The 57671-nt window shown below is 39.7% G+C and carries 48 protein-coding genes (2 of these 48 cut by a window edge); 18 read left to right on the top strand and 30 right to left on the bottom strand.

What is annotated here, in order from left to right:
- From KI363_RS06890 to KI363_RS06915, 6 genes are all read right to left on the bottom strand, one after another.
- Positions 1-1068: the 5' portion of a GH32 C-terminal domain-containing protein gene (locus KI363_RS06890; RefSeq protein WP_246516795.1), read on the bottom strand. 1590 nt of this gene lie to the left of the window's left edge; only the first 1068 of its 2658 coding nucleotides appear in the window; its start codon is at positions 1066-1068; its stop codon lies beyond the left edge, outside the window.
- Positions 1069-1238: 170 nt separating this feature from the next.
- The gene (locus tag KI363_RS06895; protein WP_212965922.1) at positions 1239-2696 is read right to left on the bottom strand and encodes a glycoside hydrolase family 32 protein; all 1458 of its coding nucleotides are present in this window, start codon (positions 2694-2696) and stop codon (positions 1239-1241) included.
- A gap of 11 nt (positions 2697-2707) precedes the next feature.
- Positions 2708-4315: an ABC transporter substrate-binding protein gene (locus tag KI363_RS06900; protein WP_191967356.1), complete on the bottom strand. Its 1608-nt coding sequence runs from the start codon at positions 4313-4315 to the stop codon at positions 2708-2710.
- A 113-nt stretch (positions 4316-4428) separates the two neighbouring features.
- Complete coding sequence (locus tag KI363_RS06905; protein ID WP_158320996.1) at positions 4429-5307, bottom strand: carbohydrate ABC transporter permease; 879 nt, start codon at positions 5305-5307, stop codon at positions 4429-4431.
- Between the two features lie 14 nt (positions 5308-5321).
- Positions 5322-6251 (bottom strand): ABC transporter permease, encoded by a 930-nt coding sequence (locus KI363_RS06910; protein ID WP_212965959.1) that lies wholly within the window; start codon positions 6249-6251, stop codon positions 5322-5324.
- A gap of 232 nt (positions 6252-6483) precedes the next feature.
- Positions 6484-7455 carry a LacI family DNA-binding transcriptional regulator gene (locus KI363_RS06915; protein WP_212965923.1) on the bottom strand — a complete coding sequence of 324 codons (972 nt, stop codon included), beginning with the start codon at positions 7453-7455 and terminating at the stop codon, positions 6484-6486.
- Between the two features lie 229 nt (positions 7456-7684).
- Here KI363_RS06915 and chvE point away from each other — a divergent pair, with 229 nt between their 5' ends.
- From chvE to KI363_RS06935, 4 genes are all read left to right on the top strand, one after another.
- Entirely contained in the window at positions 7685-8743 is a 1059-nt protein-coding gene (chvE, locus tag KI363_RS06920) for a multiple monosaccharide ABC transporter substrate-binding protein (protein ID WP_281414089.1), read from the top strand.
- Between the two features lie 731 nt (positions 8744-9474).
- Positions 9475-10986: a multiple monosaccharide ABC transporter ATP-binding protein gene (gene mmsA / locus KI363_RS06925; protein ID WP_373306746.1), complete on the top strand. Its 1512-nt coding sequence runs from the start codon at positions 9475-9477 to the stop codon at positions 10984-10986.
- On the top strand, positions 10983-12140 hold the full coding sequence (mmsB, locus tag KI363_RS06930; protein WP_212965925.1) for a multiple monosaccharide ABC transporter permease: 1158 nt from the start codon (positions 10983-10985) through the stop codon (positions 12138-12140). The genes mmsA and mmsB overlap by 4 nt, the downstream gene beginning before the upstream one ends.
- 332 nt (positions 12141-12472) lie before the next feature.
- Complete coding sequence (locus KI363_RS06935; RefSeq protein WP_158321001.1) at positions 12473-13264, top strand: TerC family protein; 792 nt, start codon at positions 12473-12475, stop codon at positions 13262-13264.
- 386 nt (positions 13265-13650) lie between these two features.
- Here KI363_RS06935 and KI363_RS06940 read toward each other — a convergent pair whose 3' ends face one another.
- The 5 genes from KI363_RS06940 to KI363_RS06960 all read right to left on the bottom strand — a co-directional run bounded on the left by KI363_RS06940 (position 13651) and on the right by KI363_RS06960 (position 19896).
- Positions 13651-14976 (bottom strand): MFS transporter, encoded by a 1326-nt coding sequence (locus KI363_RS06940; RefSeq protein ID WP_212965926.1) that lies wholly within the window; start codon positions 14974-14976, stop codon positions 13651-13653.
- 48 nt (positions 14977-15024) lie between these two features.
- Positions 15025-15339: an L-rhamnose mutarotase gene (gene rhaM, locus KI363_RS06945; protein ID WP_212965927.1), complete on the bottom strand. Its 315-nt coding sequence runs from the start codon at positions 15337-15339 to the stop codon at positions 15025-15027.
- Positions 15340-15885: 546 nt separating this feature from the next.
- Positions 15886-16977, bottom strand: coding sequence for a glycerol dehydrogenase (locus KI363_RS06950; protein WP_158321004.1), 1092 nt, complete (start codon positions 16975-16977; stop codon positions 15886-15888).
- A 694-nt stretch (positions 16978-17671) separates the two neighbouring features.
- Positions 17672-18022, bottom strand: a complete 351-nt coding sequence (locus KI363_RS06955) for a YolD-like family protein (protein WP_158321005.1) — start codon at positions 18020-18022, stop codon at positions 17672-17674.
- Positions 18023-18495: 473 nt separating this feature from the next.
- Positions 18496-19896: a PTS transporter subunit IIC gene (locus tag KI363_RS06960; RefSeq protein ID WP_158321007.1), complete on the bottom strand. Its 1401-nt coding sequence runs from the start codon at positions 19894-19896 to the stop codon at positions 18496-18498.
- Positions 19897-20085: 189 nt separating this feature from the next.
- On the opposite strand from KI363_RS06960, the gene KI363_RS06965 reads away from it, so the two are divergent.
- Genes KI363_RS06965 through rbsK form a run of 3 tightly spaced genes read left to right on the top strand, consistent with a single transcriptional unit; the run spans position 20086 to position 22710 of the window.
- On the top strand, positions 20086-21093 hold the full coding sequence (locus KI363_RS06965; protein ID WP_212965928.1) for a LacI family DNA-binding transcriptional regulator: 1008 nt from the start codon (positions 20086-20088) through the stop codon (positions 21091-21093).
- Positions 21086-21757, top strand: coding sequence for a ribulose-phosphate 3-epimerase (gene rpe, locus KI363_RS06970; RefSeq protein WP_212965929.1), 672 nt, complete (start codon positions 21086-21088; stop codon positions 21755-21757). The genes KI363_RS06965 and rpe overlap by 8 nt, the downstream gene beginning before the upstream one ends.
- 38 nt (positions 21758-21795) lie before the next feature.
- Positions 21796-22710, top strand: a complete 915-nt coding sequence (gene rbsK / locus KI363_RS06975; protein ID WP_212965930.1) for a ribokinase — start codon at positions 21796-21798, stop codon at positions 22708-22710.
- Positions 22711-23092: 382 nt separating this feature from the next.
- Here the strand turns inward: rbsK and KI363_RS06980 are convergent, their stop codons facing one another.
- Complete coding sequence (locus tag KI363_RS06980; RefSeq protein WP_444543503.1) at positions 23093-23941, bottom strand: spr1629 family repressor/antitoxin; 849 nt, start codon at positions 23939-23941, stop codon at positions 23093-23095.
- A 76-nt stretch (positions 23942-24017) separates the two neighbouring features.
- On the opposite strand from KI363_RS06980, the gene pepF reads away from it, so the two are divergent.
- The gene (pepF, locus tag KI363_RS06985) at positions 24018-25823 is read left to right on the top strand and encodes an oligoendopeptidase F (protein ID WP_246516796.1); all 1806 of its coding nucleotides are present in this window, start codon (positions 24018-24020) and stop codon (positions 25821-25823) included.
- A gap of 142 nt (positions 25824-25965) precedes the next feature.
- On the opposite strand, the gene KI363_RS06990 is transcribed toward pepF, so the two are convergent.
- The 10 genes from KI363_RS06990 to KI363_RS07035 form a co-directional block, all read right to left on the bottom strand.
- Positions 25966-27363, bottom strand: coding sequence for a right-handed parallel beta-helix repeat-containing protein (locus KI363_RS06990; protein WP_212965933.1), 1398 nt, complete (start codon positions 27361-27363; stop codon positions 25966-25968).
- A 224-nt stretch (positions 27364-27587) separates the two neighbouring features.
- Positions 27588-29048 carry a protein adenylyltransferase SelO gene (locus KI363_RS06995; RefSeq protein ID WP_212965934.1) on the bottom strand — a complete coding sequence of 487 codons (1461 nt, stop codon included), beginning with the start codon at positions 29046-29048 and terminating at the stop codon, positions 27588-27590.
- Positions 29049-29255: 207 nt separating this feature from the next.
- Complete coding sequence (locus KI363_RS07000) at positions 29256-29468, bottom strand: gamma-type small acid-soluble spore protein (RefSeq protein ID WP_158321013.1); 213 nt, start codon at positions 29466-29468, stop codon at positions 29256-29258.
- 369 nt (positions 29469-29837) lie between these two features.
- On the bottom strand, positions 29838-30188 hold the full coding sequence (locus KI363_RS07005) for a VOC family protein (RefSeq protein ID WP_212965935.1): 351 nt from the start codon (positions 30186-30188) through the stop codon (positions 29838-29840).
- Positions 30185-31222, bottom strand: coding sequence for an S-adenosylmethionine:tRNA ribosyltransferase-isomerase (locus KI363_RS07010; protein ID WP_212965936.1), 1038 nt, complete (start codon positions 31220-31222; stop codon positions 30185-30187). The genes KI363_RS07005 and KI363_RS07010 overlap by 4 nt, the downstream gene beginning before the upstream one ends.
- Positions 31219-31944 carry an SDR family NAD(P)-dependent oxidoreductase gene (locus tag KI363_RS07015; RefSeq protein ID WP_212965937.1) on the bottom strand — a complete coding sequence of 242 codons (726 nt, stop codon included), beginning with the start codon at positions 31942-31944 and terminating at the stop codon, positions 31219-31221. Before KI363_RS07015 ends, KI363_RS07010 begins: the two co-directional genes overlap by 4 nt.
- Before the next feature lie 261 nt (positions 31945-32205).
- Entirely contained in the window at positions 32206-32484 is a 279-nt protein-coding gene (locus KI363_RS07020; protein WP_212965938.1) for a hypothetical protein, read from the bottom strand.
- A gap of 172 nt (positions 32485-32656) precedes the next feature.
- A complete protein-coding gene (locus tag KI363_RS07025; RefSeq protein WP_158321017.1) occupies positions 32657-33136 on the bottom strand; it encodes a (2Fe-2S)-binding protein in 480 nt (159 codons plus the stop codon).
- Positions 33123-33971 (bottom strand): FAD binding domain-containing protein, encoded by an 849-nt coding sequence (locus KI363_RS07030; RefSeq protein ID WP_212965939.1) that lies wholly within the window; start codon positions 33969-33971, stop codon positions 33123-33125. Before KI363_RS07030 ends, KI363_RS07025 begins: the two co-directional genes overlap by 14 nt.
- Positions 33968-36289, bottom strand: a complete 2322-nt coding sequence (locus KI363_RS07035; RefSeq protein WP_212965940.1) for a xanthine dehydrogenase family protein molybdopterin-binding subunit — start codon at positions 36287-36289, stop codon at positions 33968-33970. The genes KI363_RS07030 and KI363_RS07035 overlap by 4 nt, the downstream gene beginning before the upstream one ends.
- A 298-nt stretch (positions 36290-36587) precedes the next feature.
- Between KI363_RS07035 and KI363_RS07040 the strand changes: the two genes are divergently transcribed.
- The 4 genes from KI363_RS07040 (at position 36588) to KI363_RS07055 (ending at position 40056) form a co-directional block, all read left to right on the top strand.
- Positions 36588-36983, top strand: coding sequence for a DUF6944 family repetitive protein (locus tag KI363_RS07040; RefSeq protein WP_158321020.1), 396 nt, complete (start codon positions 36588-36590; stop codon positions 36981-36983).
- A 342-nt stretch (positions 36984-37325) separates the two neighbouring features.
- A complete protein-coding gene (locus KI363_RS07045) occupies positions 37326-38972 on the top strand; it encodes an SWIM zinc finger family protein (protein WP_212965941.1) in 1647 nt (548 codons plus the stop codon).
- Between the two features lie 79 nt (positions 38973-39051).
- Entirely contained in the window at positions 39052-39372 is a 321-nt protein-coding gene (locus KI363_RS07050) for a hypothetical protein (protein ID WP_212965942.1), read from the top strand.
- 45 nt (positions 39373-39417) lie between these two features.
- Entirely contained in the window at positions 39418-40056 is a 639-nt protein-coding gene (locus KI363_RS07055) for a DUF7986 domain-containing protein (RefSeq protein WP_158321022.1), read from the top strand.
- A gap of 230 nt (positions 40057-40286) precedes the next feature.
- On the opposite strand, the gene KI363_RS07060 is transcribed toward KI363_RS07055, so the two are convergent.
- From KI363_RS07060 to dhaK, 4 genes are all read right to left on the bottom strand, one after another.
- Complete coding sequence (locus KI363_RS07060) at positions 40287-40907, bottom strand: histidine phosphatase family protein (protein WP_212965943.1); 621 nt, start codon at positions 40905-40907, stop codon at positions 40287-40289.
- A 496-nt stretch (positions 40908-41403) separates the two neighbouring features.
- Complete coding sequence (gene dhaM / locus KI363_RS07065; protein WP_158321024.1) at positions 41404-41775, bottom strand: dihydroxyacetone kinase phosphoryl donor subunit DhaM; 372 nt, start codon at positions 41773-41775, stop codon at positions 41404-41406.
- Positions 41776-41779: 4 nt separating this feature from the next.
- Positions 41780-42394, bottom strand: coding sequence for a dihydroxyacetone kinase subunit DhaL (gene dhaL, locus KI363_RS07070; protein WP_212965944.1), 615 nt, complete (start codon positions 42392-42394; stop codon positions 41780-41782).
- A 45-nt stretch (positions 42395-42439) separates the two neighbouring features.
- Positions 42440-43429 carry a dihydroxyacetone kinase subunit DhaK gene (gene dhaK / locus KI363_RS07075; RefSeq protein WP_212965945.1) on the bottom strand — a complete coding sequence of 330 codons (990 nt, stop codon included), beginning with the start codon at positions 43427-43429 and terminating at the stop codon, positions 42440-42442.
- 184 nt (positions 43430-43613) lie between these two features.
- Between dhaK and KI363_RS07080 the strand changes: the two genes are divergently transcribed.
- Positions 43614-45749: a type IA DNA topoisomerase gene (locus KI363_RS07080; protein WP_158321027.1), complete on the top strand. Its 2136-nt coding sequence runs from the start codon at positions 43614-43616 to the stop codon at positions 45747-45749.
- 148 nt (positions 45750-45897) lie between these two features.
- Here KI363_RS07080 and KI363_RS07085 read toward each other — a convergent pair whose 3' ends face one another.
- The 4 genes from KI363_RS07085 to KI363_RS07100 all read right to left on the bottom strand — a co-directional run bounded on the left by KI363_RS07085 (position 45898) and on the right by KI363_RS07100 (position 52816).
- The gene (locus KI363_RS07085; RefSeq protein ID WP_212965946.1) at positions 45898-47043 is read right to left on the bottom strand and encodes a mannitol-1-phosphate 5-dehydrogenase; all 1146 of its coding nucleotides are present in this window, start codon (positions 47041-47043) and stop codon (positions 45898-45900) included.
- A 14-nt stretch (positions 47044-47057) separates the two neighbouring features.
- On the bottom strand, positions 47058-49151 hold the full coding sequence (locus KI363_RS07090) for a BglG family transcription antiterminator (protein ID WP_212965947.1): 2094 nt from the start codon (positions 49149-49151) through the stop codon (positions 47058-47060).
- Positions 49152-49239: 88 nt separating this feature from the next.
- Complete coding sequence (locus KI363_RS07095) at positions 49240-51153, bottom strand: PTS mannitol transporter subunit IICBA (RefSeq protein WP_158321030.1); 1914 nt, start codon at positions 51151-51153, stop codon at positions 49240-49242.
- Positions 51154-51742: 589 nt separating this feature from the next.
- Positions 51743-52816, bottom strand: a complete 1074-nt coding sequence (locus KI363_RS07100) for an N-acetylmuramoyl-L-alanine amidase family protein (RefSeq protein WP_212965948.1) — start codon at positions 52814-52816, stop codon at positions 51743-51745.
- 392 nt (positions 52817-53208) lie between these two features.
- On the opposite strand from KI363_RS07100, the gene KI363_RS07105 reads away from it, so the two are divergent.
- The 5 genes in view from KI363_RS07105 to KI363_RS07125 are tightly spaced (at most 16 nt apart) and all read left to right on the top strand, a layout consistent with a single transcriptional unit that may run on beyond the window.
- The gene (locus KI363_RS07105) at positions 53209-54312 is read left to right on the top strand and encodes an amidohydrolase/deacetylase family metallohydrolase (protein WP_158321032.1); all 1104 of its coding nucleotides are present in this window, start codon (positions 53209-53211) and stop codon (positions 54310-54312) included.
- Positions 54290-55396, top strand: a complete 1107-nt coding sequence (locus tag KI363_RS07110; protein ID WP_158321033.1) for a DgaE family pyridoxal phosphate-dependent ammonia lyase — start codon at positions 54290-54292, stop codon at positions 55394-55396. The genes KI363_RS07105 and KI363_RS07110 overlap by 23 nt, the downstream gene beginning before the upstream one ends.
- On the top strand, positions 55393-56148 hold the full coding sequence (gene dagF, locus KI363_RS07115; RefSeq protein WP_212965961.1) for a 2-dehydro-3-deoxy-phosphogluconate aldolase: 756 nt from the start codon (positions 55393-55395) through the stop codon (positions 56146-56148). Before KI363_RS07110 ends, dagF begins: the two co-directional genes overlap by 4 nt.
- Positions 56141-57154, top strand: a complete 1014-nt coding sequence (locus KI363_RS07120) for a sugar kinase (protein ID WP_212965949.1) — start codon at positions 56141-56143, stop codon at positions 57152-57154. The genes dagF and KI363_RS07120 overlap by 8 nt, the downstream gene beginning before the upstream one ends.
- Positions 57155-57170: 16 nt before the next feature.
- On the top strand, positions 57171-57671 hold the 5' portion of the coding sequence (locus KI363_RS07125; RefSeq protein WP_212965950.1) for a GntR family transcriptional regulator. 210 nt of this gene lie beyond the right edge of the window; 501 of the gene's 711 nt are visible here — the first part of the coding sequence; it begins with the start codon at positions 57171-57173; its stop codon lies beyond the right edge, outside the window.

The raw sequence follows: 57671 nt of genomic DNA on the forward strand, positions 1-57671 counted from the left end.
CTCTTGGAATAACCGGATACCATCCTTCGTAAATTTTAATGATAATTCTCGCGGGATTGACATGGAGCCCATCCAAGGCTCTGTAGGGGATTGATATGGGTATCTCCAATTGGCCATCCATCCTAACCACAACCTCCGCCCATCCTCTTCAGGAATATTCGCAAAAGACTGGGCTGCATAATAATCTTGTCCAAAGTCTGTTATCAAAATGCTTTCAGCCGGGTTATCATTTACAAATTTCTTTCCATCAAACTCACCGATAAAATATTGCGCAGTGGAACCATCTGTTATATGATTATCCCCTACACTTACATGAAGCACCCATTTTTGTTTATCTTTATTTCCATCAACAGGTAATGGAAATAAATCGGGGCATTCCCATACTGCTACATGCGATCCTTCCTCATCACCAAAACGACTTTGGTACTCCCAATCAATCAAGTTATCTGAATTATAAAAGGTTACACTTTGGTTCGTCGAAACAACCATCACCCATTTTTTAGACTCTTCATGCCAAAACACTTTCGGATCCCGGAAATCTTTTATACCAGGATTTTCAATGACAGGGTTTCCCTTATAACGTTCCCATGTCCGCCCGTTATCTTTACTATAAGCAATACTTTGTGCTTCTCCTCCTTCTGTGTTTGTGTAGAACGCCACTAAACCGGCTTTTCCATTAAAAAACCCCGTTGTATCATGCCAATCTACTACAGCACTTCCGGACAGGGCTTGTCCTAATTCATCATGCCCTAGGGCAACGGGAAGATGCTCCCAATGAACTAGGTCTTTACTAACCGCATGTGCCCAGGTTCCCATTTTTTGGTGAAACAAATGATACTCACCTTCGAAATAAACGAGTCCATTTGGGTCGGCGAGTCTTCCCGTTTCCGTAGAAAAATGATATTGAGGGCGGTATTTTTCCGTGTAATAATCGTTCGTATCCATGCGTTTCAATTTCTCTTCCTCTTTCGTTCTATCGGTATCTTTTGCATTCACACAATCATTTCTTAATAATATCACCATCACTATAACAAAAATGGGAACAAAGGTCTTTTTTATCACATACATGTGCTCGTCTCCTCCACACAGACATTTGAAATCATGTCTTTATTTAAAGATGGCGCATACAAACTTGTATCGCCGTAATCATTCGTAAATTCATATTTGGCCTATGGAAATTTCAGAAAAACAGCCAGAGGCATGTATGAAACAGTTCCTCTGGCTGCAGTCTTAATTCTTTAATCAATGGAAGGAATAGAGAATTTTCCATGTACGACATTTGCCATTCCTTCCGATGCGAAAAGGGAGATGCTCTCGCATGCCTTATCGGGATAGACTAAACTCGTTAATGCTTGTTCTCCATCATTAATAAATAACTCTAATGATGACGAATCCATAATGATTTGAAGTTGTATTTGGTTTGTATCCTCAAGTTTCACCTTTTGAGTTCTTGAAAAGTTATCAGAAAAATCCACTTTCCCTGAGTTTTTTCGATCCAATAATAATACATTATCTTTTGTGTCAATTGTAATAGATGTGTATTGTGTTTTCGTATGATGTATCGCCAATCCATACTGACTAGCGTCTTCACTTTCCAATATAAGTTCGATTTTCGCATACTCTGAATCAAGCTCATAAATGTTGGTATCCTCTGTACCAATGATGACATTATTTATATCTTCTTTTGAGGTTAGGTACGTGTCCAATTCTCTTACCACTTTTTGAACAATATGGAAATCCCCGCCGGTTTCTCTGAGAATCAGTTCTCGAGGTAAAGTCATCTGACTCCGCCAGCCTTCCGTTGGAACCTCATTTGCATAACGCCAGTTACTCATCCAGCCGAGGTAAATTCTTCTTCCATCTTCCTTTGGAATATCAGAAAAACTAACACCTGCATAGTTATCTTTTCCATGGTCCAGCCATTTGATCTCGTCGTGTTCAGGTACAAACTTGTTCCCGTCAAACGAACCGACAAAATATTGAGTCCGTGAACCTGAATCTAGTTGAGGGTTATCTCCAATACTGACAATAAGAACCCATTTTTTTTCATTAGAGTTTTCGATTGATAATTCAAATAGGTCTGGACATTCCCATACACCATCATGGGAACCGACATCCTCTCCAAATTCACTTTCAAACTTCCAATCTTTTAGATTAGGAGAGGAATAAATCGAGATCGTTTGCCCTGTCGCTAAAACCATCACCCACTTATGACTTGGTTGATGCCAAAATACCTTAGGGTCCCTAAAGTCAATTTTAGTTGGATGTGTTAACACTGGATTCCCTTTATACTTTACCCATGTCCTTCCGTCGTCGTGACTGTAGGCCAAGCTTTGTGTTTGTACAGATGGTGTGTGATCTTCATCCTCTAAATGATGAGTGAAAATCGCCACCAACCCTGGTTCTTCTGGAAAAAATCCAGACGTATTATGCCAATCAACGACAGCACTCCCCGAAAAGATCGTCCCTAGTTCATCTGGATATAAAGCTATGTCTAGTTCTTCCCACTTAATCAAATCTTTACTAACGGCATGGCCCCAGTGCATGGGACCCCATATACTGTCATTTGGATTATGTTGAAAAAATAAATGATATTCACCTTTGAAAAATACTAAACCATTTGGGTCATTCATCCAATTTTGTTTTGGAGAGAAATGCAATGCTGGTCTATATCTTTCTAGTTTAGCAATCTCCAATTCCTTACCTCCTATTGATTAACCGTTCTGTCATATCCGTCTTGTTTAATTTGTAGCCATGTATCAAGATTAAATCGTTCAAGTTCTTTTAGATAATCGTCCCACTCTTCATCAATCTTTCCATTTCGAATCCATTCAGCTCGTTTTCTGTTCACATATTCAAAGAGATCTGTTTCAATCTTTGATAATTCATCAATTTCTTCTAACGAAAGATACACATGTGGATAATATTTTTCATTTTTAATAAATGGAACAATATGTTCTTGCAATAAATCCAATCTCCAAGCTGCATCGTCCGGTTTTGTTGTGACCGTCCCATAATATTCATCTAATATAGCTAATGGACCTGCAATACTCGTCTTCTCTCTTAGCTCTACTGGTGCAGTTCCTTCAAGAGGAAGGTGTTTCAACATATTGGTTTCTTCATCAAATTCAAAAATATTTTGCTGTTCTGTATCCCCATAAGTCCCCCAGTTATTTTGAACGGATTGAAGAGGTTCATACAGTTGATCAATCCATTTCGCTGTAAGCTCTAGATTTTTATTAGCACTTGTAATAACCATTCTTCCACGGTCAAAACCCACTCCACCATTTTGTTGAACAATCACTCTCTCTCCTGATGGTCCTTCTAGTGGTGGTAATACGTCAAATTTATCATTCATACCACTGACATTCGCTTTATCCCATGTAAAATATAAGCCATATTTATCTCCTTTTGAAATAAATGTATTCCAATCCTGCTCAAACGCTTCTTCATCTATTAAACCTTGGCTATATAAGTCATGAAGATATTTTATCTGTTCTTTATAGCCTTCTTGTGACTTTGTAAACACGACTTCGCCATCTTCTGTCACAACGGTGTGATCCCCAGTATCTCCTAAACCAAAGGAACCTAATAGTATTGCGGGGTCTTGGTCACCATCATTGATGATCGCTCCCATGGGAATCTCATCCTCTTCTCCATTGCCATTCGGATCTTGTGTTTTAAATGCTATTAATACCTCTTTCAATTCTTCCGTGGTGGTCGGCATATCTAATCCTAGATTATCTAACCATTCTACGTTGATCCAAGGTAAACCTCCGACGACTTGTATCCGATCAATCCCATTCCCTAATTCCTCAATCCACGGAAAACTATAGATATGCCCGTCAGGCGCTGTAATGAATTCCCTATACTCTGGTCTTTGTTCTAAGACCTTTTTCAGATTAGGCATATATTGATCAATGAGATCTTCGACTGGTACAATTGTTCCATCTTTGGCATACTTTAGTAAATCATAGTTGCTGAATGCTGCATCTAAGATCGCATCAGGTAAATCTCCACTTGATAGTGCTAAATTTCGCTTTTCAATAAAGGAATCCTTTGTATAGTTTTTCCAATCAATATGCACCCCTGACTTTTCCTCCAACCGCTTATAAATGAGCTTTTCATTGGGATCATCAGGTGCTAATGGCGAACTTTGAGTCATAAACTTAAGTGATACTGTTTCTTCCAAAGGAAATTTAATATCTTTTAACTCATAATCCTCAGATGAAGCACTTTTCTCGCTTTTTCCACAGCCAGCTAGAGCAAGTCCTACTATAACCAATAACGATATAATTCCTGATAACTTTTTCAAGGTAAACCCTCCTTTTTTCTATTCACATCATTTTTCAAATCTATTTGTATACAATTAATTGCCCACTATGTTCTATGTATTCGCTTCACCTCCTTTAATTGAATTTCCGATAATTACTTTAGAGATCCAACCATGACACCTTTCTCGAAATATTTTTGGAAGAAGGGATACATGATGAGTAATGGAAGGCTTGATATGACAATGGAAGAATATTTGATTTTCTCCGCTATTTTGCTCATTTCGGCAGCAGCTTGCATATCATTTATCATCCCTGGTTGAACTTCGTTTTGAATAAGAATGGATCGTAAAATAAGTTGTAATGGGTGAAGATTACGATCTTCTAAGTAGATCATCGCATCGAAATAGGAATTCCATTGCCCCACAAAAGCATATAAGGCGATGACGAAAATAACCGGTTTAGACAAAGGCAAAATGATTTTAAAGAAGACTTGTAGTTCAGAGGCACCATCCATTTTCGCCGCTTCCTTCAGTTCTTTCGGTAATCCCTTAAAGAACGTTCTGACTAGAATGATATTCCAGACACCCACTGCGCCAGGTAAAATAATCGCCCACACTGTATTAATCAATCCTAAGTTTTTCACCAATAGATACGTAGGAATGAGACCTCCATTAAAAAACATCGTAATCAAGAAAAAAATCATGAAGAAATTTTTCCCTCTGAAGCCATCAACGGATAAAGGATAGGCCGCAAACACTGTAAAGACAATGGTACAGATCGTAAAACCTACCGCATAAATAATCGAATTCCAAAATCCCTTGAGAATGGAACCATCTTGAAACACCCTTCTATAACCATCAATCGTCCAATCTGCCAGATTAAAAGAAATCCCTTTACTTAGCAACACATTAGGATCTAGAAAAGACCCAATTAATACATATAACAGAGGAATAATAATCATTAAAATGATCATTCCTAGTAAAATTTTATTGATCAAAAGTAATATCCGATCATTCCTTGACATATTATGCATTTCGTATCCCTCCCTTAATAAAGACTTTCGCCATCAGATAATTTTTTTACAACCTTATTTGCCACAACCAACAAAACGACATTAATCACCGTGTTAAACAATCCTACAGCAGTGGAATAGGCGTAATCTCCAGCTTGCAGTCCTCTTTTATAGACATAGGTAGGAATAATCTCTGAAGTTGGTAAGTTCATACTAGTCTGCAATAAATAAGCCTTTTCAAATCCGATGGACATAATTCCGCCAATAGCCAGGATAAGCAAAACCGCAATCACCGGTTTTAAAGTAGGCAAATCAATATGAAGGATTCTTTGAATCAGTGATGCGCCATCTATTGTGGCTGCATCATGTAGTTGTGGATCAACATTCGCAAGTGCCGCCACATAGATGATGGAAGCCCAGCCCGCACCTTGCCATATACCAGAAGAGATATAGATGGTTCGAAATGTATCTGGACTTGTCATAAATGGAATCGGTTTATCTGTAAAAATGGATAATAGTGTATTTACAGGACCTGTTGGTGAGAATAAAATAAAAATCATTCCCGTTATAATCACAACTGAAATAAAATTTGGTGCATATAAGATCAGTTGGATATTTTTCTTGATTTTCGCTCTCCTAACTTGGTTAAGCATTAATGCTAGAATAATAGGAATCGGAAACCCAATAATTAAATCAAAAAAACTTAATTTAATCGTATTCATAAAAATATTTAAGAAATTCGGAGAAGTTAGAAAGTCTTTAAAATGCTTGAATCCCACCCAATCGCTACCCAAAATTCCTCTCATTGGACTAAAATCTTTAAACGCAATCACAGCTCCATACATCGGTACATAGTTAAAAATGATGGTCAATATTACGGCAGGAACCAAAAACAAATACAAGGCGTAATTATGTTTAAAATACTGAATAAAGCTCTCTTTCTTTTCAGGTTTTATTATGGACATTTCACTATGTAGACTCCTTGACGTTTCTTTTGTTCTCACTATTAAACCCCCTACGAGTACTCCAAATTAATTTTAAAATTAGGTCAACCGCTTCCATATGTCAACCGCTTGCACATCGGAATAATAGGTTTATTCCCTAATTAACATTATATTATATATACACTATCATCTCACTTTATGTCAACCGCTTGACCGAAAATAATTAAAAAAGACAACATTTTTATTTGCTTAACTATGTTGTCTCATTAATAACCAATTCAATTGGTAAAAAAGTTTCTAATGCTTCATCACAGTCTGGGTTTTCAATCAGATTCATCAGCTTTGATACCGACGTTTTCGCAATTTCCTGGATGGGTTGTTTGATTGTTGTTAGTTGGGGCAATAGCCTCAATACCGTTTCCGTACCATCGTAACCGACAATTTTTAATTGGTCGGGAACTTGGATATTCAATTCATTAGCAACCTTCAAACATGTCGCCGCTATGAGATCATCACTAGCAAAGATCCCGTCCGTTTCAGGATGCTTCTTTAAAATCTGTCTAATCGAGACAGCTGTATATTCTTCATCAAATAAATTAATAAGCTCATACGTAATGGGATTATCAATTAGGTCTTCGTATGCTTTTCTTCTCATTTGCGTAGGGGTCTCTAATTCAATTGGTCCATTAATATGGATAATAGAACGACATCCCTGGTCGATTAAATGTTGGACAGCCATTCTCCCGCCCGCATAATTATCGGAACCAACTACTGGAATAGTAGGGGACAAATAATGATCGATTGCGACAATCGGTAGTTTAGGATTTTTGTAAGCTTCTACTCCCCTGTTATAAGTACAGACAATAATTCCATCTACCTGATGACCAATTAACATACGTGCGTATGCTTTTTCCTTATCGATTTGCATTAAACTATTACAAAGTATCACTTTATACCCCAAATCCGAGCATATATTTTCAATATATAAAGCTAATTCACTAAAAAAAGGGTTGTTTATCGTGGGTAAAACCAACCCAATAAAGTTGGTCCTTTTTTTGAATAGAGACCTCGCAATATCATTAGGATAATAATTAAGTTCCTCTATCGCCTTTTCCACTTTTTTCCTTGTTTGTTCGCTGATATATCCCCTATTATTCAACACACGGGATACAGTAGTAGGAGATACCTCAGCTCTTTTCGCAACGTCTTCCAACTTAACTTTCATAATGGATCTCCTTTGTGTTTTTTCATTTCAAACAGAGATGATACAAAATTCAATGTCATCCGGTTTCATATATATTATCATATGTTTCGTGAAAAAGCATCCGTTAACAAAATAATGGTTGCGAAAAGGGAATAGCCTTCACTCCAAATTTGTTATAGAAACATCTTGTATTACATCTCATCCAAGCCTCATATACTGAATGAGAGTCTAATAAACAGGGGGAGAAAAAGTGAAAAGGTACCTATTGGTCATCGTTTCTTTATTACTCATTGTGGCTTTAGCGGCATGCGGTGGAAAGACTGGGAAAAGTGAAAAGGGCTTTGTAGGGATTGCGATGCCAACGAAATCTTCTGAACGTTGGGTACATGATGGAGAAAATATGGTCAAAGAATTTGAGAATTTAGGATATAAAACGGTGCTTCAGTATGCGGAAGATGTTGTGGAAAACCAAATATCGCAGATTGAAAACATGATTACACAAGGGGTGGATATTTTAGTCATTGCTTCAATCGATGGAGAAGCATTAACGAATGTTTTGGAACAAGCCGATGCGGAAGGGATTCAAGTTGTCGCATACGATCGCTTAATTAAGGGAACCGAGCATGTCACCTATTATGCGACATTTGATAACTTTCAAGTGGGTGTATTACAAGGACAATATATTGAAGATGCATTGGATTTAAAGAACGAGGAAGGTCCTTTTAATATTGAATTATTTGGCGGTTCACCCGATGACAACAACGCCTACTTTTTCTATGATGGCGCAATGTCGATCCTTCAACCTTATATCGATGATGGAAAACTGATTGTAAAAAGTGGGCAAATGGGAATGGATAAAGTTTCCACGTTAAGATGGGATGCCGCGCAGGCGCAATCTAGAATGGAAAACTTATTAAGTACTCATTACACAGATGAAGAAGTCGATGCGATTTTATCACCATACGATGGTATTAGTATTGGCGTGATTTCTGCCTTGAAAAATATTGGCTACAAAGAGTTGCCTGTTGTAACCGGACAAGACGCAGAGCTTGCGTCCATCAAATCGATCGTAGCCGGTGAACAAACCTCTACAGTCTTTAAAGATACTCGAGAGCTTGCAAAGAAAGCCGTGGAAATGGTTAGTGCTGTGTTAGAAGGAAAAGAAGCAGAAGTGAATGACACGGAAACATATGATAACGGGAAAAAAGTTGTCCCCTCCTATTTACTTGAGCCTGTACTCGTAGACATTGACAACTATAAAGAAGTAATTATCGAGAGCGGCTACTATACAGAAGAAGAAGTGCAATAATTAAGAAAAGCGCAAGCGCCTGTTCAGCGACGTACAAATTTAAAGACTTCTGACGAGATAAAGGAAACACGGCGACGAAGGAGTCGATGTTGACTTATCGTAGGAAGAAGGCGTAAATTTGCTAGTCGCTAGGCGCTGGAGCTAGATGTCAACCGCAACATAAGCAACTTATCTACAAGCTAGGATTTTATAATTTCCTTAGCAATAAGAAAAGCGCAAGCGCCTTGCTCAGCCCCGACAAGCAAATGTTCCTGAACCTATGAAGGGCGATCTTTCCCTTCATAGGTTCAGGGTTATTTGACCTCGAGGGGCTAGGCGCTGGAGCTAGATCCGAACATTAGCCAATTTTTATACTTTCCTATCCTGTAAGAAAAGCGCAAGCGCCCGTTTAGCGACGTACAAATTTGGATCATAAGGTTCAAAGGCTAAATACGCGCCGTCCTGGCGGCAGACTCAATCGCGACGTCCTGTCGCTTCGTCTGCACTAGTACATCCTTGTACGTCGCAACGCCTTTGTGACCAACGTCCTGTGACCTGAGATAAACATGCTTTCTTGAAGGAGGAAGAAACCGAAAGTTTGCTAGTCGCTGGGCGCTGGAGCTGGACAAAAAACACGAAGACACCACTCTAAGAATGGTGTCTTTCAGCCCTTTTATTCTATTCAACTAAAAATTCATTGCCCGAAAAACATCTGAAAAGGTGGGACCAAATTGAAACCCATTTTATTAGAAATGAAAGATATTACGAAAGAATTTCCAGGTGTGAAGGCACTTGATCGCGTGAATTTACAAGTACATGAAGGCGATATCCATGCATTATGCGGAGAAAACGGTGCTGGAAAATCAACCTTAATGAAAGTATTAAGTGGCGTTTACCCATATGGTTCATACGAAGGAAATATTCTTTATCAAAATACGGAATGCCAATTTAAAGATATTCGACAAAGCGAAGAATTAGGGATCGTCATTATTCACCAAGAGCTTGCTTTAATTCCCGAGCTTTCCATTGCGGAAAATATCTTCCTTGGCAATGAGCAAGCCGTCAACGGTGTCATTAACTGGAATGAAACGAAAAAGAAAACAAAAGAACTTTTACATGTAGTTGGATTAAAAGAATCCCCTGACACATCCATTAAAAATATTGGCGTGGGAAAACAGCAACTCGTTGAAATTGCCAAAGCTTTGTCAAAGGATGTGCAGTTACTCATCCTAGATGAACCAACTGCGGCTTTAAATGAAAAGGATAGTATCAATTTGTTGAACCTATTAAAAGAGCTCCAAACAAAAGGGATTACGTCTATTATCATTTCCCATAAATTAAACGAAATTAAGCAAGTAGCGGATAAAGCCACTATTATTCGCGATGGAAGGACGATCGAAACAATTAATGCCACCGAGATCACAGAGGATCGGATCATTCGCGGGATGGTGGGCAGAAGTTTATCGAACCGTTATCCGGAACGATCACCAAACATCGGCAAGATCTTTTTTGAAGTGAAAAATTGGACGGTCAACCATCCATTACAAAAAGAACGCCAAGTAGTAAGAAATGTTCATTTTCATATCAAGCGTGGAGAAATTGTCGGGATTGCGGGATTAATGGGGGCGGGGCGTACCGAACTTGCCATGAGTTTATTTGGTCAATCATATGGAAAAAAGACGTCTGGTGAGGTTTTAAAAAACGGTCATTTGCTCGATGTATCTACGGTTCATAAAGCGATTGAAGCAGGGTTGGCTTATGTAAGTGAGGATCGAAAGGCATATGGACTGATTCTAATGAATGATATTAAAGAAAATATTTCCCTTTCCAAGCTTGAGAAAATTTCTAAGAGAAAAGTGGTGGATCACTACGAAGAATATAAACAAGCAGAGTCATTTCGGAAGTCCATGAACATAAAAACTCCTTCTGTCACCCAAAAAACAGGAAACTTAAGTGGTGGGAACCAGCAGAAAGTAGTCTTAAGTAAATGGATTTTTTCAGAGCCTGAATTACTGATTTTAGATGAACCGACCCGAGGCATCGACGTTGGCGCGAAGTATGAAATTTACACGATTATCCAACAGCTCGCAAATGAAGGGAAAGGCATCTTAATGATTTCCTCTGAACTCCCAGAAATCCTTGGCATCTGTGATCGAATCTATGTAATGAGCGAAGGAGAATTTACCGGCGAAGTGTTGCAGGAAGAAGCAACACAGGAATTATTAATGAAATATATGACAAATAGTAAGGGGGATGCAGAATGAAGGCATTATTCAAATTAAATATGCGCCAATACAGTATGATCATTGCCCTCATCTTCATTGTCGTCTTATTTCAATTTCTAACAGGTGGAACACTGCTAAAACCATTAAATATTACCAACTTAATTTTGCAAAATAGTTATATATTAGTTTTAGCGATTGGGATGGTGCTTGTTATTATCACGGGTCATATTGATTTATCCGTTGGTTCTGTCGCCGCTTTTGTCGGTGCAATCGCCGCAATATTAATGGTCCATCTAGAATGGAATCCCTTTCTGGTCATCATCATTTGCTTATTACTTGGGGCAGTGATTGGTGCTTGGCAAGGCTTTTGGATCGCCTATGTGGGAATTCCGGCTTTTATCGTAACATTGGCGGGAATGTTATTATTCCGTGGTTTGACATTAGTAGTATTAAAAGGACAATCCATCGCCCCTTTTCCAATGTCCTTTCAAAAAATTAGTACCGGTTTTTTACCTAATCCCATTAATGATGGCGGATTTCATACATTATCGATGATCATTGGATTGGCTCTCTCGTTAATATTCATCGGAATCGAATGGAGAAACCATCAGGCTCAAGTAAAATATCAGTTTGATGTTCTGCCAACCAAATTATTTTACGGTAAACTACTGGCCATCTTTCTCATTGTCAATGGATTTACGTATGTGTTGGCGATGTATCGTGGTATTCCCAATATTCTCGTTATCCTGTTGGCGTTGATTGCCCTTTACACTTTTATGATGAGGAAAACCATTGTCGGTCGCCATATTTATGCAGTCGGCGGAAATTTAAAAGCAGCCGAGCTCTCTGGTGTGAAAACAAAACGAATCACATTTGGGGTATTCATTAATATGGGTGTGCTTGCCGCTTTATCTGGTCTGATCTTTGCGGCGCGTTTAAATGCGGCTACCCCGAAAGCTGGGAATCTATTTGAATTAGATGCGATTGCGGCAGTCTTTATCGGTGGAGCTTCAGCCTATGGTGGAGTTGGAACAGTTATAGGAGCCATTGTCGGAGGCTTAGTCATGGGCGTGATGAATAACGGCATGTCCATCCTCGGCTTAGGAATTGACTGGCAACAAGCGATCAAGGGACTTGTCCTATTAATAGCGGTCGCCTTTGATATTATTAGTAAGAAGAAAGCGGCGTCATAAGAGTGTTTCCCTTGATAAAAAGACGAATTGAATTGAATCCTATTCAAAAAGTTCTAAGCAGTTAGTAATCTGGGATGTTCAAACGAGGGTCAAGCAAGACCTTATTGACAAAGAGCACATTTCATGATATGTTTTTAATAGTTTCAAAGGGGAGTAGCTTTAACGGTAAAGTCGTCATTACAGAGTATGGATCATACTCTCGGCTTTACGGGCAACTTTTAACGTTGTTAGCAAGACCTTTGCCAATGTGGTAAAGGTCTTTTATTTTTTAGAGGCTTTTACCATTCATTGGTAGAAGCCTCTATTTTTTTATCATGAAGGGAGATTACTACTTGGACTCACTATGGATTCAATACGGTTGGACATTAATCATTCTTATTGGATTAGAGGGAATCTTATCTGCTGACAACGCACTGGTTATGGCTGTTATCGCCAAACACTTGCCAGAAGGTCAAAAAAAGAAAGCCATCAATTACGGGATTTTGGGCGCTTTTCTTTTCCGTTTCTTAGCCTTATTCGCTATTTCTTTTATTGCTAATGTATGGCAAGTGCAAGCGATTGGTGCAGCTTATTTAATTTATTTAGGTTTAAAACATGTCATTCAAGATTTGTTCGGTTCATCAAAGGATAAAAAAGATGACTTAAAAAAGGACTCTAATGGTAAAGGCTTCTGGTCAACTGTGGTCAAAATTGGTTTAGCGGACCTTGCCTTTGCGATTGATTCCATCCTTGCCGCTGTTGCACTTGCGATCGTTCTGCCTGGGACACCACTACCACAATTTGGTGGCATGGATGGCGGACAATTCTTAATTGTTGTCATAGCTGGAATTGCAGGACTAATATTAATCAAATATGCGGCCAACCTATTTGTAAAACTTCTAGCTGTCCGTCCTGGTCTCGAGACAACTGCTTATTTAATTGTTGCTTGGGTAGGAGTAAAGCTTGCCGTGATTACGCTTAGCCATGAGAAGGTAAGTATATTGGATGAACATTTTCCCCACAGCACAGGTTGGACGATTGCGTTTTGGGGAGTCCTACTAGGAATTGCTGTCATTGGATGGTTTATGTCAGGAAAAGCAATTCCACATGAAAAAAATCCGTCGCATAGGAGTTCATCTTCATAAGAAAAGCACATGCGCCCCCTATCCTGTAAAATAGACACCTTTGATGGGGAATTAATTTTAGTGGTTGTGCCGGGTATGGAGGTTTTTACGAGATATGGGCTTCTCGGCCGTGTTATGGGTTTCTTAACCTTTGTATGAGTTTCTTATGAAAAAAATGGGGTTCCTGGATAAAGAATGGGTTTTTAAACAAGATTATGAGGTTCTTACCCAGAGTATGGGTTTCTTAATTCCGGAAATGGGTTCCTTGCCATAATTATGGGTTTCTCATTCTAGGTATGGGTTTTTTATCTTTTAGAGAAAACACTAAAAAATAGCTGTTTGGAATGAGTATAACCGACATTCCAAGCAGCTATTTTTAGTTTAGGTAAGTGGATCGTTCCTTGTTTTTAGTTCGTTTTTTCCAAAAAACTTCTGTCATCTTCTACGATATGTCCATAGCGCTCTTCTTCTATTTCTGTTAACGTCTTGCCTCTCGTGTTTGGAGCCATTAAAACTCCTATCACGAGATGGATGACTAAGAAAGACATCATGACAATTCCGGCTACGACAAACGTGAGTGTATCCATAATCACCGGTAAAGCGATCGACCATAGCGCGATGCCAGTACGGACAATAAAATACATAAGTCCTTGTGCTGTGGCACGGTATCTCGTAGGAAATAATTCACTTGTCCATAAAGCATAAAAAGCTTGTGCTCCAATTCCTGCCGCAGATCCCCATAAGATAACAAAAGAAATCAGTGTCGGCCATGTCATTGGCATAAATGTTAAGATAACCCAAGCGACCACCCCCATCGCAGCCCCAATCGTGAATAATGTCTTACGACTCATTTTATCGCCAATCTTCATGAAGATAAAAAATGTCGTTAACACGGTAAACATCCATAAGAAAGATTGGAGGAGGTTCGCTTGCATATTACTTAATCCGCCAACATTTTCATAAATATATGGCATGAAGTAACCCATTGCGCCAGCCGTTAAATTCCAAAACAAATAAATACCTAATAATAAGAATAAAGCTTCCCGATTCGGCTTTAATGTAAATAATTCTTTTAAAATCCCTTTTTTAACAATGCCATTTGCTTTATCTGCATCATCTTTCGCTTTTTGTTCTTCCCAAATCTTAGATTCTGGTAGTCCTCGACGAATATAAAGGGCAATCGCCGCAATAATCAATAAGTGCGCAAAAATTAACCTTGATCCTAATAATCCTAACGGAGCTACGATGACAGCCAGAGCAAACGTAATCATGGGGCCGATCGACCAAGCAAGTTGGGCGGCACCAACATGGGCAGCTCTTTTTTCTTTCGGGGATTCCTCTGCGATATATGTCCAAGATACTGGCACACCTGCTCCTACAGCAATCCCAGTTATAATGGTCCCTATCAGTAACATTGGAAAGCTCACGGAAACCGCTATCAAAGCAACCCCAATCATATAAACCATTAAGTCATAGCTAAAAATAAGTTTTCTCCCATATTTATCCGTTAAAGGACCTCCAATAAGTGCACCGATTGCGGCACCTAAAGCATTGGCACTTAATGCTCCTAGCAAACCTACACCTAAACTATCAAACCCTAAGTATGTTTGCCATAAAGTGAGACTACTAGCAGCAGCTATAATCGAACCAGCTTCTATATAATTCGCCATCGATATCGCAACGGTTGCTTTCCAGCCAGTAACATTTTTGGCAGCAAATTTTTTATTCCCCATTTTTCTCACCTATTCTATGATGTTTTATTCTCAATTGTGTCGTTTAGCCTAATCCATATGAAAAACTTCTGTTAAATCTACCGTAACAGGACTATTATCAGGATTCGTTTCCATAAGCGGTTTCATAAATTCCCACCATTTTTGGTTGATCGCCGTTTGCGCCATCTGATTCCATTTTTCCTCGTCCTCAATCTCGATGTAACCAAATAGTTGGTTCGTATCTTTATCTAAAAAGATGGAATAATTCCGAGCCCCATGTCGGCGTAGCTCTTCGACCATCTCAGGCCAAATTTCATTATGCCTTTTCTCATATTCTTCATGTTTATCCGCATAAACCTTCATAATAAACCCTTTTCGCTTCATTCCATCACCTTCCTTCTTCTGTAAATGATAGAGTCCCAATGACAGCGATTGCATTTTTTGAATATCTTTAATAATAATGAACACACATCTAAAAGTCAACACAAAACCAATAAATATATTTTTATTTACCTTTGTTTAGGTCCATTTAACTTGTTTTACAAATAAGAGGCCTGCTCCCCAATGCGTTAACACATTAGGGAACAGGCCCCATTTTTATTTAAACCATCCCTTTTTCTTTGATTGGGTGATGGCTTCGATTCAATCTTAGGCCAACAGGATGTTGGTCAAAACGGCGTGGCGATTGACGTGGCGCCTTCAGCCGTTTATCCTTTGTTCATCCTTATTATAAAAGTTTGTACGTCGCTAAACGGGCGCTTACGCTTTTCTTAAAAGATAAGAAAGTATAAATTTTGGCTAATGCTTGATCCAGCTCCAGGCGCCATCGGCTCGAGGTCAAATAACCTGAACCAATGAAAGGCAAAAAATCGCCTTTCTTTGGTTCAGAACATTTGCTTGTCGCCGATAGGCGGGCGCCTTACGCTTTTCTTATTTAATAGCTATTTGATCCACGGCTAGTATGGCATTGGCCACATCTTCCGCTGCAATGTCACTGGATAGATTTCCCATTGTTTCCCCTTCTTGAGTGGCCGCTTGTCCTACTTTTAGAAGGTCTTCATATGATACCTGATCTAAATGCATTTCCTTTAATGTTGTTGGCAAACCAAGCTCACGATAAAATTGAATATATTTTTTCAATTCCTCTTCAGGGTGAAGTTCTAACACTAATTGAACAAGTGTGCCATAAGCTACCTTTTCTCCATGTGTGAGATGGTGAATGTCTCCATCAAGTACAGTAAATCCATTATGAATGGCATGGGCCCCAGCTAATCCACCGCTCTCAAAGCCAAGACCAGATAACAAAGTATTGGCTTCAACCACGGCTTCTACATGCTGTGTAACAACACCCTTTTGAACCGCTTGATAAGCCGGAATTCCATAAGCAAATAAAGTTTCTTCACAAGCTTTGGCAATCGCTTTAGCAGCAATACTTGTTTTTCCACCAGCCATAGTTGTGCCATTACTTTTAATGGTTGCTCTTGCTTCTACCCATGTAGCCATCGCATCCGCAATGCCAGATGCAAATAAGCGAGCCGGGGCTTTGGCAACGACTTCTGTATCCACTAACACGAGATCAGGATTCTTTTGATAAAATTTATAGGATTCAAATACACCATCATCACTATATATCACCGATAATGCGCTTGTAGGAGCATCGGTAGAAGCTGTACTTGGTACAATGACGACACCTGCATCTAGCTCATCCGCGATTGCTTTAGCCGTATCAAGCGTTTTTCCACCCCCAACCCCCATAACGAGATCAACCTGGTTAGCTTTTCCTTCTTCCGCAATTCGATGAATTTCGTTGACCGAGGCTTCACCATTAAATTCTACAAAATGAAAATCAATATTCTCTCTATGAAGGCTTTCTGTTACCGTGTCTTTTGTAAGATTCCAAACAATATGATCTGAAATAATAAGAGGCTTTTTCGTCATATTTTTTACATAAGAGCCAATACTTTTTAGAGCTCCTTTTCCTTGTATATATTTATTCGGTGAAACAAAAATAATATTAGACATAATACTCTCTCTCCTTTTGGATAATGTAATACTATATCTATAATATACCATGTTTAATCACACTTGTGAATAACGTCACAATCTTTTTGTGGATTTTTTTAAATCTTTCATCGTTCTATTCATAAAGTCATTTTTTTGTAGACCAACTCCAGTTTGGGTCACATCCTTCAGCTTATCGTACATCCAACCTTACTTTGGATCTACGTTTTCGACGAACTTTCACTTTTTCGTAGATCCAACTCCAACTTGGGTCCACGTTTTGGATGATCCTTCGGCTTTTCGTACATCCAACCTTACTTTGGATCTATGTTTTCGACGAACTTTTACTTTTTCGTAGACCCAACTCCAACTTGGATCGACGTTTTGGATGATCCTTCAATTTTTTGTACATCCAACCTTACTTTGGATCTATGTTTTCGACGAACTTTTACTTTTTCGTAGATCCAACCCCAGCTTGGATCGACGTTTTGGATGATCCTTCAATTTTTTGTACATCCAACCTTACTTTGGATCGACATTTTGGACGAACTTCCACTTTTTCGTAGATCCAACTCTATCTTGGATCTATAACGGAATAAATAGAATGGATATTTTTTGTTACCATCTTATAAAAAAGGAGTTTTGCAGGATACACCGGGGGCAGTGAAGAAGGATGTGGAAAGAGAATCTCCCCTCCTTCATCACTATGCCCCCCTCAATCCATCGGTTCGATTCCCGTGATATCACTAAATTTCACATAGTCGACATCAATTTCATCTATGTTCAAGCGAATTCGCTTGAGCTGAGGATCAACGTTATGCACCCAGCCAACAATCTCGTCAAATATTCCATCTTTCCAAATCGTGATTTTAATTCTTCGCTTGCAAGCTTTAGCCTCCTGAATAATATGAGCAAATTCCGTCCACTGCTGCTCATCAATGATCGGCTTTTTCACTTTTTCCAGTCCCTTTTGCCATTCTAAAATAGCTTCTACGTGTTCAGGCAACATCATTCGGCTGGATTCCCACATAAGGTTATGACCAGGCGTTAATTTATTGGGCTTCATCAATCAAGCCCCTCTTCTTATTGGGCTAACAGATAAGATATTCCTTATTGTAAAAGTACGGAATTGCCGCTTTGCATAACAATAGGCCTTCATTGATGTAGCCGAAATCGATAGGATTTTAATCGTACGTTGGCTTATTTGGTGATTTCTGTCCATGTAAATAATTTGTATAGGAGTATGGGATTCACATGCCCTTTGTAAAAATGACAACATCGCAATCGCCCCTTTGAACATTTGTTCTCATAACCATTATATGCAAACAGGCGTTCTTTATACAAGTGGAAGTTTTTGGAGGATTGGAACGCTTTATCAGAGCAGGGATTGTCCCCATATGTTCGAAGTCGCGATCCCTAAGCACAAAACCCTATCGATTTCTAAGCAACGAAAACAGACACAAACAAAGAGCAGCTAAGTTTTGGAGTCATCACAAAACCTGCTGCTCTTCCCTTCATTCTCACCTTAAACTGAATAGATTAATTACTTTCGTTTTCTAACTTCTTATTTTCTTTGCGCATTTGTTTAAAGTACCATGCAAACAATAAGATATATACCACTAACGCTAGTATAGAAAAGCCTATTAGTTTCATGTCCATTGTATCAACAGCTTTCCCAAATAAAATGGCGAGCATTTTTTCAATCGGATCGGAATCTACCGAGGAGATTAAGGCATTAGAAGATAATCCCTCTGGGAAATTCCCCATTGCTTTCGATGTTTTTGAAACAAATTCCGCAATCAAAGTGGCACCCCACAAGAACAATGGAATTAGGACCGTCCCGATGATTGTCATACGTACTACTCTACCTCGTGTAACAATTAATAAAGCTGGTGCTAACACAGTTAATAAGATTCCACCTAGCGGAAGCACCGTGTTTCCTGGGAGAAAAATGGCTACAACAAGTAGAATAGGCGCTAAAATATTGGCTACAGCCCAAAGTTCAGCTCTTGTAGCTAAAATCGGCCAGTCAATTCCGATGAGTAATTTTCGACCACTGAACCGTTTGCTCATTTTATTTGTAATCCCTTCAGATAAAGGGCCAATGGCTGGTCCAAACCAGCTACCAACTAACGCAAATAGTTCAAGAGCAACGGCACCTGTAAAGGCTAACGTAAAAATCTCAGCTGCAGATTGACGACCTAGTAATCCAATAAACACACCTAAATAGGCTCCAATCGCAAAATTACTTCCCCAGAAGCCAATTTTTTTATTCAATGCTTCTGCATTAAAGTCAAATTTATCAATAAAAGGTAAGCATACATCAATAATTTTATTAAATAGCATGACAACCGGCGCAATTAACAAGGATGGATGAGCCGTTGTTGTAATATTGTCTTGATCATATCCTAACAAGCGATTAATCGTAGGCTTCATAACATCCGCATTGATTAGCATAAGCGCATAAATAAAACCAACAAATAAAGTCGTTAAAATCAAGTTATTATCTGAGTAGTACATCGTAAGAAGCCCAATAACAGAGAGATTCCAAATATTAAATAAATCTACATTTAGTGTAGTGGTTTTCTTCGCAATTAACATAATGGCATTTACCACTAAACAAATAAAAGCAAAATATAAAGTATAAACAGAGCCCCAAGTGATAACGGCAAGTGGTGCCCAACCCAAGTCGGTGACAGATAAAGACACTCCTGTCGACTCAACAAAGCTTTCTAAAGCTGGAGCAAAAGTACTAGAAAGTAAAGAAATGATAGCTCCCATACCAGTTAAAGCGATAGCCATCCGCAAACCGCCTTCAATTGCTTTAGAGATAGAAACACCGACAATTAACGAGAGAATCGTGATGATGATAAACATCATGGCCGATCCACCTAAATTAATAAAGGCATTAAAAGCATCGTTTAAACGTTCAATAAACATTTGGCGTACCTTCCTTTTTTATAAAATAAGTAATTATCGTAATCGGTTACGTTAACGTTCTTCAAAACTATAACAGAAATTTTTTTAAGACACAATACTAAAAAATATACCTTTTTTTCATAGTTGACATTTTTTATCCCTAATGTTTAAATGGAATTGAGTAATCGGTTACGTAAATGAGGGAATAGAATGGTCACGATAAAAGAAGTTGCTAAAGAAGCGGGTGTTTCTGTCGCTACTGTTTCAAGGGTTCTTAATAATAAAGGTGGCGCTAGCTCGGAAACAATTGCTCATGTGGAAAATATTATTAAAAAGTTGAATTATAAACCAAATAGATTAGCCAAAAGTTTATCTGAAGGAAATTCAAATTTAATCGCCTTCCTTGTTCCAACACTTAATAACCCATTTTTTCCTGAACTCATTAAGGAAGTTGAACGGTACGCAAATAAAAATGGGTTTCACATTTTATTATGTAACAGTGATGATGATCGGGCGAAAGTTGAATATTACCTAGAAGCGATGATGGATCAATATGTTAGTGGAGCTATTATTAATTCATTACATGTAGGGCCTAGTGATTTAGCTGTTTTAGAGGAGCGTGGAATTAGAACAATCACCATTGACCGCACCAATTTTGAACATTCTTATTCAGCTATTACGGTAGATCACTCATTAGGCGCCCAATTGGCTGTAACCCACCTCCTCCGTGATGAACAGTGCAATAATCTTGTTTTCATTTCTGGTCCCAAAAATGAAAAAAGTGCCATTGATCGCTTAACTGGTTTCACCCTTGCACTAAATGAGGCGGAGCATCCAGTCAAAACAACGATCTGTTATGGCGATTTTGGAATAGAAAGTGGCTATGAGAACGCAAAAGCTCTAATTCAAAAAGGCCAAACATTTGATAGTATTTTTTGTGCAAATGATGCAATGGCCATTGGTGCCATGCGTGCCTGTCATGAGTTTGGCATTCAAATACCAGGTGAAGTGAAAATTGTAGGTTACGACAACGTAAGCCTTTCTTCATATACTTATCCACCCCTATCCTCGGTGGATCAATGCAAACATGATATTGGTAAACTCGCTGTTAGTGAATTAATCGATTTAATAAACAATAAAAACCAAAAACCAAAGCAATATCAATTGGAACCAAGTCTAGTAATCCGAAATTCTTCTGGAGGGAATAGACATGTATAAATTAGGACCATCGCTGATGTGTGCAGACTTAGGAAATTTAGAACAAAACATAAAAGAATTAGATAAAGCTGGTGTGGATTTTTACCATATCGATATTATGGATGGTAAATTTGTCCCCAACTTTACACTAGGACCAGACTTTGTTAAAACGGTACGAAAATTAACGAACACTCCATTAGATATTCATTTAATGATCGAAGAGCCTGAAAAACATATTGATTTATTTGCGGATTGTGGCGTTGACATGATTTCTGTTCATCAAGAATCAACTCAAAACTTGCATAGCCTACTATCAACAATTAAAAATCATGGAATAAAGGCCGGTGTCGCCATTAATCCAGGAACATCACTAGAATTCTTAGATTATGTCTATGACCTCTTAGATTATATCGTCGTCATGACGGTAAATCCTGGATTTGCAGGACAAAAGTTTATTCCGACTATGTATGAAAAAATTGCAAAAGTAAACGAGCGAATTAAAAAGTATAACCGCAATATCGAAATCCAGGTAGACGGTAATATCGGAGAAAATACTATACCGAAATGCAAGGATAACGGAGCGACCATGTACGTTTTAGGCACAAGCGCTGTCTTCAATCATCATCGCACACTTGAAGAAAATGTCGCACTAACTAGAAATTTATTTAACCCCGGAACGATATAAAAAGCTCGACTTCTCAACTAGAACTGGAGGTAGTTTAAATGAAGTATGATATAGCAGTTGTTGGTAGTATAAATATGGATGTGATTGTGGAAACACCTAATTATCCAGAATATGGGGAAACTTTATTCTGTGATTCCATCACTATGAAGCCTGGTGGTAAGGGAGCAAACCAAGCAGTATCGGTTGCAAAGCTCGGAAAGAAAACATGCTTAATTGGAGCAGTGGGAAATGATAGCGCCGGAAAGCAATTAATTCAAAATTTAGATTCTAAAAACGTGGACACAACACATATCATTCGAAGTGAAGAAGCGGGAACAGGAACCTTTGTTGCGATGATTGATAGCACTGGTGAGAATACAATGGTTGGAGCAAAAGGTGCTAATGATTCCCTCACAACAGAAGATATGAAAAAAATATTCGAACAAATCGAGGCAAAAATCCTTTTGATTCAAATGGAAACAAGTCAGGACTCTATTATCGCCGCAATGAAAGCCGCCAAAGAACGCAATATGTATGTCATATTAGATCCAGCACCAGCAGAGGGAATCTTTGACGAAGCTTTCAAATATGCTGATTTAATCACTCCGAACAAACAAGAAACAAAACGAATTACTGGTATTGAAGTAACAGACGAAGCTTCGGCGCTTGAAGCCGCAAAAAAATTAAGCGGACTTGGAATCAAAGACGTCATTGTAAAAATGGGTGAGCATGGGAGTCTTGTTTATCAAAATGGACAAGCAACAGTAGTGGATGCAATTAAAGTGAAAGCCGTTGACACAGTCGGAGCAGGCGACTGCTTTGCTGGGGCGCTCGCGAGCTCATATTTAGATACTAACGATTTAGTAGAATCCGCCAAGTTTGCCAGTGTAGCTGCAGGAATCAAAGTAGCACGCCATGGCGGACAAGAGGCCATCCCAACCCTGAAGGAAGTACAGGAGTATGTAGGAAAGTAATAAGAAAAGCGGAAGGCTGTTCAGGGGCGACAAGCAAATGTTCCTGAACCTAGGAAGGGCGATTTTTCCCTTCATAGTTTCAGGGTCATTTGACCTCGAGCCCTACTGCCTGGAGCTGGACAATAACTTCGCCCAGACACAATGAAATCCTAAAAAATTTATACTCTCCTCTTACCTTTTAAAATAGGAGCTGTCCAAAAAGGTTAATGAACTGACCTTTTTGGAAGCTCCTCTTCTTTTTACACAGACACACGGGTATGATACTGCGAAATCCTTGGGTCTTTTTGGCATGGAATTGTAGAGATGCTATAACTACAGCGGAATGTCAGAAAAAGGCACAAGGCGCCACGTCCGCATGTATCATCCAGTACTATAGATTTGACTACATCGACTTGATCCCCAATTCATTAACCGAAAAACTGCGCTTTTCCTTTTTCCGATATTGATCAAAAAAGACTTCGTTAATACCAGTTAAAGTGGTTAAAAATCTTTGATCCACTTTAAATTCATCCATTAAATCTGAAACGGTATATATCCCTTTATCAAAAAGCAATTGGAGAATGCTCTTCACTTTTGCTGGTTTGATCACAGGTATATCGGTATCCAATGGTTCAATTATTTTATAGCCTTTTTTATTGATTAAAATATAGAAATACCTATATTTTTGATAATCAATTATACCCAATTTAAAGGCTCTTACCGCAATAGCTTGTAATGAGACTAGCCATTTTTGTTTCAAATCCACATACGCATCCGGATTTGATTTTTTTACGATACCTTGACAATCCTCGATAAACTGTTCTTCCGGCAGGAGAAATGCAGAGGCGAAATCATTTGCCTCGTTTTCTATACGGCGATAAGCTTTTTTATCTTGCATAGTGAATTCAACTTTATAATGTAATAGTAGATGGCCTAGTTCATGGGCCAAATCGAAGTTCCTTCTTACAGCTGATTTTTTGATCGTACCTAGGATGATATAAGGTCTATCCCCTTCACTCCATAAACTGTATGCATCAATTGTTTCACCGATTTCCTTTTCAAATACAAATGCCCCGGCCTTTTCAAGCAGGAAAAGAAAGTTTTGATTGGAATGATTGGGCAACCCTATTTTCTTGCGCGCCATTTCCGCAATATAGTTGATTTGTGCTTCTCTTTCCATGTCTGCATTTTCCTTTAGGAATAAAATCGTATCATTTCTCAGTTCCAAAAGTATATTCTGTGGATACTGGATTTCAGAGCGGAGGCATGTCCCCCTATGTTATACTTATATTGGTATATTTACCGTTATTGCGAAGGAGTGGATACAATTGGTAAAGAGTTTGCCTGCGCGGGCAGAGGTGAAGGTGGAAGAGACTTGGAATTTAGGGGATTTGTTTGAGAGTGAAGAGGCTTATGAACAGGCAGTAGTGGCGGTAAAGGAGGAAGCGGATACATTCACCAATACGTATAAAGGAACTATTCAAGATGCGGTTTCTGCCATTAAGGCATTAGAGGCTTATCAAAGGTTGCAAGAGCTGTTAATCCCTATCAGGACGTATGTTTCCCTGTCAGTAAGCGGGGATCAAACAAATGATCAAGCGCAAATGCGAAGTGGTAAGTTTGGTTCGTTGGCAGCCAAGATCGCAAGCCAAACATCGTTTGTTATGAGTGAATTATCGGAGCTGTCTACCGAGACATTGCAGCAAGCCAGTCAACAATCTGATGATTTTTCCACCTTATTTGAAAAAACCATCAAGGAAAAACCGTACCAACTTGATCCAGAGGTAGAGAAAGCCCTAGCGGCGTTTTCTTCTACTTTCCAAGCACCTTATAGTTTATACAATACGACAAAATTAGTAGATATGAAATTTCCCGATTTCAGCGTAGACGGCCAGAACTACCCACTCAGTTATGGATCATTCGAAGGAAGCTGGGAGTCAGAACCTGATACCGCCAAAAGACGCAGCGCTTTTGATGCCTTTTCTACTAAATTGCGAGACTATCAACATACAACGGCCAAGACATACGATATGCACTTGCAAGCAGAAAAAACAACCTCCGACCTTAGAGGTTACAATTCTGTGATCGATTATTTATTGATGAGACAAGATGTCGATCGCTCGCTATACAATCGTCAAATTGATGTGATTATGAAAGAACTGGCCCCGCATATGAGAAGGTATGCAAAGCTTTTACAAAAAATATATCAATTGGATCAAATGACATTTGCTGACTTAAAAGTTCCTGTTGATCCAACTTATGAACCAACGGTCACAATCGAAAAATCGAAAGAGTATATAGATGACGCACTAACTATTATGGGGGAAGATTACATCCATATGGTCAACCGAGCCTATTCAGAACGCTGGATCGATTTCGCCCAAAACACCGGGAAATCAACCGGTGCATTCTGTTCCAGTCCTTATGGGAAGCATCCCTATATCTTGATTTCCTGGACAGGAAGCATGGAGGATGTATTTGTCCTCGCCCATGAACTAGGTCATGCAGGACATTTTTACAATGCACACCAACACCAAAATGCCTTTACCGCTAGACCGTCCATGTATTTTATCGAAGCACCTTCTACTATGAACGAAATGCTGATGGCGAATCATCTATTAGCAAACTCGAATGATCCCCGTTTTAAACGGTGGGTATTATCTTCGATTATTTCACGAACATATTACCATAATTTCGTGACACATCTTCTTGAAGCAGCCTACCAACGAAAAGTGTATGATTTAATTGACGAAGGTGGAAATGTGAATGCAACGATCTTAAATGATTTAAAACGAGGCGTTTTAGAAGAATTTTGGGGTGACGCGGTCGTTATGAACGAAGGAGCCGAGCTAACATGGATGCGCCAGCCCCATTATTACATGGGCTTATATCCTTACACGTACAGCGCTGGTTTGACCATATCTACGGAAATGGCGAAGCGTGTACTGAAAGAGGGTAAACCAGCAGTCAATGATTGGCTCTCCGTTCTACAAGCCGGTGGCTCCAAAAACCCGGTAGAACTTGCTAAAATGGCCGGGATCGACATTACGACGGACAAGCCACTGCGCGATACTATTGCTTATATCGGAGAATTGATTGAGCAGATTGAGCAACTTACAGAGGAAATCGGCTGATTTTTAGATTTTCCTAAACACTAACATCATAAAGCGAGAATCAGTGTGGGGCTTCATCCTCCATTGATTCTCGCTTTATTTTGAAAAATTGGTTTAATGTTTGACCCTTTTTCTTTCCTCAGGTTAGGCGCCAAAAGTAGGATTATTCTACAATATCTCTAGCAGGTGAGTCCTTTTTCAATCTAAAATCATATTTGTTTTCATTTTCATATTTCGGGTCTATGTAACTAGATTTCGCATCACTTTTTGAGGCTTTTTTGAATTTGGGAAAAGACGTGTATTCTTCCGCTTTCCATACCCAGATACCCGTTTTTCCTTTTTCTTTATGGAATACATTCTTTTGCAGTTTATTTGCTTGGTTAGTTGTAAAATAGTTGGCAATCAATAAGCGGGATGGCCCGGCAGTGAAAATATTTCTTTCGATTACATTGTTTTTTGTATCATGCTGTAATAAAAGCTGTCCTCCATCTAGGCCCTTCGTGTCATTTCGATAAAGGATATTTTGAGAGATTGTAGAATGGATCGTGCCTCCACGCTTTTCATCATATCCGCCAATTGAAATTCCTGCATAAAAATTGTTATAAATAATATTGTCTATTATGTTAATATGAGCTGCATATTTTCCCGCATGTTCAGAGGTTGCTTCAATTCCGATATCACATTTGTAAATGATATTCTTTTCAATGGTTATATTATTTCCACCATCTACGTAAATTCCGCCAGCAGAATAATCTTTCCCATAGGCTGGATTGCCATATGAAGATATTTCATAAACTTTATTATTTTTCACAACACCATTTCGCACATAGTCAGCTTTCTTATTCGTAGACGTACCTTCAAACCCGATCAGATCGATACCGATATTATCGTTGCGGCGAACTAGATTATTTTCCACATTAAAGCCATCAATATTTCCATTAAGTACAAGAGATTCACTAGAGCCAAGTTGCAAATCTTCCACAATATTATGCAAAATTTGTATATCTTTCATTGGGCCCGTTCCGTATACAGCGATCCCATGGCCATCCCCATCATCTGCATGGGTTTCAATGCGCTGCACATGGTTATTTTCTAATGTAATATGACGGCTAGAGCCCGTTACATAAATTCCCATTACCGTTTCATCTGATAATTCAGTCGTTAAATCCTGAATTGTTAATCCACTGATCGTAATATAGTTTTTATTGTTGATCGTAACTAAGGAAGTATCCCCTTCAACATCCTTTAGGCTTTTGCCACTAAGGACAACTTTTTCCTTTTTGTAGGCTTTAAAAATAATTGGTTTCTCTTTTGTCCCACTATGTTTCACGACCAATTTTTCATGATAGGTCCCTTTTCGTATGAAGACGGTCGTCCCCGCTTTAGCTTCTGAAGAGGCTTTCTTTAATGTACGAAATGGGTTTGACTTTGTACCATCATTTTGGTCATTTCCATTGACAGCTACATATATAGAATGATCTTGTTCGGCATTCGTATTATTGAAAACAAAAATAATCATGATAGCAGCTGCAGCCAAGAGGACAAAAATAGTTTTTCTCATCTCATCATTCCTTTGCCTAGCTAGGTTTTAGGACAATTAGTATATAATTAATATCTCAATCCAGCAATAATTATAGGGTGTTAACTTAATAGTCTTTATTCAAAGGAGAGCGGTCATTCATCTCCTCATTGAACTGCGAAGGTTTCTGACCGCTTTTTCCTAAACCATTGTTGGACGTGATGACCATCGGCTTTTCTATTTCACAAACTTGCGCTTTTCCTCCTTCACGTCCCACAGAACGTTTGATACGGAACATTGGATGGCTCTGGCAATGTTGTGTATTTTTCTTGTTCAGGAGTATAGGCATATGGATCAGCAAGAACTTGAAGCAGCTCCTCCATTACTTGGAGACCTCCTTCTTCCACTGCTGCCTCTAACGCTTTCTCGACAAGATGGTTACGTGGAATAATAGAAGGATTACTTTTTTTCATCAAAGTGCGAGAATCTGCTTCTGATTCTGTTTGTCTCTCCCGACGTGCTTTCCACTTCTCAAGCCATTTTGTAAATTCTGGATTCTTACATTCAGTAATCTTGTCTGTTTGATTAAGCGTTAAGGCCCGGAATGTATTCGTGAAGTCTGCTTGATGTTCTTCCATCCATTTTAATAATTGTTCAACCAATTCCGCATCCTCTGGCTCTTTGTTATATAAACCGAGTTTCGCTCGCATTCCCTGAAGCCAATGTTGTTCATATTGTTCTGTAAAACGCGGCATTTCCTGTTGGGCAATCTCCACAGCCGTTTCCTGATTTTCATGCAACAATGGCAAGAGACTTTCAGCAAACCGTGCTACATTCCATCCGGCCATATACGGCTGATTCCCATAGGCGTACCGGCCTTCTCTATCAATGGAACTGAAGACAGTGGCAGGGTCATACGTATCCATGAATGCGCAAGGTCCGTAATCAATCGTCTCTCCACTTATCGTTATATTGTCCGTGTTCATAACCCCGTGGATAAAGCCCACTAATTGCCATTTTGCAATTAACCGTGCCTGGCGTTCCATGACAACTCGCAGTAAGGAAAGATACGGTTGCTCCTCCTGTAGTAATTCAGGATAATGGCGTTCCAATGCATAATCTGCCAACGCTCGTAACTCTTCTGTATCCCGCAAACGTGCCGCATATTCAAACGTGCCGACACGTAAATGGCTTGCCGCAACACGCGTTAAAATCGCTCCTGGCAAGGGCGTTTCGCGAAATACTGGCTCCCCCGTTACGACAACCGCCAAACTGCGCGTAGTTGGAATCCCTAAAGCATGCATCGCCTCACTGATGAGATATTCCCGCAACATCGGGCCAAGAGCCGCTCGCCCGTCCCCACCGCGAGAATACGGCGTGCGTCCTGCGCCCTTCAATTGAATATCAACCCGAGCTCCCTTTGGAGTGATCTGCTCCCCCAAGAGTACAGCACGACCATCCCCTAACATCGTAAAATTCCCGAATTGGTGTCCGGCATACGCCTGTGCGATTGGCTTGGCGCCTTCCGGAATTTGATTGCCAGCAAATATGGCTGTTCCCTCTTCGTTTATTAAAGCCTTCGCCTCTAAACCGAGCGAATTGGCTAAGGAGCCATTTAAGAAAACTAAGCCTGGCTCTTCAACAGGTGATGGCGATTGGCTTGTATAAAAAGCCTTTGGCAAATGGACGTAGCTGTTATCAAAATTCCATCCCATTGCTTGATTCATCGTATCGGTATCCTCTCTTCTCTCGTGTATATTGGTATCGTACCATCTTTAAATATAAAATACCCTGGTTGTATGGATTTCACTCTTTGAAAATCGGCCATAATAGACCCTTTTCCCTTTAAAATAACCCTCATGTTGTTTACAAAAAATAAAACGGCTCCGGTAAGACAAAAGCCGTTTAAAAGTTTCTTATTTGACGTAGTCTATTTATTTTTCTTTATTATAATCTTGGCTAGATTGATTCCGCCTTTTAACTTCCTCTACATTTGTATCACTGTATATGTCTGTTCCACGCCCACCTGTTGTCTTCGCGATCCATTCTAATGCCTCATTATAAGACATGCCTGATTCAGCATTTTTTCTTTTCACTTCCTCGATACTTGTACCGGAAATAGTGTAGTTATCATGATTGCGTTCCATTTATTTACCTCCTTTGCCCTTGTTAGTCTGAATTCAAACCATTGGCGTGTTTGTCAAGAGCGATTGCGGCAGCTTACCACCCCTTTTAGACCTTAGAGTTACTTTTCGGCTTTTGTTTTCATAGAATTTTTGACACTACCGCAATCTTATTTTTACCGAAAGAGAGGCATTCAATCCACAAAAATGAAAGCACCCATGCTTCCTGCACAAGTGCTAGTACGAAATTATTTGTGGCGAAAGATCATGTGTTCACATCACATGTCTTACTTTAGCAGCTTATCAAGCGTTCATGTTAAATGAAAAAGGATGGTAAAAGCAGAAAAAGATATATACTCGAATCACGGAAATATCAAGATCGTAATGCAGATCTTACAGTTGAATGAGCTCTATTATCTCACCATCAAGTCCTTCATAAAAAACAGTAACCCAGCCACTTTTCAGCGCGTAAGGCCCTTCTGAAGGAGAGAGTCCCTTTCCTCTTAGCCTTTTCATCCAGCTCTCTATGTCTTCGACTTGCCACGATATATGGACTGAATTGCATGGGGCCGGAATGACCTCTGATTCAATTAATTCGATTCTCACACCGGCGTTTTTTAGAAAGGCAATTTTCTCACAGCTCAACGTAAGGAATTGCTCAATTGTAAAGTCAAACATCCTTTCATAGAAGTGAATGGAGTCATCTAAATTTCGTACTTCAATACCAGCATGATGCCACTTCATCGTTTCTCTTCCATTGGTAGGATCAAATTCATATCACCAAACTCATGCCAAAGATATTCGGCTGATATTGCTTCCTCATAAGCTTTCATAAGAAGTTTTTCATCAATAAACGCAGTAAGCAGATCCAGATGGCTTGCCTCTGGTTCGTGAAACCCCGTTAAAAGTCCGTCCACTGCCTTCAGTGGGTACCCTTTTTGAATATATAGACAGGTGATCCCTTCCTGTGCTTCCACATGTCCGCCGTGATTGACCGCTGTTTCAAGGGCCCGAACCACTGTTGTTCCAACGGCAATGACCCGTCCCTTATTCTTTTTCGTTTTGTTTACCCATTCTGCTGTTTCTTCTGGAATGCGAAATGCTTCAGGATGGTTACTAGGATTAGGCCAGCGATCATTTTCGTAATAACTTAACCCGGCATGCAGCTGTAGATAAGCAATTTTGACGCCCTTTCGCTTTAATTTATTAAGCAGTTTCCAAGAGAAAGCTCTTCCGGCTGAAGGCATTTCAACAGAACCCGGAACGGAAGCATAAACCGTCTGATACATCTCTAACGGCCACGGTGTTTTAATATATTCATAGTAGACCGGCTCCCCGTATCGATAAATCGCATCGTATAAATCCAATCCGCTCTTTGAAAAGGAAAGAATCACCAAAGGCGCCTCATTTCCTTTTCCCGTAATCGTTGCCGTTAATTCTCCAGGTAGATCGATTTTTTCCCCGACTGTACATACGTCTTCTACAATGAGTGCTTCCCATTCCTGGTCCGTTAATTTACGAGATAAGCGAATTTCAATCGCTTGCTTTCCCCTTTTCCCTTTTAACACAGGCGGGAGGGTGCGGCTATTATTTAGCACAAGCAAGTCTCCCTCACGCAAGCTGGAATCCAGCTGATAAAAATAATGATGAAAGTGTTTCCCCGTAACACTATCGAGTGTCATTAAACGAACATGATCCCGACTGATCCCTCTATATTCTGCAGGGGTACTCGCATCTAAATATTTAGGCACTTGGAAGGAACGGGCAGCTACCATCATTGACTTTCCTCTTTTTCATCTAAAAGGGATTGCGCCTCAAATCTCTTTCCGTTTACTTCCATGGATTCATTCAATGCGATCGATACAAATACTTTCGCAACATCATTCGGATCACTCAGTTCATAATCACAATCCGGAACTGCAATCCAGTGCATCTCCGTATCCATTTCCCCAGGGTCAACCATACACACACTAACCCCTGTATCCTGCAGTTCATCAGCCCAGGTTTGTGTTAAGCCCTCCACTGCGAACTTGGAAATACCGTAAGCGCCCCATTCCGCAAATCCTGTTTTTCCCGCTTCCGATGTCACGTTAAGGATTCTCCCTTTATTTCGGGTTAACATGCCTGGCAATACCCGCTTCGTAACAAGGAAAGGGTTCATTGCATTCACTTGGAGTACTTCCGCAAAGTCATGATGCGGATAATCAGCCAGCAATGTCGGTCCTGGTCCAAATATGGATGCATTATTAATTAATACATCCACCCGTCCAAATGCTTCTTCCGCAATCGATACGAAACGATCGACATCCTTAACATCAGAGATATCAGCATTGACTGCGATGACTTCTGCCCCAAGCTCCTGTGCTTCCCGCTCTACCTTCTGCAGCAGCTCTTCTCCTCTTGCACAAATGGCAAGCCGTACTCCTTGTTGTGCGAATGCCAATGTCAATGCCCTGCCAAGGCCTTTAGATGCGCCTGTAATCATCACAACCGCTTTCATAAAATCACTCGCCTTCTTTATTGTTCTTACTATTATTTTAAAGGGAGTGAGCATAGAGAAACATCGGAAGGCAGACGGAAAACTCCTACTAAAAAAAGAGGATTCATGCATACAACTTTTGAATGAGAAAGGATTCAAGTCGGTGGGCGAGTGTGATTACTCGAAGATGATATAACAAAAAGAGATCCGGCCTCGTTTTTAATCCAAGTTTAGAGAAGTGCAAACGCCTAGTGGGATATCCAAAAACGGGGGAAAATATTTTTATTCTTTCTCGTTTCTGTATGCTTGAATGGTTGTTTTTAATGAAGCATAAGACCCAATTGCAGCATACCCATAAAACCATCCCATAAATATACCTGCGATAAAACTATGACGGTGCGCTATAAAGATAGAAATACATAATCCTAAGACCAGAGCAATCGTTGGTACAAATTTCCTCGGTACTTTAAGAAATAACTTTATAAGTTGGGTAAGTATCATGACTACTGGAACCGAAATGACAGCATCCCAGAAATTCGTATGTATGGTCGGAAAATCCATCAGAACGCCACCTTTTAAATTAAGTACTTCTAGATATTATTGTTCTCTTCTTTTTTAAAATTATGAGTTCTGCGCTTCTAATAAAACAGCTCACGCCAATCACCAACACAGAAGTCCTCCTGAACTTTTGACATACAGGGTGTTAGCGATTGACGTCGGCGTAGCATCCTTTTCATCCTCCGTTTTGAACACCGACTATAACGGATTTAACGGCTTTTTCTATTTCCATATACCCTGTACAGCGACAAATATTGGATTCAAGCCACTTCGTTATTTCCTCATCTGAAGGGTTTTTCCGAGTTTTGAGCAAAGAATGGCAATTCATGAGAAATCCAGGTGTACAATAACCACATTGAAAAGCAAAGTGATCGACAAATGCCCCTTGGATGGGATCATTCAACCCCTCGATCGTTAGAATTTCTTTCCCCCTCGCCTCAACTGCCAAAGTTAGACAAGATTTTTGAGCAACTCCATCAATATTGACCGTACAGGCGCCACAATCTCCATTTAGACAACCTGGTTTTGCTCCTGTAAGGCCTAATGTATTTCTCAAGACATCTAAAAGAACATCTGAATAGCGAAATATCACTTCTCTCTCTTCCCCATTCACCAGCAATGTTGTGCTTACCTTCAAGGAATTAGACGCCTCCATTTTCCTCGCCTCCTAATTCATGTAAAACATCATACAGCGTATTTTTTAAGACAAACAATCGATAACGGGAAGAACCTTCCGTATCATTTAAAACAGGTACATCTAAACGACTCAAAGCAAGATCTATTCTTCCTTCATAGGAAAGCTCCGTTCTGTTTAGTGAATCCTCGATTTGACTAGTTCGAAATGGAAAATGGGTTAGACCACTTATAGCGACTCTAACCTTTTGTTCAGCCTTAAGTGCAGCAACGGTAATAAGAGGATAGCCCGTATTCCATTGGCGCCTCCTTTTTATACTCATAAAGGGCATATCAATATATCTCCGATTTGTCTTAATTTGTACGAGAAACTCGCCCTGATTTAATAAAAGTTGTTCGTTAAAAATTTCCCCAATGGGAACCGTCTTGATCCCTTGACTGCCAGCTATCACCATTTGACTATCAGCCAATAAAAAAGGCAACACTGCTTCACGATAAAAAATCTGTCCACAAATATTTCCGCCAACTGTGATCTTATTCCTAGCTGTTCGGTCAGCAATTTCTCTAACCGTTTTACTTAGTAATGGAAATAGATTCATTTCCTCCATGTCCGTTAAAGTCTTAGCTGCCCCGATCACTAGCGAATTTTCATTTAGCTCCATCACATTACATTCCAAAATGTCTTTAATATCGATCACTGCCCCAGTTTTCATCAGATTTAATCTTCCGAGCGTAATCACTTCCGTACCACCTGAAAAAAATAGAGGGGATCTTCCCTTTTCGTCTAAATCAGTAAATAAGGACGTTGCTTCCGCAACCGAATTGGGTTTGTAGTATTCAAAATCATAAGGTATCAACGCTTTTCCCCCTTGCATCTCCAAATGAATTCAGGAGTGACAGGCAGTTCATTGATGTCGACTTCGGCTGCAACAGTTAAAGAATTGGCAAGCGCTGCAGGCATTCCTAATAACCCGTGTTCTCCGACTCCTCTTGCGCCATACGGGGCTTCTATATGAGGAGTTGTGATAAAATCGACCAGATACTGCGGATTCTCTCCATAATGAATCGGTCTATATGTTCGCAGTTGCGGATTAAGAACCCTCCCCAACACGTCAAATATAAAAGTTTCTCTCCCAGCATAGGCTAATCCCATGCTCATCGCTCCCATCACTTGCCCAAGTGCTGCTTTGCGGTTTAAGACAGCCCCTATATCAACGACCGTTGCCGCTTTCACTAATTTGTATGTAAAATCTCTTTTATCATATTCCACTTCAACGTAATACGCTGCGACCGTCCATTCTGGCCCAGGCTGTCCAGCACCTGTTTTAGGATCCAATTTCGTCATCCGTCTTATAATATAATTTCCATGGCCAATAATTTGACCACCAATGGAATGTCCATTTGGAAATGTATAACCATAAACGACCTCTTTCAAATCCAAGCTAACGTTGGGATCATCCCTTAAAAACACTTTTCCAAAGGCTACTTCAAGATCCTCGGTAGAGGTCCTTAATACAAAGGCCGCAATATCCTTAATTTGTCTGATCACGTCTTCCGCAGCTTCTAACACGGCCCTTCCTGCTATAAAAGTTCCTCTGCTTGCTACTGTCTTCCAATGCTCCGGCGTTGTTTGCGTGTCAATCCTCATTTTTACATGGATTTGATCAACGCCCATTTTCATTCGTTCTGCAAGTATTTGAGCAAGCGCGGTCTTCGTCCCCGTACCAATTTCCACTACGCCAGAAATTAAGTTTATGCTCCCATCTGGATTAAACGTTAAAATCACTCCAGAACTTGCATCTGTATCAATCGTAGAAGTCTTCCAACCGCAAGCAACCCCTTTTACCCGTACCTTTCTTTCATCTATTTCCTCTATTTGACCCTGATCCCAGTCGACGAGTTCTTTTAAGCGATCAATACAGGCAACGACATTCCCTACATTGCTTTTGTTTAATAGCACCTGTGTCGGAGTCGTATGACCTGGTAAAATCGCGTTCTTTCTTCGTAGTTCAAGTGGATCGATTCCCAACTTTCTCGCTAATTTATCCATTGTTCTTTCAAAAGCAAATAGAACCTCGGAATGGCCAAACCCTCTAAAGGGACTGCCATATGGATGATTGGTGTATACACAGAGTGAATTACACCAAATATGTTCAATATGATAAGGACCTGTACAGTCAACGCCGCCGGCACGGCTTACATCAATTGCCTTATCTGAATAAGCACCACCATCAAACAAATACAACATTTCAGCTGCTTTAATCATTCCTTCCTTTGTACAGCCAATTCTAACTTTCGCCTCTAAGCCAACATGACAGGGAGCAGTCGTTAAATCTTCTTCTCTCGTATAAACAACCTTTACGCGCCTTCCACCAACAGCTTTAGAAGCGATATACGCTAGAATTTCCCATTGTACAGGAGCTTTTCCTCCATAAGCTCCTCCTACCAAGGGAGTTTCTACAACGATTTTTCCTACTTCGATTCCAAAATAAATACTCATTAATTTTTTAACCATAAATGGTGCTTGTGAAGAAGTTGTAATATGCACATATCCATCTGGTTTAATTTCCGCCGTTGCACTTCTTGTTTCCATCGCTGCATGGCTAGAAGGAGAAAATCGATAATTCCCCTCAACTTGGACTTCAGACTGCTTCCAGCCTAGATCCATATTCCCTTTACGTATTTTCGTTACATTGGCAATATTTGAATTTGGTACTGGATAGGCAGTTCCTAATTTTCCATAGGAAACTAAATTTTCGTGGATAATAGGAGCATCTTCTTTTAGGGCCTCTGTTGGCGTATTCATAACAGGAAGCTGATCATATTGGATATCGATTAAATCTGCTGCTTTTTGAGCGATTTCGGGACGATCCGCCACAACAAGAGCCACAGGTTCCCCATAGTACCGTACTTTATCGACTGCAATGGGAGGGCGATCTCTAATTTCTTCACCCGTAAGAGGTAAATCATGACTACCTACTATAATCGATCTGACACCCGGTATTTGTTTTGCCAAGGAATCCTCAATGGATACAATTTTCGCATGACCATATGCACTTGGTACGATTTTGACATAAAGAGTATCGACCGTTCGTTCATCAGCTGTATATTTGGCTCTCCCCGTCACTTTGTCAAAAGCTTCTTTTCGAATCACACTTTTCCCTATAACATGCAAATTTTCTCACCGCCTATTTAACATCCTTATCCATATATATTGACGGGGATTGATAACTTGCCTATTTGTAGAAAAAATCTATTCAATATTTCCTTATGAAATTTAGTATCCAATAAAAGGTTTCAAGCATAGTATAAAGTTATAATAAAGTGAAACTTCAATCAGTGGTTTTTTTCATCCCCCACTGAGATTAATAAAGAAACCGCAAAATTAGGTCCAACTTTAATGTCTTTACTTCTAAAAAGTAATAATTAAATAGTAATTGAGGCATAAACGATAAAGAATTAGGGTGAAAATGATGAATAACATTAATGGTGAAGGCAGAAGCAAAAGTGAACATATTTTAGAGGATGAAGAACTAAAGGCAGTTATAGAAGAACAAATTGCCACTTTACAATGGATTCAAGCGGTTGCTGTTGCTACTGAAGCAGTACTAGTATCCAAGTTATATTCATTAAAGGACAATGTTGAAGGTGAAGATAAAATTCTAACCGGAATTTGGGTACAAACCATTGGGCAATTAATGGAGGCTCTAGGTGTTACCCAGCAGATTAGCACAACTGACAAGCATTCCATATTCGAAGCTGAAAAAACTGCGGTAACAGGAGATTTAATCCAATCGATTGGGGCAGCCCTACAAGCATGGGGAGGAGAAGAAATATTGTTAGCAGCCGTAGAAGAACTTATTCCTTAAACGACCATATGTTGTTTATTTGTCATAATTTTTTAATTTCTGTTCCACGTCCGCTTGTCTTCTTGGCAATCCATTCTAATGCCTCGTTATAAGACATAGGCCCATCTCCTTTCCTACTTCAAATACATTTTTTTCCGCCATAGCTTCTCCTGCACTCTCTTTTGGAATATTAAACAAAAAGCGCTGTTCCGTATCCGAATCATTCAACCAATCCTTCGTTCTAATTCCTTGAACTTTTAATCTCCTATGTCATCTTGCAGATTTTTCAATTATAATGATGGTGTAATGATGGTGTTAGGCAAAAACTCGTGACCGTTTTTTAAAGATTGTGAGGAAATCAGGATGAAGCTATACAATTTCGAAAATTATACAAACCAGACTATTTTCCAAAGAGGTTATGTTTATTATCTCGAAGGACGTGTGATCAATCTATCTAGTAACGCGGACGGTGAATATCAATTTACTGTTGAAGGTAGAACTGATTATAACGTAGTTGTGAAGTTAGGCACGGAGGAGGAAATTGTCTATTCCGATTGTAACTGTCCTTTTGATTTCGATACGATTTGTAAGCATCAAATTGCGGCATACTTTGAATTGCGAGATCAAACCAATAAAAATCATAACACCAAAACACAAGAGCCTTCATTAAAGGAAGTGCTAAGTAATCTCTCCAAAGAAGATTTAATCACGATTATAGAAGACATAACTGCAAATGATTTGGCCTTAACCAATAAGCTTTTGCTAAAATATTCAAGTGGTACGGATGCGCAAGAGATTCAGTATTGTAAACAAGCCATCCAATCCATTGTCCATAAATATATCGGTCGACATGGCATGATCCCATACAGTGATACATTCCATTTTGCTAATGAACTGTCGGAAATTTTGGAAAAGGCGCAAGACACCTACCACATTCTTCGCTCTATAGATATTGCTAGTTTAGTATTAATAGAAGGAATGGAGGCCTTTCAATACGCGGATGATTCAGGAGGAGAGATCGGTTCTCTTGTCAATGAGGCGATCAAGCAGATAGAAGAACTCGCACTAAATTGTGATAATGGAAACGTGAAGGAAGAGGCCTTAAATAAAATCTTACATCTCAGCCAACACGAAGTCTTTAACGGCTGGGAAGATTTTAGCATTGACTTATTGCGGGTGTGCATTCATTTTGCAGAAGTCCCGGTTTTAAGAAATAAAATCACAGCGGCCATTCACTCTTACTTAACGGATGAAGCGTATGACGATTATAATAAGTATTACAAAGAATCCCTACTTAATATTGAATTTGATTTGTTGAGAAGGTTTGGTACGAAAGAAGAAACAGAGCAATTTTTAAAAGAACATCTTGAGTACTCATCGTTTCGGAGAATATCAATTAATCAACTTCTTCAGGAAGCAAATTACGAGAAAGCAATCGAACTTGCTTTGGAAGGAGAGAAAAAAGACAAAGGCTATTCTGGATTGGCGACAAGATGGAAGGAATTTAGATACAAAGCGTATAAAGGTCTGGGATGGAAAAAAGAACAGGAAAAATTGGGTAAAGAACTTTTACTTAATGGTGATTTCGATTATTACCGGGAATTAAAAGACTTGGTTCATAAGGATCAAAAAACTTTTTACACTCAATTGAAACAAGAATTAAAACATTCGAGGAACCGGCAAGCTAACGCAATCTATCTCCAACTAATAGAGGAAGAAGAGGATATCGACGCGATTATGGAATATGTAAAAGAACATCCCGAAAACATTGAAAGTTATGCTGACATGTTAATTGGCAAATTTCCTGAGGATGTCATCGAGTTGTATACACACTATATAAAAGCGGAAGCGCAGATAGCTTCAAATCGAAAAGCCTATAAAAGTGTTTGCAGGAAACTGAAAAACTATGCAAACACGATCGGGAGAGAAAAAACAAACGAATTAAAGGATGAATTGCGTGTTCTATATAAAAGAAGGCCAGCATTTATGGATGAACTTGGGAAAGTTTAATTGTAGCTCCTTCTGTGAGTCAGTTGTGTCATACCATTTTCCTCTGTGATATAATAATGAAAAGTCTGGGGGAGTGGACATGGTGAACAAGGAATTAAAGGAAATATTACGATCCGTCCCACAGGAAGAACTACAACCTATTCATTCAGATATTCAAGGGCTAAAAAGGGATGTGGACAGTCTTAAGTCGGATGTTCACGAGGTAAAAAGGGATGTGGACAGTTTGAAAGAAGGCCAAAGACATCTACAAAATGGACAAGAACAACTTCAAAAGAATATCGTTCAACATTTAGGCGATTTCACCGAGAAGATTGCTCAACATGTAGATGATCAAACTGCCGCATTGAATAAAAGAGTTTTTGTTATAGAAACTCAAATGGAAAGGTTCACTCGTCAGTAAGGATAACTTACGGCAACGCGCTTTAGAAAGTTAGGTGAGGATACGATGGATTTGTCAGCTACATATAAAGAATATAGAAAAAGACAAGTTCAATTACATTCAGATATTTTAAATCAATGTGTGAATCAAGTCGACTTTGAAAAAGCTATTGAATTATTGGGAGTTAAACAAAATAATGAGATTGTACTAGAACATGAATATGAAAAAGATGTCATTCTAGATTTCGCCATTTATGAAAATATAAAAAAGGGGAAAAATGCTGTAATGGAGTTCATAGAACAAAATGAAAAGATTAGTCGGCAGGAAGAAGAGTTATTAGCCGCTATGAAAGCTTCCAATCCTTCCCTTTATGAGGTTGAACAGATCATACCTGAGAATAATATGATTTGGTTAAAAGATATATTTAACAATACAGAGCCCTTCAAAGTTATCGACATCGGTTTGAGTAAAAGTGTTAAAGAAAATTCCCTTGTGTTTACCCGGTTTCTCCACCTTCGTAACTTTAGCATGACTTCAGGATTAGGCTTTTACTTTACTGCAAATCATAAACAATACCTTATTAAAAGAAGTAAAAAATTAGCAAAAAGAATTAACAGTGGAAATACATCAATTGATAGATTCATAGCATTTTTCAATTTAAACCGTTCTGATGGTTTAGCATCTGTATTTGAACATGTAAAATAAAAATAGCCATTTTTGCTAGATTATGAAACTCAGAATTTAGCGCCGCTACGCCCCATGACAAATTAAATCGTGTTATGCAGTCGCTTGATGGGTAATAAGGATCCTCTCATATAAAATCGTCACTAAGCAGATAAAGCTTTTCTATAGGCCTACTTAGTGACGATTTTTTAATCCAGAGGAAATAAATTATACTGCTCATTTCAATAAGATCATGAATCAAAGTCTTTTTATTACCTTACCTCGGCAAGCCCCTGCAAATGATGGACATCCCCTATTTTATTCACTCTCGTAAAATCCTTCGTAATCGTAAACCAATTAATACAGGTATTTTCCTGATAAAAACGGACGTGTTTAGAATCGGATAGACCGATTAACTCTCTAATGAGATATTGATTCAATGTACCATGGGCAAACAGCGCGATTTTAGCTTCTTCATGATATTCTTTCAATTGTTCAGCGATCTTGCTGACTCTTTTAATGATGATCGCGGGGTTCTCATTTCCCTGATAATGCCATCCATTTGGCTCGAAATCCTCTCCAAATTCCGCCTCAGGAAATTGGTCCAATAAATCGCTTAATTTTGTACCCGTACATGAATCTAGATGTCTAACCTCGTAAGCATCCTTCATCACGATGATGGGCTTATTGACTGCTCGTGCAAAAGGCTGAGCCGTTTGGAGCGCCCTTATGAGTGGGCTAGAAAGAATATGTGTAATCTCAGCTTCCATTAGCCCCTGCACAACGAGTCTTGCTTGTTCTTCTCCGCGTTTCGTTAATGGACAATCTGGCAGATCTTGACCTGGAGACACATTTCCAACAGATTCTCCATGCCGAATTAAATATAATTCCATTTTGATATACCTCCATATTCCTATTTTATGATGCCTGTCTAATAATCCACCTTCTCCCTCCTAAAAGAAATGAGATAGTGAAAGAATCTAACTTCAATGAAACCGCACTCAAATCTACTATATATACTAGTTAACTCCTCTAAGGTATGCAACGAAATGATTCATTGTTGCTAATTACCTTTCCTTTCCACTATATTCAGAAGGATATTTTTTATGAGTTCCTTAATAGTCTACTATGAGGCTCATGAAGGAGGTATAATATACAAAATGTGGGCGTAATGTAAAATGAGTTGCTTATAGAAGGGGCATGGGGCATGAAAAGAGAAATTCCCATATCATGCCATCTTTCAAGTCTGCTAACTTCGTCAATAAATAAGGAGAGTAGTTTAAATTCACATGACCAAACAGGCACACAGCTCTAGACTCGTGTGCCTGTCTCTGTTGATTGAAGAGGAACGTGCAGCTCAGCTCTTCTGGTATTGCCTTCATCTCATCCTTAAAAGCTTGCTTTCACTCGTTTTTCTACCTCATCTAATTCTTTCCCCATGCCTGCCTCTACAGCAGCTACATAAGCCCCTTCTACGATTGGCGCTTCAATCAAGCGAACATTCTCCAAGCCACTCATTTCGATCGCCATTTCTGCGTTCATTTTGGCACTGCCAAGGTCGTAGAATAGCAGCACGCCTCTCCCCTGGTCAACTTTGCTGATGGCGGCTTGTATTTTATCGATACTCGTGCCAATCCCATTCTCTTCCGTACCGCCGGCCGTTTCAATCGGAACATCCTTCACGACCTGCCGAATAAGTTCTTTCACACCTTCTGCTATTTTTGAACTATGTGAAATAAGAACCAACCCTACATATGTCATCCTGTTATTTTCCTCCCAACACTTCCGCTAATGCGGCAAACACGTAATAAGAAGAAGCTGCACCGGCATCGATATGTCCAACTGATTTTTCTTTAAAATAGGCAGCTCGTCCTTTTGTAGCCGTCAAATTTTTTGTAGCATTCATCGCTCCTTCGGCTTCAGCAAGCAGACCTTCAGGTTCAAAACCATTGTCTTGTAGCCATTCTACAACAGGCTCCCAAACATCCACCATCGTTTTTTCGCCGGTTGTTGCTTTGCCACGCTGTTTAATTCCGTCCAAAGCTGCTTCAAGGCCTTTTACAAAAGCACTTTCATTTAGCACTTGCTGACCTGCAGTAGCGACAGACATTTTTAAAAAGGCTGTTCCAAACAATGGTCCCGAGGCTCCTCCGACTTTAGAAACCAAGGTCATGGCTACATCCTTGAAAACATCAGCTGGCGTTGGATAATTCCCTGCTTTCACCTTTTCTAGCGCTTCCTTGAAGCCACGCGACATATTGAGCCCATGATCTCCATCACCGATTGGCCGATCGAGCGAAGTAAGATACTCCTTGTTTTCCTGGATTTTTTCATTCGTTTTTTCAATCCATTGAACCGCTAGAGTTGCATTGATTTCCATAGGGCGAAAACTCCTTTCCTGTTTCAAAAGTGGCTTAATTATGTTTTACTGGCGAAAAGCAATCGTGTCAGCTGCTGCATCGAGCAGTGACTTTAATTCCTCATCCAATTGTAATAATGTCAGCGAACATCCTGCCATTTCAAGCGAAGTCATATATTCGCCAACATATGTCTTGTAGACATGTATCCCTTTCTCACTTAGGATTTTTTGAACATTTTTGTTAAGGATATAAAGTTCCATTTCTGGTGTGGCTCCGAGTCCATTGATCATGACAGCAACATCACCAGAGAATTCTCGATCCTTAAGAATCTTTTCCGTTAATTCATGCGCAATTTCCATTGCCGTACCAATCCTTTTTCTTTCAATACCCGGTTCCCCGTGAATGCCAATCCCAATTTCCATTTCATTTTCGTCCAATTGGAAACTCGGCTTTCCCGATGCTGGAACGATACAAGGTGTAAGCGCCATGCCCATGGAGCGCACATTGGCTACGACTTTTTCAGCAACTCGCTTCACTTCAGAGAGTTCGGCACCCTCTTCTGCTTTGGCACCGGCAATTTTATGGACGAATACTGTGCCGGCAATCCCGCGACGCCCTGTTGTGAACGAACTATCTTCCACCGCCACATCATCATTCACAATCACCTTTTCCACCTGAATACCTTCTGCTTCCGCCAATTCTGCCGCCATCTCAAAATTCATCACATCCCCGGTATAATTTTTAATCACGAGGAAAACTCCGTTGCCACTATCTACCGCTTTAATCGCTTCCAAAACTTGATCCGGTGTTGGCGAGGTGAAAACTTCTCCGGCAACTGCTGCATCCAACATCCCCTTCCCGACATAACCTGCATGGGCCGGCTCATGGCCACTGCCCCCGCCGCTAATAAGCCCTACTTTGCCGGTTACTGGCACATTCTTTCTCATCACAACTGTTGTCTCAGCCAGTCTTTGCAGTTTTTGCGGATAGGCCATCACTAACCCTTCCAGCATATCCTGGACCGCTTCATTTGGATCATTTATAATTTTCTTCATAAAAAGAACCCTCCTTAAAAATGGACTATCTACCTTAAGTATAACGTATTTTTGAGTGAGTTTAAGTCATAAGTTCTCCATAACCTAAACTTTAAAACTCTTGTAATTTACTTGCTGGAGTCCCTCTTCTATGAGATAATTAAAAATAGAACAAGCGTACGATTAGGAGTTAGAGGTGAAAGTGATGAAACCCGTAATTTTAGCCGAGAAGCCAAGCCAGGCAAAGGCATATGCGGATGCTTTTCCAACCCGAAAACATGAAGGCTATATAGAAATTTCCCCTTGTTCAACCTTTCCAAATGGGGCATATCTCACCTGGGGTGTTGGCCATCTTGTGGAACTAAAAGAACCACACACTTACAATCCTGCGTGGAAACGCTGGTCTCTCGAAAGTTTACCAATTCTTCCGGATCATTATGAATTTCAGGTGGCTAGAGGGAAAGCGAAGCAGTTTAATATTGTAAAAACACTTATCCATCAAACAGACACTGTTATTAATGCTTGTGATGTGGACCGAGAAGGCTCCAATATTTTTTACAGTATTTATAATCACACGGGTGCACGTGGGAAAAACATCAAACGCTTATGGATTAACTCGCTGGAGGCAGACGAAGTGCGCAAAGGGTTCGAGCACTTGCGGGATAATAAAAAAGATCTGCAATTGTATGAAGAAGCAAAAGCCCGCCAGATTAGCGACTGGCTCGTTGGCATGAATGCTTCACGCCTATACACACTTTTGATGAAGAAAAAGGGCATTCAACATGTTTTTCCAATTGGACGCGTTCAATCACCCACAGTTTATCTCATTTACCAACGTGATCGAGAGATTGAGACATTCGTTTCTGAGCCGTTTTTTGAAGTGGAGGCTCAATTTTCCGCTCAGCATGGAACTTATAAAGGGAAAGCAAAAATAAAAGAACCAAAGCGAGAGATTGTGGCTCAGCTTTTAAATGAGCGACAAATACACCCAAACACACCAGGAACGATCACGGAACTGACCGAGGCAGAAAAGCGAATTCCCCCACCACAGTTACATTCACTCTCTAGCCTGCAGGCCACCGCCAATCGCAAATGGAAAGCCAGTCCAGCAACGGTGCTGAAAACATTGCAAGGTCTTTACGAAAAAAAGCTTGTTTCCTATCCAAGGACCGACACAAGACATATTACTCCAGCAGAATTTTCCTATCTAGCGGCTTCAGTTGGAGATTTTCAGGAGCTGATCGGGGTCCCGTTTGAAGTGGCATCATGGACTCCCAAAAAACGCTTCGTTGACAGCTCTAAGGTCCATGAGCATTACGCAATTATTCCAACCAAAAAGCTGTCAACTCAAGCAACACTCGCCAAAATATCATCACTCGAACGAAATTTATATGAAGAAATTATTCGGACGACACTTGCCATGTTTCACCGAGACTATTTATACACAGAAACGAAAGTAACGACAAATGTGAACGGGTTGCCCTTTTTTTCCATAGGCAAGACTGAGCGCGTTAAAGGCTGGAAAGAGCTTTTCCCACCTTCCCAAAAGGCCCAAGCCTCTGAAAAACCGACACTTCCGCAACTGAAACACGGGGAAAACGTCCAAAGTGAAATTGAGATAAAAGAAGGCAAAACACAACCGCCGAAGCCGTACACGGAGGGGCAACTGATTACCATGATGAAAACATGCGGGAAACTTGTTGATGATCAAACGGAGATCAATGTTTTGAAAGAGATAGAGGGACTCGGAACAGAAGCAACAAGAAGTGGAATCATTGAAACAATTAAAAAACATGGCTATATCACCGTAACCAACAATATCGTCGCAATTACTGATAAAGGCCGAATCCTTTGCCAAGCAATCGAGGGAAACCTACTCGCAAGCCCCTCCATGACAGCGAAATGGGAAAACTACTTGCGAAAAATCGGCAATGGAGAAGGAACAGGACCGCACTTTTTGCACAATATTGAAAAGTTTATTCACAAACTCCTCCAAGATGTGCCAGAAAAATTAATAAAGCAACAGATCGATATTGTACTCCACCCTGCCTCTTCACGTAAAACCAGCTACAAGCCGAAAGAGGTAGCACCATGTCCAGCATGTGGCAAAGGCACGATCATTGCACGAAAATCATTTTACGGTTGCAGCAATTATAAAAATGGCTGCAAACAAACTTTCCCTGGCACCTTTTTAAAAAAGAAACTTACGTCAACACAAATAAAATTTCTATGTACCAAAGGCAGAACAAATGTAATTAAAGGGTTTACTACCTCAACTGGCAAAAAATTTGACGCTCCACTTGAGCTCAAAAACGGGAAATTAGAATTGGATTTTAAATAGGCAGCCAGGTTCTAACAAGATTCCTCTAGAACCCGGCTTCTTTTAGCCTTTATCCACTAATCTCAAGGCCGCTTCAATGACTTAGAGCATATCCATAATATTTATAGGTGCCCCCGAAAAGGTAAATCTTCTCGGGGGCTAATGGATGTTAAGCCTGTTTCATATCATTGTAATGGCGGATCACTTCTTGGGCTAGTTCATTGGCCTCATCAAGGCCGCATACTTCGTGAAGGACAGGTGCTATACCTTGTTCTTGTAGCATGGTTTGTAGCTTCGCCGCTTCTTCATCTTCCTTGTAATCAAATAGCAAGGCTGCCGCAATGGCTTTAGCAAGATTTGTGTAGGATAGGCCTGCTTTTTGCGCTTGGACGGCAGGACGTACCAGCCGATCCTCTGGACCAAGCTTTCTAAGCGGAGAACGTCCGACCCTTGTTACACCATCTTGTAAATGGGCATTTTTAAAGCGACTGATAATCTTTTCAATATATTTTTGATGCTCATCAGGATTCAAATTGTATTTATGGATTAAATAAGCACCGGTCTCTTCTAATGTAGCTTTTACTTGGTTGTATATAACTTTGTCTGCCAATGTTTCGTCAATGGTTTCTTTATGAGCAAGATAACCAAAATACGCAATCACTGCATGACCTGTATTAACGGTGAACAATTTTCTTTCAATAAAGGGGGCTAAATCGGGAACAATTTTCATTCCCTCAATATGCGGAATTTCCTTTGTTGCCTCCACCACCCACTCATGGTAAGGCTCGACAAGTACATCCAAACTTCCTTGATTATGCTGAATCGGTACAATTCGGTCAACCGCTGAATTTAAGAAGGCAACATTCGTGAGAACCTTGTTTTGATCTGCTACGTCAAGATGTTCCATAATATAACCTTTTAATAAATCAGTCGCTGAAATTTGATTTTCACAGGCAATGACATATAGCTTGTCTTTATTTTCATTGACTCTGGCAAGTAAACCTTTGGCAATCAATGGAGCGATTCGGGGAAGAATAGTAGGCCCTATCGCTGTTGTTAAAAAGGCTGCTTCCTTAATGGCTGCAATGACTTCCTCTTCTTGGTTCAAATTATTTAATCCAGATACATTCTGAATATTAAGTGTTTCTTGTTGATCTGTAGCAAGCTTGACATTGTATTGTTTATCTTCATTTAGTTGATTGATGATCTGTTCCGCAATGTCGACAAATACTACATGATAGCCAGATTGGGAAAATAATGCTCCAATAAAACCTCTGCCAATGTTCCCTGCTCCAAAATGCACAACTTTTTTCATCAAATCATCCTTTATCACTTATTTTTAAAATTGGATTGAAGATATCTAACAAGAATGTTTTCCAACCTTTTATAAATCAATTCCTCATTTGCAGAAGTAAAGACGAGGAGGGCTTCATTGGACTCAATAATATTCGTACTGATAAGACTAACAATCTCGTGCTCTCGATGATTTAATTCATGAGGTACAAGCATAAGAAGTAAGTTTTTCATCACCACATCTTTTCCATCCATCCCTTTCACAACGCACGGATTTGGTAAGTGGGCAATTTGGAAAATAAGTTGCTTAACATGTTTGTCTCTTGTATGGAAAAGGGCAAGATTCGTTTCGGGAATGCCGAGTCCGCCCTTTTTCTCCCGCTCTTTTAATGCTTGAAGAACAGCAGTTGGATTTGTAAGTAAATCCTCTTCCTCTGCTTTCAAAAGCATTTTTTCTAATACTTGCTCTTCGGTGGCTGTATGTTCCATTCGATAAAAACGAAAATTATTGATTATTTCTTCCGCACTCTTCTGAACAGCCTGCAAATCCCCTAATAAATCAGACAAACCAGGCTGTTCTCCGGGAAGCGGCGAGATATCTGCTTGTGTTATCTTTTGGTAACGCCTGCCGATTGTAAGATTCTCTAAATTATTTTGCAGAAAAGTTTTAATCGTATTGATATTCTCCTCGCTTAAAAGAGGATTTACTAAAATATATTCGACATGCATAAAAGGCAGCCTAACGGTCGAAATGATTAAATCATACGCACTTAAGTCAACCTGTGTGGTGATATCTTTGATGGAACGAATATCAATGCTGTCAATCTCTGGTATTTCCTTTTTAATCCTGCTCGCCAGCATTTTCGATGTTCCAATTCCTGTCGGACAAATCACAAGTGCTTTTATGGAAAATCTTTCTTCCTTCATTACTAAAGCCGAACCGAAGTGAAGAACCATAAAAGCTATTTCATCATCTGGAAAGTTTTTAATCTCTTGAAATTCTTCCTCTAGACTGTTTTTAACTGCCATAAATAGAACCGGATATTTACGCATGATTTCTTCTTTTAATGGATTATAGGCTTCCATATTCTGCTTAATCCGAAATAGGGACGGCTCCATATGGGCGATCAATCCTTGAAACAGAGAAAAATCATTCGTTAAATCGAGATGAATTTGGTCGGAAACGGATTGAATGACATTGCTAATTTTTTGCGCGAGCACGACACTATCATAGGGGATTCCCTGTACGCTCAGCAGTTTTGTCCCTTTAAGGACGGTGGCCAAATATTGAATATCACTTTCAGAAATACTGATATGGAGTTTCCCTTCTAGCTGTTGACTGATTCTACGCATAACCTCTATTTCCGCAGCAACTTCCTTATTGGATAACCCAAAGTTTTTCTCAATTTTAAATTGGGACTCTGCGCGTTGCAAGGTAATAGCCGTATGTAGAACTAGCTCTAGATAGCCGCGATCAGCTGGATGAACAGATTCATCATGAAAAGCTGAATTGATTAGGAAAATCACTTCTCGAAAATAATGAGGAATAAAATAATGAAGAATTTTTTCTTCCGGCATATTCCCACTTTCTAGCAAATAGAGAAACTCAATAAGCTCTTCGTTAAAGTATTGGAGGAAAAAATTGGCCAATGCACGACGTTTGTTCACTTCGCTCCCAGATAATTCAACACCTACCCCTCTTTTTCGCAAAAGTCGGAGTTGAAATGGGCTCATCCATAGTGAAAGTTCATCTAGGTATGTCGTCAATGTTGTTGTACTTATCCCAATTTCATTGGCCAAGACCTGCGTCTTATATACCTCTTCTTCAAGCAACGCTAGTAAAAGTCGCAATGCTTTTTCCTTTTGGGGCTGATCGACGGGTTCGATCGTTGTCAAAAATTGCACCAAGCGAAATATTTGTTCATTTTTTCCTTCAATAGAAAGGCCTTGATGACTATCACGCACCAATTTCAGACCAAATTGCTCAACGATTCTTTCCACTGATTTTAAATCACGTTGAATCGTCCTTTTACTTACATTTAAGGAAGAAGCAATCGAAAAGGCAGTATGTTTTCCGGAAATTTTAATGATCTGTTCAATAATTGATTTTTCCCTCGAGGTAATATACATAGATTCCTCTCATTTCTATGTGATGGAAACATAAGAGAATGAATAGAATAGCGCTAACCTCGCGCCGTTCTATTCATCAAGTACATGTTTATTCTTTTCCTATAATATCAATGATTTCTTGAGCACTTGTAGCGTTCACCATTTTTTCGATATTCTCCATATCGGAACATGTCTGTGCAATTCCAGACAATATTTCAAGATGGGTGCCATCCTTACCGGCAATACCAAAGATCAGACGGGCCTTTTGACCATCAAAATCGACACCGTTCGGAACCTGAAGAACAGTAAAGCCTGAGGCGATGACATCTTTTTTCGCTGCTTCAGTACCATGCGGAATAGCTACATCATTCCCCATATAAGTTGAGGTCATTTCATCTCTTTCAACCATTGCATCAATATAGCTTTCTTTTACATATCCTGCATCAAAGAGGATCTTTCCAGCAAAACGGATTGCTTCTTCCTTATTGGCAAACTCCATATTCAAGAAAATATTTTCCGGGCGAAGCAAATCATTATTTTGAGCTGTTTCTGACTCCTGGTTCACATTTGCCTGCTCTTCTATCGCATCTATCGTTTCATTCGGCTCTGCCTTTTCAGTATCTTTTAACGTATGAATTAATTTATCATATTCTGGGCTCGACAGAAAATTATCAACAGAAATGTGATAAGCATTTGGCACTTTATTCCGGGCTCTTGAAGTTAATTCTTCTTGAGTGATGACAATTTGCGCATCAGGCGGTAGATTACTAATCGCTGTATTACTAACAGAAATATCTAAGCCTGCTGCTTTTACCTTTTTGCGTAGGAGGGAAGCACCCATTGCACTAGACCCCATTCCAGCATCGCAAGCGAAGATAATCTTCGATACATCGTGAGGGACTGTTTCTTGCTTCGCAGTTAGAGCACTTGCCACACTGCTTTTCTTCCCTTTCATTTCCTGCATCTTTTGACTTGCCGCTTCGATATCTTCTTCTCCTTGTTTTCCAGTTTTTAGTATAAAAGCTGAAACAGCAAAAGAAACAACTGTTGCGACTAACACGGCTGCATAGTTCGCAATATAAGCACTCAAATGGTGCGGTGTGACAGCCGAAATGGCAATAATACTTCCTGGTGATGATGGAGCGAATAATCCACCATTCAATAGAACTAAAGTAAATACACCACTCATCCCACTAAGAATGACAGCCAGGAAAAGCATCGGACGCATTAAGATATAAGGGAAATAAATTTCATGAATTCCCCCGAGGAAGTGAATAATTCCTGCTCCCGGAGCAGACTTCTTCGCAGTGCCCTTACCAAAGATCATATAAGCAATTAAGACACCAAGACCTGGTCCAGGGTTTGCTTCAAGAAGGAACAGAATTGATTTTCCAGTTTCTTTTGCTTGTTCCACTCCAATAGGGGATAAAATACCATGGTTTACAGCATTGTTAAGGAACAACACTTTGGCCGGTTCAATTAGAATGCTAGTTAATGGGAGTAATCCCATTCCTACCAACCAATCAACACCAGCTACAAGCCAGCCTGTAACTACAGTAACAGCAGGACCAACACCTAAGAAAGCAAAGATCGCAATGAGTCCACCGAGAATACCTGCTGAGAAATTATTAACGAGCATTTCAAATCCAGCCCGTACTTTCCCCTCAATCAGTTGGTCAAATTTCTTAATGACCCATCCACCAAGAGGACCGATGACCATGGCACCGAGGAACATTGGAATATCGGCACCCACAATGACCCCCATCGTGGCAATCGCACCAACAACACCCCCGCGCTGATCATGTACAAGCTTACCACCCGTATATCCAATTAAGATGGGAAGTAAATACGTCACCATCGGGTCAACCATCTTGGCAAGGCTTTCATTCGGCCACAAGCCGTCAGGGATAAATAAGGCTGTAATCAACCCCCAGGCAATAAACGCCGAAATATTTGGCATAACCATCGAACTAAGGAAATTACCCAACTTTTGAACAGCTACTTTTATATTAGATTGAGCCATTTACTCCCTCCTCCAATATTTATTTCATTCATATCCTAGCTCACAAACAGAACAGGATCAACAAAGTTAAAAACTAACTTTGACGCAGAGTGAGTGACAAAGTTAGTTTTACTTAAATACTAAAAAATATTAAAGGCGAATTAGGACAGTAAACTTGTACAGTATTTCTGTCTTCAAGCTCAATAAATTAGTTTCCTGGGCAGATTAATGGGGAACTTCGCCTTAATAATGGGGTTCTTCAGACATTAAATGGGCGGATTTCTTCTTAAATGGGTTTCTCACGCACATAATGGGGAACTTCATCTTAATAATGGGTTTGTCTATTCCTAAAAAAAGCAACTTTTCCCCGTGACAGTCCTCGGAGTTTGAACACGACAGGTATGGTGGGGGTATAACCTGTATGATTTGTAATCTGGAAGATGTTATTTCCGTATCAAAAGAAATGTGGCGCTTTGTTGATGATACGCTATCGTAAATTTGGTTGATAATCTTCTACGATCGGTGACAAAAGCGAATATGTACGTAACAACCTTTTAGATACTAAAAAAAGGCTCGTAAAAAGCCTTTTTTAATGTGTAATCTAGTCCATTTATTGAGCAAAGTAATGACGAATTCCTTCAACAATGCCATTTGCTACATGGTTTTGATAGTCTTGAGTTTGAATATAGGCTAACTCATTAGGATTTGTAATGAAACCCAGTTCTACTAGAATACTAGGTACATTGTTCTCACGGATAACGTGAAAGCCACTTTGCTGAATCCCGCGTCCTCTCATTGATGTACTGCTCACTAATTCCGCTTGAACTTTTTTCGCTAGTGCATAGCTACTTTCACCTGTAGAGTAATGCGTTTCAATTCCACCGATATTATGAGCTGGATGAGCGTTATAATGCAAACTAATAAAAACATGAGTATTATAGTCCCTACTTATCTGAGTCCGTTTTTCTAATGATACATAATAATCATTATCCCTTGTCATAATGACTGTCGCACCTGCATCACGTAGCTTTTGCGCGACAGCATTGGCCATGTTCATTGTAATATCTTTTTCAAAAACATTATTTAATCCTATGGCACCTGGATCTTCTCCGCCATGCCCGGGATCAATCACAATATTATACCCATTTAAAGAAGTGATATTTTTAGGCTGTTCCTCTACCGGAGCAGTAGCAGATTCACGATTCATATCTGTTAACCACATCGCAATCCAACCAGTCGAACCATCATCTAATCTAACTTCTACCCAATCATTTGCTTGATTGACCATTGGATACGTCGAATTTTTGGAAACTTGATGTATAATGCCGTGATCCGTACTTGGACCAGTACGTACTCTTACATCGTTATCAACGATAGTAACCAGTTGTTCCTGTCCTTTTGTGGCTATAGTATTTGATTGTTTAGACAAATACTGCGAGGCCACCCATGCTTCTTCGCCCCCGAAGTATGTCTTCACCCAACCAAATGCATTTTCTTCAAAACCTCTAATCTGATCACCCTTTTGGAGTTCCCCTATTATAGGCGCACTGTGAGATGGGGAGGATCTTACATTTAAGTGAGATGTACCAACTTCATAGGTTTCTACATCCTCTGCTAGAGCAGATGAAATCAATAAGCCTAGTGAAAAGAATGTAATCACCACGCTACAAAATAAAATTCGCAAATACTCCTCCTCCTTTTTCTATGTTTTTTGGGCCATCTATTAAATAGAACCGAATAGATATAATTCCATTATTATTTTATTTTTTATATAATTGCAATGTTTTACATGGGAAATTATGGAAAATAATTCTAATTTACTAGATTGCTTGGAAAACTGCTAATATAAAAAATAAATCTATCTTGCAGCAAAAGCTGCCTGAAAATCAGTGATTCGTTTTTATGTGAGCATATTATTGAAAGCAGACTCGAATTTAATATTTAATCTCAACAATTAAACATTATAACGTTATGTTGACTGGATTAAAAATAAGTGTTACTCTTTTATTGCAACGTAATAAGTAAGCGCGAACAAATGGCTTACTGACTAAGGCTTATCAAAAGGGATGATTTAAAATGACAGCTAGATTTGTTCTGCAGAATGTAAAAATGATCGACGGCAACTCTGTAGATATAGTTGTAGAAGATAAAAAAATAGTCGAGATTGGTCCACCAGGTACTGGTGTTGGCGGAACCATCATTGATTATAAACATCGAGCTTATGTTTCCAGTGGTTGGATTGATATGCATGTCCATGCTTTTCCAGAATTCGACCCATATGGAGACAATATTGACGAGATTGGTTATAAAACCGGGGTCACAACCATTATAGATGCTGGCAGCACAGGGGCTGATCGGATCCATGACTTAGTTCGTCATTCTAAAGAGTCGAAAACGAATGTATTTGCCTTCCTCAATATTTCGCGGATTGGATTAAAGCGAATTGATGAGTTATCAGATTTATCCTTGCTAAATGAAGATGATTTAAAAAGAGCGGTTGCAGAAAACAAAGATTTTATCGTCGGTCTTAAGGCTAGGATCAGCAAAAGTGTCGTTGGTGACAATGGGGTAGAGCCGTTAAAAATAGCACGTACATTTTCTGAGGATACAGATTTACCGCTCATGGTTCATATTGGATCAGGTCCTCCAAATATTAATGATGTATTGGATTTGCTAAAGAAAAACGATGTGATTACCCATTATTTGAATGGAAAATCCAATAATTTATTTGACGAAACAGGAAAACCACTCCCTAAGTTTCTTGAGGCCATCAATCGTGGGGTTCATTTAGATGTAGGTCATGGGAATGCAAGCTTTTCTTTCAAGATCGCAGAACAAGCGAAAGAATACGATATCCACTTTAATACAATTAGTACAGATATCTATCGGAAAAATCGTCTGCATGGACCTGTTTACAATATGGCCAGTATCTTAACAAAATTTTTATATTTGGGCTATCCATTAAAAGAGATTATTGAAGCTGTAACGGTTCATGCTGCAAGCTGGTTAAACAAGCCTGCTCTTGGCCGGATTTCAAAAGGAGATATCGCCAATCTGACCTTATTTTCAGTAGAAGATGAGGCGGTCGATTTAATCGATTCTGAAGGAGAAAAGCGTAAGGCAGAGCAAAAAATTGTCGTAAAAGGAGTGGTGATCAATGGCGAATACATTGAATGCTAAGTATGGTTTAAAAAGAGTAATCAACGCAAGTGGGAGAATGAGCATTTTAGGCGTTTCTGCTCCTAGCGACACTGTAATGGAAGCGATGAAAATCGGTGGCCAGAATTATGTTGAAATGGCCGATTTAGTAGATAAAGCAGGAGAACATATTGCCGGGCTCCTTCACTCAGAAGCAGCGGTCGTTGTCAACTCCGCTTCCAGTGGAATTGCTCTTTCTGTCGCCGCGATTGTAACCGAAGGGAAGCGCCGAAAAAGCGAAAAACTTCACCAAGAGGCGATTCAAAAGAATGAAATCATTATGCTAAAAGGCCATAACGTACAGTATGGTGCACCGGTAGAAACAATGGTTGCTCTCGGCGGTGGAAAGCTTGTTGAAGTTGGCTATGCCAATGAAGGGAAAGCGGAGCATATCGCGGATGCCATTACTGAAAATACTGCGGCTATACTATTTGTAAAATCGCATCACGCCGTACAAAAAAATATGATTTCAGTAGAAGAGGCCTGGGAAGTGGCACAAGCAAATCATGTACCATTGATCGTGGATGCAGCAGCGGAAGAGGATTTGAAAAAATACGTCCAGATCTCTGATTTAGCCATTTATAGCGGCTCAAAAGCGATTGAAGGTCCAACATCTGGAATTGTGGCCGGAAAGAAAGAATATATCGAAGCGGTAAAAGTACAATTACATTATATTGGTAGAAGTATGAAGGTCGGAAAGGAAAGTACCTTTGGCTTGTTACAAGCATTGGATGAGTATTTTGTCAAAAAAGATCACAGCGAAGAAGAAAAAGCAAGCCTGCAAGTGCTTAAATCACTTGAATCCATCGACGGGGTAAATGTAACGATTGTTCAGGATGAAGCTGGGCGTGCCATTTTTAGAGCACGAATTCAAATTGACCCTACCGTTACAGGAACAACAGCGAAAGAGGTAAATGACAAGCTGCGAAATGGGGACATCGCGATCTATACTCGGGATTACGGCATTCGCCAAGGCTTCTTCGATATTGACCCTCGTCCATTGCAAGGGGATGACATTTATGTCATTGAAGCGGAATTAAAGGCCATTTTAGGAGGAATAAAATAATGACGATCGAAAAACGTTTTTATCAAGATCGAGTCGCTTTAAATGTATTAGCCAATAGTATTGAGAATGCAAGAGAAGTTTTTGAAGCAGCGGAAGGACATGTGTTAGTTGGAGTGCTTTCAAAAGATTATCCAACAGTGGAGAAAGCTGTCACTGCCATGAAGGCATATGGAGCAGCGATTGATGATGCCGTTTCGATCGGATTAGGCGCGGGTGATAATAAGCAGGCAGCCGTTGTTGCTGAAATTGCTAAATATTATCCTGGCTCCCATATTAATCAAGTTTTCCCAGCAGTCGGAGCAACGCGAGCTAATTTAGCAGAAAAAGAAAGTTGGATTAATTCCCTTGTCTCACCAACAGGTAAAGTGGGATATGTGAATATCTCCACTGGTCCGATTAGTGCCGGAATAAGTGAGTCGGCCATTGTTCCGATCAAGGCTGCTATTGCACTCGTTCGTGATATGGGCGGAAATGCCTTGAAATACTTCCCTATGAAAGGATTAAAACATGAAGACGAGTTTCGTGCCGTTGCCAAAGCTTGTGGTGAGGAAGGATTTGCCTTAGAACCAACTGGCGGTATTGACTTGGATAACTTTTCCCAAATTTTAGAAATTGCTCTAGAAGCAAAAGTGCCTAAAATTATTCCCCATGTATATTCCTCCATAATTAATAGTGAAACGGGGAAAACAAATGAGGAAGATGTTAGGAAACTACTAATGATCACAAAAAAATTAGTTGATCAATATGCCTAAAAAAATAATTGCATTTGGAGAAGTAATGATGCGTTTGCAAGTGCCAGGTTACGAATTACTGGCACAAGCAAATACCTTACAATACTCCTTTTCAGGCACGGGAGTAAACGTTGCTTCTGCCATGACAAAGCTTGGGCATGATGGGTATCTTGTGACAAAGTTGCCAGATAATCCTTTAGGTGATGCCGCGATTTCCTTCCTGCAGCGCTTAGGAATTGGGAAAGACTTCATTTCCAAAGGCGGAAAATATATTGGGATGTATTTTCTAGAAAATGGCTTTGGACAGCGTTCGAGTCGAGTAACATATACAAATCGCCTCGAGAGCACCTTTAATACGGCGGATATCTCCGATTATGATATGGATTTGATCGCAGAACATACAGATGTGATCCACTTTTGCGGCATTACGCTTGCGATGACAGATAAAGTCCGTGAGAGCATGAAGGTTCTAGCCAAAAAAGTAAAAGAAAAAGGTGGGATTGTTTGCTTCGACTGTAATTATCGTCCTTCCTTATGGGACGGAGGCTATGCAGAAGCTAAGCCTCATTATGAGGACATGCTCTCATTAGCTGATATCGTCATGATGAATGAAAAAGATGCGCTATATATTTTAGGTATGAAAACGGAGAGAGTCACAAGAGAGGAACAGCTTCAAGACCTCATTCCGAAAGTAGCGGAAAAGTACAACATTCAAACAATTGCCGGAACACATCGTGGAATTAACAAAGACAATACCCATTCTTTACTTGGTTACATGTATAAAGATCGGACATTTGCATTTTCAGAGAAGATGACCTTTTCCGTATATGATAGAATTGGTGCTGGTGATGCTTATACTAGCGGAATTCTGCATGGTGAATTATCTGGCTTTTCACCTGAAAAAACGGTTCAGTTTGCAGCATCTGCAGGTATGTTAGCATGTACCATTGTTGGGGATACCCCGATGTCAACAGAAGCGGAAATTCTATCAGCAATGTCAGGAATGATTGAAGACATAAAAAGATAAAGGTAGGAGATTGGGAATGAATGTTAATAGAAAAAAAGGGCCGTTGTATTTACAAATTAAGGAGATTTTGAAGGATCGTATCCTACATGGTGTGTACGCGATTAACAAAAACATTCCCTCCGAACCTCAATTAGAAAAAGAATTTAATGTAAGCAAAATTACTATAAGAAATGCCATTAATGAACTTGTACAAGAAGGCTATCTTGAGAAAAAAAGTGGTAAAGGGACGAAAGTGATTGCCAATGTTTCGAATGCAAAACTTTCAAAGGGCAAGCGTTTTACTGAAATTTTAGTAGAAGAAGGTCACAACATTACAAAAGAGATTATAAGCTTGAAAAAGGTTACATTGTCTCCGGAAACGCTACTCTATTCTTTATTTGGGGAACAATGCCTACAAATTGACCGGATTTACCGATTGGATCATGAACCCTATATTTACTTCACACACTATATTTTACTTGACCTCACAGAAGAGGAATTAAAAGATACTCAGATTAATTCTTTGTACCGTTTTTTG

The sequence above is a fragment of the Lederbergia ruris genome (genome assembly GCF_018332955.1).
Taxonomy (GTDB): domain Bacteria; phylum Bacillota; class Bacilli; order Bacillales; family Bacillaceae_C; genus Lederbergia; species Lederbergia ruris.

Coding starts and splice junctions, on each gene's coding strand:
- KI363_RS06905 (WP_158320996.1), bottom strand. CDS start 5,307: ATGCATAATATGTCAAGGAATGATCGGATATTACTTTTGATCAATAAA.
- KI363_RS06910 (WP_212965959.1), bottom strand. CDS start 6,251: ATGTCCATAATAAAACCTGAAAAGAAAGAGAGCTTTATTCAGTATTTT.
- KI363_RS06915 (WP_212965923.1), bottom strand. CDS start 7,455: ATGAAAGTTAAGTTGGAAGACGTTGCGAAAAGAGCTGAGGTATCTCCT.
- mmsA (WP_373306746.1), top strand. CDS start 9,475: ATGAAAGATATTACGAAAGAATTTCCAGGTGTGAAGGCACTTGATCGC.
- mmsB (WP_212965925.1), top strand. CDS start 10,983: ATGAAGGCATTATTCAAATTAAATATGCGCCAATACAGTATGATCATT.
- KI363_RS06940 (WP_212965926.1), bottom strand. CDS start 14,976: ATGGGGAATAAAAAATTTGCTGCCAAAAATGTTACTGGCTGGAAAGCA.
- rhaM (WP_212965927.1), bottom strand. CDS start 15,339: ATGAAGCGAAAAGGGTTTATTATGAAGGTTTATGCGGATAAACATGAA.
- KI363_RS06950 (WP_158321004.1), bottom strand. CDS start 16,977: ATGTCTAATATTATTTTTGTTTCACCGAATAAATATATACAAGGAAAA.
- KI363_RS06955 (WP_158321005.1), bottom strand. CDS start 18,022: ATGAAGCCCAATAAATTAACGCCTGGTCATAACCTTATGTGGGAATCC.
- KI363_RS06960 (WP_158321007.1), bottom strand. CDS start 19,896: ATGTTTATTGAACGTTTAAACGATGCTTTTAATGCCTTTATTAATTTA.
- KI363_RS06965 (WP_212965928.1), top strand. CDS start 20,086: ATGGTCACGATAAAAGAAGTTGCTAAAGAAGCGGGTGTTTCTGTCGCT.
- rpe (WP_212965929.1), top strand. CDS start 21,086: ATGTATAAATTAGGACCATCGCTGATGTGTGCAGACTTAGGAAATTTA.
- rbsK (WP_212965930.1), top strand. CDS start 21,796: ATGAAGTATGATATAGCAGTTGTTGGTAGTATAAATATGGATGTGATT.
- KI363_RS06990 (WP_212965933.1), bottom strand. CDS start 27,363: ATGAGAAAAACTATTTTTGTCCTCTTGGCTGCAGCTGCTATCATGATT.
- KI363_RS06995 (WP_212965934.1), bottom strand. CDS start 29,048: ATGAATCAAGCAATGGGATGGAATTTTGATAACAGCTACGTCCATTTG.
- KI363_RS07000 (WP_158321013.1), bottom strand. CDS start 29,468: ATGGAACGCAATCATGATAACTACACTATTTCCGGTACAAGTATCGAG.
- KI363_RS07005 (WP_212965935.1), bottom strand. CDS start 30,188: ATGAAGTGGCATCATGCTGGTATTGAAGTACGAAATTTAGATGACTCC.
- KI363_RS07010 (WP_212965936.1), bottom strand. CDS start 31,222: ATGATGGTAGCTGCCCGTTCCTTCCAAGTGCCTAAATATTTAGATGCG.
- KI363_RS07015 (WP_212965937.1), bottom strand. CDS start 31,944: ATGAAAGCGGTTGTGATGATTACAGGCGCATCTAAAGGCCTTGGCAGG.
- KI363_RS07020 (WP_212965938.1), bottom strand. CDS start 32,484: ATGGATTTTCCGACCATACATACGAATTTCTGGGATGCTGTCATTTCG.
- KI363_RS07025 (WP_158321017.1), bottom strand. CDS start 33,136: ATGGAGGCGTCTAATTCCTTGAAGGTAAGCACAACATTGCTGGTGAAT.
- KI363_RS07040 (WP_158321020.1), top strand. CDS start 36,588: ATGAATAACATTAATGGTGAAGGCAGAAGCAAAAGTGAACATATTTTA.
- KI363_RS07045 (WP_212965941.1), top strand. CDS start 37,326: ATGAAGCTATACAATTTCGAAAATTATACAAACCAGACTATTTTCCAA.
- KI363_RS07050 (WP_212965942.1), top strand. CDS start 39,052: ATGGTGAACAAGGAATTAAAGGAAATATTACGATCCGTCCCACAGGAA.
- KI363_RS07055 (WP_158321022.1), top strand. CDS start 39,418: ATGGATTTGTCAGCTACATATAAAGAATATAGAAAAAGACAAGTTCAA.
- KI363_RS07060 (WP_212965943.1), bottom strand. CDS start 40,907: ATGGAATTATATTTAATTCGGCATGGAGAATCTGTTGGAAATGTGTCT.
- dhaM (WP_158321024.1), bottom strand. CDS start 41,775: ATGACATATGTAGGGTTGGTTCTTATTTCACATAGTTCAAAAATAGCA.
- dhaL (WP_212965944.1), bottom strand. CDS start 42,394: ATGGAAATCAATGCAACTCTAGCGGTTCAATGGATTGAAAAAACGAAT.
- dhaK (WP_212965945.1), bottom strand. CDS start 43,429: ATGAAGAAAATTATAAATGATCCAAATGAAGCGGTCCAGGATATGCTG.
- KI363_RS07080 (WP_158321027.1), top strand. CDS start 43,614: ATGAAACCCGTAATTTTAGCCGAGAAGCCAAGCCAGGCAAAGGCATAT.
- KI363_RS07085 (WP_212965946.1), bottom strand. CDS start 47,043: ATGAAAAAAGTTGTGCATTTTGGAGCAGGGAACATTGGCAGAGGTTTT.
- KI363_RS07090 (WP_212965947.1), bottom strand. CDS start 49,151: ATGTATATTACCTCGAGGGAAAAATCAATTATTGAACAGATCATTAAA.
- KI363_RS07095 (WP_158321030.1), bottom strand. CDS start 51,153: ATGGCTCAATCTAATATAAAAGTAGCTGTTCAAAAGTTGGGTAATTTC.
- KI363_RS07105 (WP_158321032.1), top strand. CDS start 53,209: ATGACAGCTAGATTTGTTCTGCAGAATGTAAAAATGATCGACGGCAAC.
- KI363_RS07110 (WP_158321033.1), top strand. CDS start 54,290: ATGGCGAATACATTGAATGCTAAGTATGGTTTAAAAAGAGTAATCAAC.
- KI363_RS07120 (WP_212965949.1), top strand. CDS start 56,141: ATGCCTAAAAAAATAATTGCATTTGGAGAAGTAATGATGCGTTTGCAA.